At 40.9% G+C, this 54,669-nt stretch carries 73 protein-coding genes (2 of these 73 running past the window's edge); 50 read left to right on the top strand and 23 right to left on the bottom strand.

The window, feature by feature from the left end; genetic code table 11:
- Positions 1–696, top strand: the 3' portion of a protein-coding gene (locus C6344_RS05745) for a 5'-3' exonuclease (RefSeq protein WP_106072822.1). It extends 192 nt beyond the left edge of the window; the window shows 696 of its 888 coding nt (coding positions 193–888); the start codon falls outside the window, past its left edge; it ends in the stop codon at positions 694–696.
- A gap of 16 nt (positions 697–712) precedes the next feature.
- On the opposite strand, the gene C6344_RS05740 is transcribed toward C6344_RS05745, so the two are convergent.
- Genes C6344_RS05740 through C6344_RS05730 form a run of 3 tightly spaced genes read right to left on the bottom strand, consistent with a single transcriptional unit; the run spans position 713 to position 1,969 of the window.
- Complete coding sequence (locus C6344_RS05740; protein WP_003215584.1) at positions 713–838, bottom strand: hypothetical protein; 126 nt, start codon at positions 836–838, stop codon at positions 713–715.
- A 44-nt stretch (positions 839–882) separates the two neighbouring features.
- Positions 883–1,278 carry a reverse transcriptase-like protein gene (locus C6344_RS05735; protein WP_106031071.1) on the bottom strand — a complete coding sequence of 132 codons (396 nt, stop codon included), beginning with the start codon at positions 1,276–1,278 and terminating at the stop codon, positions 883–885.
- 1 nt (position 1,279) lies between these two features.
- Entirely contained in the window at positions 1,280–1,969 is a 690-nt protein-coding gene (locus C6344_RS05730) for a queuosine precursor transporter (RefSeq protein ID WP_106031072.1), read from the bottom strand.
- A gap of 94 nt (positions 1,970–2,063) precedes the next feature.
- Here C6344_RS05730 and C6344_RS05725 point away from each other — a divergent pair, with 94 nt between their 5' ends.
- The 3 genes from C6344_RS05725 (at position 2,064) to C6344_RS05715 (ending at position 3,271) form a co-directional block, all read left to right on the top strand.
- On the top strand, positions 2,064–2,735 hold the full coding sequence (locus C6344_RS05725) for a ribonuclease H family protein (protein WP_106072821.1): 672 nt from the start codon (positions 2,064–2,066) through the stop codon (positions 2,733–2,735).
- Position 2,736: 1 nt separating this feature from the next.
- Complete coding sequence (locus C6344_RS05720) at positions 2,737–2,919, top strand: zinc-finger domain-containing protein (protein ID WP_003215998.1); 183 nt, start codon at positions 2,737–2,739, stop codon at positions 2,917–2,919.
- Between the two features lie 169 nt (positions 2,920–3,088).
- Positions 3,089–3,271: a hypothetical protein gene (locus C6344_RS05715; RefSeq protein ID WP_003215507.1), complete on the top strand. Its 183-nt coding sequence runs from the start codon at positions 3,089–3,091 to the stop codon at positions 3,269–3,271.
- 51 nt (positions 3,272–3,322) lie between these two features.
- Here the strand turns inward: C6344_RS05715 and cspD are convergent, their stop codons facing one another.
- Positions 3,323–3,523: a cold-shock protein CspD gene (gene cspD / locus C6344_RS05710; RefSeq protein ID WP_003215784.1), complete on the bottom strand. Its 201-nt coding sequence runs from the start codon at positions 3,521–3,523 to the stop codon at positions 3,323–3,325.
- A 259-nt stretch (positions 3,524–3,782) separates the two neighbouring features.
- On the opposite strand from cspD, the gene C6344_RS05705 reads away from it, so the two are divergent.
- Positions 3,783–4,484, top strand: a complete 702-nt coding sequence (locus C6344_RS05705) for an AIM24 family protein (protein ID WP_034660996.1) — start codon at positions 3,783–3,785, stop codon at positions 4,482–4,484.
- A gap of 33 nt (positions 4,485–4,517) precedes the next feature.
- On the opposite strand, the gene C6344_RS05700 is transcribed toward C6344_RS05705, so the two are convergent.
- Together C6344_RS05700 and metA are read right to left on the bottom strand one after the other, a co-directional pair.
- Complete coding sequence (locus C6344_RS05700) at positions 4,518–5,669, bottom strand: diglucosyl diacylglycerol synthase (protein WP_095285307.1); 1,152 nt, start codon at positions 5,667–5,669, stop codon at positions 4,518–4,520.
- 228 nt (positions 5,670–5,897) lie between these two features.
- Positions 5,898–6,806, bottom strand: a complete 909-nt coding sequence (gene metA / locus C6344_RS05695) for a homoserine O-acetyltransferase MetA (protein WP_034660994.1) — start codon at positions 6,804–6,806, stop codon at positions 5,898–5,900.
- A gap of 138 nt (positions 6,807–6,944) precedes the next feature.
- Here metA and C6344_RS05690 point away from each other — a divergent pair, with 138 nt between their 5' ends.
- From C6344_RS05690 to C6344_RS05635, 12 genes are all read left to right on the top strand, one after another.
- Positions 6,945–8,627, top strand: coding sequence for a formate--tetrahydrofolate ligase (locus C6344_RS05690; protein WP_106039277.1), 1,683 nt, complete (start codon positions 6,945–6,947; stop codon positions 8,625–8,627).
- A gap of 74 nt (positions 8,628–8,701) precedes the next feature.
- Positions 8,702–9,184, top strand: coding sequence for a glutathione peroxidase (locus C6344_RS05685; RefSeq protein ID WP_003216059.1), 483 nt, complete (start codon positions 8,702–8,704; stop codon positions 9,182–9,184).
- A 13-nt stretch (positions 9,185–9,197) separates the two neighbouring features.
- Positions 9,198–9,809 (top strand): HD domain-containing protein, encoded by a 612-nt coding sequence (locus C6344_RS05680; RefSeq protein WP_060596589.1) that lies wholly within the window; start codon positions 9,198–9,200, stop codon positions 9,807–9,809.
- Positions 9,810–9,839: 30 nt separating this feature from the next.
- Positions 9,840–10,976, top strand: a complete 1,137-nt coding sequence (locus C6344_RS05675; protein ID WP_034660989.1) for a conserved virulence factor C family protein — start codon at positions 9,840–9,842, stop codon at positions 10,974–10,976.
- 307 nt (positions 10,977–11,283) lie between these two features.
- Positions 11,284–12,960 (top strand): dihydroxy-acid dehydratase, encoded by a 1,677-nt coding sequence (ilvD, locus tag C6344_RS05670; RefSeq protein ID WP_012010311.1) that lies wholly within the window; start codon positions 11,284–11,286, stop codon positions 12,958–12,960.
- An 82-nt stretch (positions 12,961–13,042) separates the two neighbouring features.
- Complete coding sequence (locus tag C6344_RS05665) at positions 13,043–13,477, top strand: BrxA/BrxB family bacilliredoxin (protein ID WP_034660988.1); 435 nt, start codon at positions 13,043–13,045, stop codon at positions 13,475–13,477.
- 65 nt (positions 13,478–13,542) lie between these two features.
- Positions 13,543–14,331: a class I SAM-dependent methyltransferase gene (locus C6344_RS05660; protein ID WP_106072820.1), complete on the top strand. Its 789-nt coding sequence runs from the start codon at positions 13,543–13,545 to the stop codon at positions 14,329–14,331.
- 434 nt (positions 14,332–14,765) lie between these two features.
- Positions 14,766–15,383 carry a YpjP family protein gene (locus C6344_RS05655; RefSeq protein ID WP_060596585.1) on the top strand — a complete coding sequence of 206 codons (618 nt, stop codon included), beginning with the start codon at positions 14,766–14,768 and terminating at the stop codon, positions 15,381–15,383.
- A gap of 18 nt (positions 15,384–15,401) precedes the next feature.
- The gene (locus C6344_RS05650) at positions 15,402–15,929 is read left to right on the top strand and encodes a phosphatidylglycerophosphatase A family protein (protein WP_034660983.1); all 528 of its coding nucleotides are present in this window, start codon (positions 15,402–15,404) and stop codon (positions 15,927–15,929) included.
- 103 nt (positions 15,930–16,032) lie between these two features.
- On the top strand, positions 16,033–16,827 hold the full coding sequence (locus C6344_RS05645; RefSeq protein WP_060596583.1) for a thymidylate synthase: 795 nt from the start codon (positions 16,033–16,035) through the stop codon (positions 16,825–16,827).
- Positions 16,824–17,309, top strand: coding sequence for a type 3 dihydrofolate reductase (gene folA, locus C6344_RS05640; protein WP_060596580.1), 486 nt, complete (start codon positions 16,824–16,826; stop codon positions 17,307–17,309). The genes C6344_RS05645 and folA overlap by 4 nt, the downstream gene beginning before the upstream one ends.
- A gap of 19 nt (positions 17,310–17,328) precedes the next feature.
- Complete coding sequence (locus tag C6344_RS05635) at positions 17,329–17,952, top strand: lysophospholipid acyltransferase family protein (RefSeq protein ID WP_060596578.1); 624 nt, start codon at positions 17,329–17,331, stop codon at positions 17,950–17,952.
- A 35-nt stretch (positions 17,953–17,987) separates the two neighbouring features.
- Here C6344_RS05635 and trhA read toward each other — a convergent pair whose 3' ends face one another.
- Together trhA and C6344_RS05625 are read right to left on the bottom strand one after the other, a co-directional pair.
- A complete protein-coding gene (gene trhA / locus C6344_RS05630) occupies positions 17,988–18,626 on the bottom strand; it encodes a PAQR family membrane homeostasis protein TrhA (protein WP_106072819.1) in 639 nt (212 codons plus the stop codon).
- A 14-nt stretch (positions 18,627–18,640) separates the two neighbouring features.
- Entirely contained in the window at positions 18,641–19,609 is a 969-nt protein-coding gene (locus tag C6344_RS05625; RefSeq protein ID WP_106072818.1) for a sigma 54-interacting transcriptional regulator, read from the bottom strand.
- Positions 19,610–19,790: 181 nt separating this feature from the next.
- Between C6344_RS05625 and ilvA the strand changes: the two genes are divergently transcribed.
- The 7 genes from ilvA (at position 19,791) to ypmT (ending at position 24,618) form a co-directional block, all read left to right on the top strand.
- On the top strand, positions 19,791–21,059 hold the full coding sequence (ilvA, locus tag C6344_RS05620) for a threonine ammonia-lyase IlvA (RefSeq protein WP_060596699.1): 1,269 nt from the start codon (positions 19,791–19,793) through the stop codon (positions 21,057–21,059).
- A gap of 36 nt (positions 21,060–21,095) precedes the next feature.
- Complete coding sequence (locus tag C6344_RS05615; RefSeq protein ID WP_034660976.1) at positions 21,096–21,347, top strand: YpmP family protein; 252 nt, start codon at positions 21,096–21,098, stop codon at positions 21,345–21,347.
- A gap of 187 nt (positions 21,348–21,534) precedes the next feature.
- Complete coding sequence (locus C6344_RS05610; protein ID WP_034660975.1) at positions 21,535–22,377, top strand: DegV family protein; 843 nt, start codon at positions 21,535–21,537, stop codon at positions 22,375–22,377.
- A gap of 23 nt (positions 22,378–22,400) precedes the next feature.
- The gene (locus C6344_RS05605) at positions 22,401–22,991 is read left to right on the top strand and encodes an SCO family protein (protein WP_060596571.1); all 591 of its coding nucleotides are present in this window, start codon (positions 22,401–22,403) and stop codon (positions 22,989–22,991) included.
- A 69-nt stretch (positions 22,992–23,060) separates the two neighbouring features.
- A complete protein-coding gene (locus C6344_RS05600; protein WP_223251476.1) occupies positions 23,061–23,822 on the top strand; it encodes an SGNH/GDSL hydrolase family protein in 762 nt (253 codons plus the stop codon).
- 9 nt (positions 23,823–23,831) lie between these two features.
- Positions 23,832–24,398, top strand: coding sequence for a YpmS family protein (locus C6344_RS05595; protein WP_034660973.1), 567 nt, complete (start codon positions 23,832–23,834; stop codon positions 24,396–24,398).
- Between the two features lie 22 nt (positions 24,399–24,420).
- The gene (gene ypmT, locus C6344_RS05590) at positions 24,421–24,618 is read left to right on the top strand and encodes a protein YpmT (protein WP_034660972.1); all 198 of its coding nucleotides are present in this window, start codon (positions 24,421–24,423) and stop codon (positions 24,616–24,618) included.
- 31 nt (positions 24,619–24,649) lie between these two features.
- Here ypmT and C6344_RS05585 read toward each other — a convergent pair whose 3' ends face one another.
- The 3 genes from C6344_RS05585 to C6344_RS05575 form a co-directional block, all read right to left on the bottom strand.
- Entirely contained in the window at positions 24,650–25,366 is a 717-nt protein-coding gene (locus C6344_RS05585) for a DUF4397 domain-containing protein (protein ID WP_223251475.1), read from the bottom strand.
- 69 nt (positions 25,367–25,435) lie between these two features.
- Complete coding sequence (locus tag C6344_RS05580) at positions 25,436–25,696, bottom strand: hypothetical protein (RefSeq protein ID WP_034660970.1); 261 nt, start codon at positions 25,694–25,696, stop codon at positions 25,436–25,438.
- Between the two features lie 54 nt (positions 25,697–25,750).
- Positions 25,751–26,182 (bottom strand): MarR family transcriptional regulator, encoded by a 432-nt coding sequence (locus C6344_RS05575; protein ID WP_034660968.1) that lies wholly within the window; start codon positions 26,180–26,182, stop codon positions 25,751–25,753.
- Between the two features lie 137 nt (positions 26,183–26,319).
- Between C6344_RS05575 and msrA the strand changes: the two genes are divergently transcribed.
- Together msrA and msrB are read left to right on the top strand one after the other, a co-directional pair.
- Positions 26,320–26,856, top strand: coding sequence for a peptide-methionine (S)-S-oxide reductase MsrA (gene msrA, locus C6344_RS05570; RefSeq protein WP_106061636.1), 537 nt, complete (start codon positions 26,320–26,322; stop codon positions 26,854–26,856).
- Positions 26,853–27,284 carry a peptide-methionine (R)-S-oxide reductase MsrB gene (gene msrB, locus C6344_RS05565; RefSeq protein WP_060596568.1) on the top strand — a complete coding sequence of 144 codons (432 nt, stop codon included), beginning with the start codon at positions 26,853–26,855 and terminating at the stop codon, positions 27,282–27,284. Before msrA ends, msrB begins: the two co-directional genes overlap by 4 nt.
- A gap of 51 nt (positions 27,285–27,335) precedes the next feature.
- On the opposite strand, the gene C6344_RS05560 is transcribed toward msrB, so the two are convergent.
- Positions 27,336–28,364, bottom strand: coding sequence for an SDR family NAD(P)-dependent oxidoreductase (locus C6344_RS05560; protein ID WP_106072817.1), 1,029 nt, complete (start codon positions 28,362–28,364; stop codon positions 27,336–27,338).
- Positions 28,365–28,606: 242 nt separating this feature from the next.
- On the opposite strand from C6344_RS05560, the gene C6344_RS05555 reads away from it, so the two are divergent.
- Positions 28,607–29,329, top strand: coding sequence for an acylneuraminate cytidylyltransferase family protein (locus C6344_RS05555; RefSeq protein WP_066030758.1), 723 nt, complete (start codon positions 28,607–28,609; stop codon positions 29,327–29,329).
- Positions 29,330–29,357: 28 nt separating this feature from the next.
- Here the strand turns inward: C6344_RS05555 and C6344_RS05550 are convergent, their stop codons facing one another.
- Positions 29,358–30,320, bottom strand: a complete 963-nt coding sequence (locus tag C6344_RS05550; RefSeq protein ID WP_106047931.1) for a CgeB family protein — start codon at positions 30,318–30,320, stop codon at positions 29,358–29,360.
- A gap of 15 nt (positions 30,321–30,335) precedes the next feature.
- Positions 30,336–30,737: a hypothetical protein gene (locus tag C6344_RS05545; RefSeq protein ID WP_034660958.1), complete on the bottom strand. Its 402-nt coding sequence runs from the start codon at positions 30,735–30,737 to the stop codon at positions 30,336–30,338.
- Between the two features lie 207 nt (positions 30,738–30,944).
- Between C6344_RS05545 and cgeC the strand changes: the two genes are divergently transcribed.
- From cgeC to C6344_RS05510, 7 genes are all read left to right on the top strand, one after another.
- Positions 30,945–31,265 carry a spore maturation protein CgeC gene (cgeC, locus tag C6344_RS05540; protein ID WP_034660957.1) on the top strand — a complete coding sequence of 107 codons (321 nt, stop codon included), beginning with the start codon at positions 30,945–30,947 and terminating at the stop codon, positions 31,263–31,265.
- 17 nt (positions 31,266–31,282) lie between these two features.
- Positions 31,283–32,578, top strand: coding sequence for a glycosyltransferase family A protein (locus tag C6344_RS05535; protein WP_106037318.1), 1,296 nt, complete (start codon positions 31,283–31,285; stop codon positions 32,576–32,578).
- A 158-nt stretch (positions 32,579–32,736) separates the two neighbouring features.
- Positions 32,737–34,113: a sigma-54 interaction domain-containing protein gene (locus C6344_RS05530; protein ID WP_066030761.1), complete on the top strand. Its 1,377-nt coding sequence runs from the start codon at positions 32,737–32,739 to the stop codon at positions 34,111–34,113.
- A 117-nt stretch (positions 34,114–34,230) separates the two neighbouring features.
- Positions 34,231–35,631 (top strand): lysine 2,3-aminomutase, encoded by a 1,401-nt coding sequence (kamA, locus tag C6344_RS05525; RefSeq protein WP_034660953.1) that lies wholly within the window; start codon positions 34,231–34,233, stop codon positions 35,629–35,631.
- A gap of 2 nt (positions 35,632–35,633) precedes the next feature.
- Positions 35,634–35,915, top strand: coding sequence for a YokU family protein (locus tag C6344_RS05520; RefSeq protein WP_080869528.1), 282 nt, complete (start codon positions 35,634–35,636; stop codon positions 35,913–35,915).
- Between the two features lie 79 nt (positions 35,916–35,994).
- Positions 35,995–36,219: a YozE family protein gene (locus tag C6344_RS05515; protein WP_003215834.1), complete on the top strand. Its 225-nt coding sequence runs from the start codon at positions 35,995–35,997 to the stop codon at positions 36,217–36,219.
- Between the two features lie 145 nt (positions 36,220–36,364).
- Positions 36,365–37,045 (top strand): hypothetical protein, encoded by a 681-nt coding sequence (locus C6344_RS05510; protein ID WP_012010279.1) that lies wholly within the window; start codon positions 36,365–36,367, stop codon positions 37,043–37,045.
- On the opposite strand, the gene C6344_RS19110 is transcribed toward C6344_RS05510, so the two are convergent.
- On the bottom strand, positions 37,042–37,176 hold the full coding sequence (locus C6344_RS19110; RefSeq protein WP_258182067.1) for a hypothetical protein: 135 nt from the start codon (positions 37,174–37,176) through the stop codon (positions 37,042–37,044). The genes C6344_RS05510 and C6344_RS19110 overlap by 4 nt on opposite strands.
- Positions 37,177–37,295: 119 nt before the next feature.
- Between C6344_RS19110 and C6344_RS05505 the strand changes: the two genes are divergently transcribed.
- From C6344_RS05505 to C6344_RS05485, 5 genes are all read left to right on the top strand, one after another.
- Positions 37,296–37,466, top strand: coding sequence for a YozD family protein (locus C6344_RS05505; protein WP_066030762.1), 171 nt, complete (start codon positions 37,296–37,298; stop codon positions 37,464–37,466).
- A gap of 50 nt (positions 37,467–37,516) precedes the next feature.
- Entirely contained in the window at positions 37,517–38,125 is a 609-nt protein-coding gene (locus C6344_RS05500; RefSeq protein WP_034660950.1) for a phosphatase PAP2 family protein, read from the top strand.
- 54 nt (positions 38,126–38,179) lie between these two features.
- Positions 38,180–38,497: a YodL domain-containing protein gene (locus C6344_RS05495; protein WP_034660949.1), complete on the top strand. Its 318-nt coding sequence runs from the start codon at positions 38,180–38,182 to the stop codon at positions 38,495–38,497.
- A gap of 112 nt (positions 38,498–38,609) precedes the next feature.
- Entirely contained in the window at positions 38,610–39,305 is a 696-nt protein-coding gene (gene deoD, locus C6344_RS05490) for a purine-nucleoside phosphorylase (RefSeq protein ID WP_060596559.1), read from the top strand.
- Between the two features lie 68 nt (positions 39,306–39,373).
- Positions 39,374–40,204 carry a M15 family metallopeptidase gene (locus C6344_RS05485; RefSeq protein ID WP_060596558.1) on the top strand — a complete coding sequence of 277 codons (831 nt, stop codon included), beginning with the start codon at positions 39,374–39,376 and terminating at the stop codon, positions 40,202–40,204.
- A 50-nt stretch (positions 40,205–40,254) separates the two neighbouring features.
- Here the strand turns inward: C6344_RS05485 and C6344_RS05480 are convergent, their stop codons facing one another.
- Complete coding sequence (locus C6344_RS05480; protein ID WP_003216113.1) at positions 40,255–40,506, bottom strand: hypothetical protein; 252 nt, start codon at positions 40,504–40,506, stop codon at positions 40,255–40,257.
- Between the two features lie 92 nt (positions 40,507–40,598).
- The gene (locus C6344_RS05475; protein WP_106072816.1) at positions 40,599–41,297 is read right to left on the bottom strand and encodes a class I SAM-dependent methyltransferase; all 699 of its coding nucleotides are present in this window, start codon (positions 41,295–41,297) and stop codon (positions 40,599–40,601) included.
- Between the two features lie 151 nt (positions 41,298–41,448).
- Here C6344_RS05475 and C6344_RS05470 point away from each other — a divergent pair, with 151 nt between their 5' ends.
- Positions 41,449–42,834 carry a S41 family peptidase gene (locus C6344_RS05470; RefSeq protein WP_034660946.1) on the top strand — a complete coding sequence of 462 codons (1,386 nt, stop codon included), beginning with the start codon at positions 41,449–41,451 and terminating at the stop codon, positions 42,832–42,834.
- A gap of 41 nt (positions 42,835–42,875) precedes the next feature.
- On the opposite strand, the gene C6344_RS05465 is transcribed toward C6344_RS05470, so the two are convergent.
- The 3 genes from C6344_RS05465 to C6344_RS05455 all read right to left on the bottom strand — a co-directional run bounded on the left by C6344_RS05465 (position 42,876) and on the right by C6344_RS05455 (position 45,427).
- Positions 42,876–44,369, bottom strand: a complete 1,494-nt coding sequence (locus C6344_RS05465) for a sodium:solute symporter family protein (protein WP_034660944.1) — start codon at positions 44,367–44,369, stop codon at positions 42,876–42,878.
- Entirely contained in the window at positions 44,369–44,572 is a 204-nt protein-coding gene (locus C6344_RS05460) for a DUF3311 domain-containing protein (protein ID WP_034660942.1), read from the bottom strand. Before C6344_RS05460 ends, C6344_RS05465 begins: the two co-directional genes overlap by 1 nt.
- A 237-nt stretch (positions 44,573–44,809) precedes the next feature.
- Positions 44,810–45,427 carry a nitroreductase family protein gene (locus tag C6344_RS05455; protein ID WP_034660941.1) on the bottom strand — a complete coding sequence of 206 codons (618 nt, stop codon included), beginning with the start codon at positions 45,425–45,427 and terminating at the stop codon, positions 44,810–44,812.
- Positions 45,428–45,566: 139 nt separating this feature from the next.
- On the opposite strand from C6344_RS05455, the gene C6344_RS05450 reads away from it, so the two are divergent.
- Together C6344_RS05450 and C6344_RS05445 are read left to right on the top strand one after the other, a co-directional pair.
- Positions 45,567–45,899, top strand: a complete 333-nt coding sequence (locus tag C6344_RS05450; protein ID WP_034660940.1) for a winged helix-turn-helix transcriptional regulator — start codon at positions 45,567–45,569, stop codon at positions 45,897–45,899.
- Positions 45,900–45,974: 75 nt separating this feature from the next.
- Positions 45,975–46,205, top strand: coding sequence for a hypothetical protein (locus C6344_RS05445; protein WP_106072815.1), 231 nt, complete (start codon positions 45,975–45,977; stop codon positions 46,203–46,205).
- Between the two features lie 40 nt (positions 46,206–46,245).
- Here the strand turns inward: C6344_RS05445 and C6344_RS05440 are convergent, their stop codons facing one another.
- A complete protein-coding gene (locus tag C6344_RS05440) occupies positions 46,246–46,713 on the bottom strand; it encodes an Hsp20/alpha crystallin family protein (RefSeq protein WP_106072814.1) in 468 nt (155 codons plus the stop codon).
- Positions 46,714–46,808: 95 nt separating this feature from the next.
- Between C6344_RS05440 and rarD the strand changes: the two genes are divergently transcribed.
- The 4 genes from rarD to bshB2 all read left to right on the top strand — a co-directional run bounded on the left by rarD (position 46,809) and on the right by bshB2 (position 49,105).
- Positions 46,809–47,714 carry an EamA family transporter RarD gene (rarD, locus tag C6344_RS05435; protein WP_095285293.1) on the top strand — a complete coding sequence of 302 codons (906 nt, stop codon included), beginning with the start codon at positions 46,809–46,811 and terminating at the stop codon, positions 47,712–47,714.
- A 78-nt stretch (positions 47,715–47,792) separates the two neighbouring features.
- Entirely contained in the window at positions 47,793–48,074 is a 282-nt protein-coding gene (locus C6344_RS05430; RefSeq protein ID WP_034660935.1) for a hypothetical protein, read from the top strand.
- Positions 48,071–48,421, top strand: coding sequence for a YojF family protein (locus C6344_RS05425; RefSeq protein WP_034660934.1), 351 nt, complete (start codon positions 48,071–48,073; stop codon positions 48,419–48,421). The genes C6344_RS05430 and C6344_RS05425 overlap by 4 nt, the downstream gene beginning before the upstream one ends.
- 18 nt (positions 48,422–48,439) lie before the next feature.
- A complete protein-coding gene (gene bshB2 / locus C6344_RS05420; protein ID WP_034660932.1) occupies positions 48,440–49,105 on the top strand; it encodes a bacillithiol biosynthesis deacetylase BshB2 in 666 nt (221 codons plus the stop codon).
- 46 nt (positions 49,106–49,151) lie between these two features.
- Here the strand turns inward: bshB2 and C6344_RS05415 are convergent, their stop codons facing one another.
- Both C6344_RS05415 and C6344_RS19105 read right to left on the bottom strand, forming a co-directional pair.
- Entirely contained in the window at positions 49,152–50,513 is a 1,362-nt protein-coding gene (locus C6344_RS05415; RefSeq protein ID WP_106039179.1) for an MATE family efflux transporter, read from the bottom strand.
- A gap of 58 nt (positions 50,514–50,571) precedes the next feature.
- Positions 50,572–50,697: a hypothetical protein gene (locus tag C6344_RS19105; protein WP_003215647.1), complete on the bottom strand. Its 126-nt coding sequence runs from the start codon at positions 50,695–50,697 to the stop codon at positions 50,572–50,574.
- Positions 50,698–50,774: 77 nt separating this feature from the next.
- Between C6344_RS19105 and cdaS the strand changes: the two genes are divergently transcribed.
- The 4 genes from cdaS to C6344_RS05395 all read left to right on the top strand — a co-directional run.
- On the top strand, positions 50,775–51,401 hold the full coding sequence (gene cdaS, locus C6344_RS05410) for a sporulation-specific diadenylate cyclase CdaS (protein WP_060596554.1): 627 nt from the start codon (positions 50,775–50,777) through the stop codon (positions 51,399–51,401).
- Positions 51,402–51,805: 404 nt separating this feature from the next.
- Complete coding sequence (locus tag C6344_RS05405; protein ID WP_066030765.1) at positions 51,806–53,113, top strand: C40 family peptidase; 1,308 nt, start codon at positions 51,806–51,808, stop codon at positions 53,111–53,113.
- A 76-nt stretch (positions 53,114–53,189) separates the two neighbouring features.
- Complete coding sequence (locus tag C6344_RS05400; protein ID WP_060596552.1) at positions 53,190–53,768, top strand: superoxide dismutase family protein; 579 nt, start codon at positions 53,190–53,192, stop codon at positions 53,766–53,768.
- Positions 53,769–53,857: 89 nt separating this feature from the next.
- Positions 53,858–54,669, top strand: partial view of an ATP-binding protein gene (locus C6344_RS05395; RefSeq protein WP_060596551.1) — the 5' portion only. It continues 67 nt past the right edge of the window; the window shows 812 of its 879 coding nt (coding positions 1–812); it begins with the start codon at positions 53,858–53,860; its stop codon lies beyond the right edge, outside the window.

Below are 54,669 nucleotides of genomic sequence, written 5' to 3'. Positions count from 1 at the left end.
GGAAGCCAAACATACCGAAACGAATTGTTTCAAAATTATAAAGCAAATCGAGGAGAGGCGCCTGTCGAGCTCATTCCGCAATTCGATTTAGCAAAAGAAGCTACAGAAGAACTGGGAATTGTAAACATTGGTTTAAAGGGCTTTGAAGCAGATGATTGTATCGGTACTCTTGCTGCGCTCTACCAAAAAGAAGCACGGGTGACTGTCCTAACTGGAGACAAAGATTTGCTGCAAATTTTGAATGAACAAGTCACTGTTGCCTTGATGCAAAAAGGAATTGGCAATTATAAACATTATACAAAAGCCTTATTCGAAGAGGAAATGGGAATCTCTCCAAAGGCGCTGATCGATATGAAAGCACTCATGGGTGATGCAAGTGATAATTATCCAGGTGTCAAAGGAATCGGAGAAAAAACCGCATTAAAATTTATCCAAACATATGAAACGATTGACGGTTTGCTAGAAAATGTCCATGAACTAACGGCTGCACAGCAAAAGAAAATGCAAGCAGGATTAGAAGATCTGAAGCTTTCTCGTCTATTGGCAGAGATCAAATGTGATGTCCCGCTCAGCTGTCCAATTGATGAGACGAAAATGAACATCAATCAAGAACGTGCTGCTGCTATGCTGAGGTACCATCAAATCAAAGGAATCGAACCGATGATGAATCGTTTAAGTAAAATAGAGATCAGCTAAAGCCGATCTCTCAGGTTCATCTTTTTGTATTGCTTTTCTTCGCTCTATTTTCCAGCTGAGATAGTGGCTGTTTATCTTTTGTTTGCGCATCACCTTGTGGGGTTGTCCCATTTGTGACACGACCTTTATTTTCTTTATCCAATCAGTATCACCTCACACACATTAGCATAACCGAAAAAAAGCGATTCATCCTTTAGAAAGGTGAATCGCTTTTCTAGCGAGCTGATCCGCTATTTGATTTTCCTTACTCGGAATCCATTTAATGAAAAATAAATCAAACTGGCTTTGAAGTTCGATCATCTCTTTGATAAAATGCTGAAAGGCTGGATTTTTAGCAAATCCTGCATTGGCTGCGCGGTCAACTACTTGTGAATCTGTTCGAAATGAAACGGTACGCAATCCTTTTTCCGCGCATATTTTCATCCCCTCGATCAGAGCGGAAAATTCTGCTTCGTGATTGCTCATTGATTTAAGAGGAATGGAGAAGGATTCAGCCTTTCCATCATATTTAATGAAAATGCCGATGCCAGAGGGACCTGGATTACCTGCACTTGCACCATCAATGTATATTTCAGCTGGCACATTATTTCACCCTTTCATCAAGCGGAACCATTTTTTTCGCTGCATACGCGTAAGGTGTCGCAATCGCAGCTACGATAAATTTAATGACATATGTCGTGATGAAGATTTCAATCCATACATGAAATGGATACGTGCCAAGAAAGGCAATGGTCGTGAAAATCAGTGTATCAAGAAGCTGGCTAATCATCGTACTTCCGGCGTTGCGCACCCAGAGCGCACCATCGGAAGGAAATATCCGGCGAATAAACGAATATACATAAACATCTAGCATTTGACTGATCATATAAGCAGCGAGACTGCCAAGTGCAACCCTTGGCATAAAGCCAAATATCGTTTCCAGCGATGTTTGTGAGATATCAGATGGAGCGGGATGGAAAAGCAAAGCCTCCTGCATGACAACAGTTAGTGTTAAAAGGGTGGCAAAGCCAATCCAGACAGCTTTTCTCGCTTCATTTTGTCCATATTTTTCATTTAATACGTCCGTTGCAAAGAACACACTGCCGTACAAAATATTTCCAAGTGTTGCCGTTAAGCCAAATAATTCAACGGTTTTGACAACTTGTAAATTTGCGGCAGCCGTCGCAAAGCCAATCCAGACAAAAAGGCCCATCTTGCCAAATCCTTTATAAAATAGAAGAACAATGATAAAATTAATGATCGCAAATAAGATCCAAATACCTTCATTAAACAAGTGACATGAACTTCCTTTCTCATTGTAAAATGTAACTTTTTGATTATAGCATAACGTATGTTTACCTTAAAAGCACGGGAAGGCGATGTGATCAATGAAATTAAGAGCACACTACACAATGAAAGTGAAATCAATTGGGTCCATTGCTTTTTACCAAGAAGATTGGTTGGAGCTAAAAGAGGCCTTGAGGTTAGCAAAATATATCGACAAAAAAGAACCACAGTCACTCCTGTCATTTGAAGATGAAAAAGGGGCCATGTGGTCCATAAAAGAGCTTGAAAAGCTAAATGAAGAACTAAAGCTTGAACCTGATCAGCTTCAAGTCTATTTTGATGCAAGTTTTCATAAAGAAACAGGCGACTCTGGTCTTGGAGTTGTCGTCTACTATAAGCTGGGAAAAGACGCTTATCGATTGAGAAAAAATCAGCCTTTCCAAGGGAGCACCAATAATGAAGCAGAGTATGCGGCTTTATTTGAGGCAGTAAAAGCTTTAAAAGACCTAGGGGCAAGCAGAAATTCTGTCACGATTAGAGGAGATTCACTTGTTGTCATGAATCAGTTAAAAGGAGAATGGCCTTGTTATGATGATGTACATAACAAATGGCTTGACCGAATTGAAGCGGCTTTAAAAGAGCTGAAGCTGACGCCAACCTATGAAGTCATCGATCGGAAACAAAATGCAGAAGCGGATCAGCTTGCAAGACAGATTCTTGCAGACGTCCCAATCGAAAGTACATTGAAATTAGAAGCAGACGGAGCTGAATAATGTGGATAAAAAAACAGCAGTACAAGAATTGACCGATCTTCAAGACACGTATTGTTCAGATTGTTTGATTAAGAAGCATTTTCGGAAAGAATTTGGCAAAAAATATGCCCATTCCTTTTGTATACAGCAATGCACCGTTGGAGAGAAAATAAAAGAATATGGACAGACGCTGCTCAAAAAGTAAGCGGACGCACCGGTTTTCCCTGCTCAAACATCCGTTCATGAAAAAAAACGGATAGAATGTGTAAAAAAAGAACATATTCTGAAAAATGAGCCGATATAACTATAGAAAGTTTTGGTTGAGTTACTTTTTGACTAAGTGACGGATATTAGAGGAAAAGGGGAAGGCCGGTATGAATAATAAGGAGTTCGAAACGGTATTACATCGAACATTTCAAGAGGTGTACAGCGATCTAGAGCAACTAGTAGATGTAGCAAAGAAGGGAAGACCTTTTCTCGAAAAAGATATCTCTGAAATTGAACAACGACTGAAGCAAAATATTTTAGCGATTGAAATTCAGCTGAAAATCAAATAAGAGAGGCATAGGCCTCTCTTTATTTTGTCTTTACATCATTGATTTAGTTGATTAGATTTTTGTTACGTTTGCAGCTTGAGGTCCACGATTACCTTCAACGATTTCAAAAGAAACTTCTTGTCCTTCTTCTAAAGACTTGTAGCCGTCACCTTCGATAGCTGTGAAGTGAACGAATACATCGTCTCCGCCTTCAACTTCAATGAAGCCGAAACCTTTTTCATTATTGAACCATTTTACTTTACCGTTTTGCATATTGCTTTTTCCTCCTAGTACTGTAGCATACCTTTTGGCATACTAAAAAAAATTTTCATCACCTAACGACTTTGCAGTTGTTAAATGATGGTTCCACTATACACCATCAAAAGTAAAGCGTCAAGCGTGAGAGCCAAATTTTGAGCAGAATGTTTGATTTTTTTTGGCGAATAATAATAAAAGATAAACCGTCCCCATTTTCTGAAACTTTATGCACACCTTGTCCGTATATAAAAAAAATACAGGAAGAGGTGCTATCATGAATCGTTATACACTTGAAGAATTTGTTCAGAATACGCAGCAGGAAGATAAAGGAGAAGGGGTCTTCGAACTTGAAACATCAAGACTTTTAGAAATTAATTTGACTGATACCATTTGGGCAAAAACAGGTTCCATGGTTTCGTACCGAGGCAAAATCAAGTTTGAACGCGAGGGCGTTTTTGAACATGGCGTCTCAAAGATGTTCAAAAAAATGCTGTCAGGAGAAGGCACTTCACTCATGAAGGCAACAGGTGATGGGAAATTATATGTGGCAGATCAAGGCAAAAAAATCTCAATTCTTCGTTTGGCTCAAGGGGATTCCATTTTTGTGAATGGGAATGATCTGCTCGCATTTGAACCGTCAGTGCGCTGGGATATCAAATTGATGAAAAAAGTGTCGGGCATGCTTGCAGGCGGTTTATTTAATGTCAAATTAGAAGGACCAGGCCTTGTTGCGATTACGAGTCATTATGAGCCGCTCACATTGATTGTTCAGCCGGGTGACTCTGTCTATACAGATCCGAACGCGACAGTTGCATGGTCAGGGGATTTAAAAACTGAATTTGTGACAGATGTTTCATTCAAAACCTTTATTGGCAGAGGAAGCGGAGAGTCTATTCAAATGAAATTTAGCGGAAGCGGTTTTGTTGTCGTGCAGCCGTTTGAAGAAGTGTACACAACAAATGGAAATCAAGGATAAAGAAAAAGGTGTCCGTCAATGACGGACACCTTTTTATGATAATGCACGAGCATACGTTTTGTTATTCGTGATGAGATCTGATTGCTCAACGATATCTTCCAAAATGGTTTGAGAAGAATGCTTTAAGTGCAGTTTTTTAATGTTTTGTTTCATGACTTCTAACTTTTCTTCATCTTGCAGCAAGTTGGTCACAGATTCTAAAATGTCTTCATGTCTGTTGATGACGATGGCCGCACCATAATCTTCAAAGAAATGAGCATTTTCCTTTTCTTGTCCAGGGACAGGCTTGTAAAGAATGACCGGGACACCGATTGCTGTTGCTTCTGTTAAAGTAATACCGCCTGGTTTTGTGATCATACAATCTGTTACTCTGAACAATTCATCAATTTGTTCCACATATCCAAGCGCCTTCAATTGATCTGGATGTGCTTGTTCAAGATCGCTCAGTGATTGTTTTAGCGCTGCGTTCTTTCCGCATACAACAACAATTTGTACTTCACTGTCGAGAAGCAGCGCTTCACATAATTCCTTGACATTTTTCAGTACACCATGAGCACCAGCCATAATCAGAAGAACTTTTTTGTTTGATGATAATCCATATTTTTTATAAATCTTCGATTTTGGCACGTCTGCTTCAAATTGTGGTCTAATAGGAATGCCTGTCACTTTGACATCGCTTGGATGTGTGCCGATTTCCACTAATTTTTGTTTCACATAATCGGTTGCAACATAGTATCGGTCGATGTTTTCATGTACCCAAATCTTATGAAGACAGAAATCTGTCATGACATTAAATGTCGGGATGACTTTGCCTGTTTTGTTCCGGTATTCTGGAACAACAATCATCGGGAATGTAATAATAATGATATCCGGATTGTGTAATTGAATGAGTTCATCAAGACGCTTATTTCCCATTTTTAAATAAATGTTAAATTTGCGTTTATTGTAAATTTTATCTACACCGTAATAAAACAAGCGATAAAATTGTTTCCCAATGGAAAAGCTCTTCAAGTATAAATATTGAGTCACTTCTGACACAATGGGATTTGATTCTTGATACAAATTAGAAACTACAACATGTTCAAACCCTTGGGATTTGCATTCATCATACAGTGTTTTAGCCACCTGCATATGTCCATTTCCATAATTTGCGGTCAAGATTAATATTTTTTTATTGGTATTCAAGAATATTCACCTCAAATGTAATCAACAACAACAAAACTTCGTACGAAAACTATTAATCTCATAGGTCTACATATACATAAAGATAACATATAAACAGCCAGAGCATATCATTCGTTACGAAAGAATTAAACTAATTTTAAAAAACAACGAGACTAAATTGATAATGGAAGACAGAGCCATTTGTATTTTAACACATTTTGATCATTTATCATCAGACCACAGTCTATTTTATTCCCAAACGTATGGTGTTTCTTGATAAACATAATAATTGAGCCAATTCATAAACAGTAAAGTGGCATGGGCTTTCCAGCGATTCACTGGGACTAATGTGTCACCATCTTCTATAAAATAGTGGACAGGTTTTTGGACTGTATCATGCTTCAACAAATCTCTTTCATATTCCTGCTTCAATGTGTCCGTATCATATTCAGGATGTCCAGTTAAAAATACTTGTTTATCATCATCTGAAACAATTAAACAAACACCCGCTTCTTCAGAGATACTCAATACTTTCAAATTCGGCGTGTTTTTTAATTGTTCTGTATTAATATCTGTATGCCTCGAATGTGGGACATAGTATACTTCATCGAAACCTCTGACTAATCTTTCTTTTTTCTCTTTCACAAGATGCTCAAATACGCCAAACTTTTTCTCGGGAAGCTTGATTTTTTCAATCCCATAATGGTGATATAGGCCTGCCTGTGCACCCCAGCAAATATGAAGGGTAGACGTCACATTGGTTTTACTCCAGTCCAAGATGTCCTGAAGCTCTTTCCAATAGGACACTTCTTCAAAAGCTAAATGCTCAATTGGTGCGCCGGTGATGATCATTCCATCAAATTTCTTATGGCGAATCGATTCAAAGGTCGTATAAAATTCATCTAGATGCTCTCTCGACGTATTCTTCGGTGTATGCGTACTTGGAATCAAAAACGTAAAGTACACTTGCAAAGGAGAATTTCCGAGCATTCTTAGCAGCTGCGTTTCAGTTTGTATTTTTTTTGGCATTAAATTTAAGATCACGATATTCAAAGGACGGATATCTTGCTTGAATGCCCTTGTCTCATCCATGACGAAAATGTTTTCGCTCTCTAGTATTTGTTTTGCCGGCAGATGAACTGGTATGTTAATAGGCAACTCGCCACCCCCTGAACCAAAGCTAATTTCACTTCATTATAGGAACTTTCTGGCGATATTTCAATGTTTCAATTATGTTACAATGAAAAACAGAGCAAAAACAAAGCTGTTTCTGGAAAAAAAGGAGGCCGTTTATTTATGATCACAAAGCATTTATCAGATATTGACATCGCCCAAAAGGCAAAGCTGAGTCCTATTCAAGACATCGCAGCAAAGCTGCAAATACATGACGAAGAATTAGAATGCTATGGTTTCACAAAAGCGAAAATATCTTTGACTATTTTTGACCGTTTAAAAGAACAAAAAGAAGGACATGTGATTCTTGTCACATCGATCAATCCAACGCCAGCAGGTGAGGGGAAGTCTACCGTAACAGTCGGCCTCGGTCAAGCCTTCGAAAAAATTGGGAAAAAAGCAATCATTGCGATGCGCGAGCCTTCATTAGGTCCTACAATGGGCATAAAAGGCGGTGCAGCGGGTGGAGGATATTCACAAGTGCTGCCGATGGAAGAAATCAATCTTCATTTTACAGGAGATTTTCATGCCATTACTTCTGCGCATAATGCCTTATCTGCGTTCATTGATAACCATATCCATCACGGAAATGAACTCGGCATCGACTCGCGCCGCATTGTATGGAAGCGAGTGCTTGATTTAAACGATCGTGCATTAAGACAGGTCGTTGTCGGACTTGGCGGTCAGTTAAATGGGTATCCTAGAGAAGACGGATTTGACATCACAGTTGCCTCCGAAATGATGGCCATCCTTTGTTTAGCAGAAGACTTAACCGATTTAAAAAAACGTCTTTCTTCTATTGTTGTTGCCTATAATCAAGATGGCGAGCCAGTCACAGTTGGAGCACTTGGATATGAAGGTGTTCTTACGTTACTTTTAAAAGACGCGCTCAAACCGAATCTTGTTCAAACGATTGAAGGAACTCCGGCCCTAGTACATGGTGGTCCTTTTGCCAATATTGCGCATGGATGTAATAGTTTGATTGCAACCAAAATGGCTGCGAAATTAGCCGATTATGTGGTAACAGAAGCTGGATTCGGAGCAGATCTTGGAGCAGAAAAGTTCCTGCACATTAAAACAAGAGCTGGTGATTTCAAGCCTGGTGCAGTGGTCATTGTGGCGACTGTCAGAGCATTAAAGATGCATGGCGGAATGAAGAAAACTGAACTCAAAGAAGAGAATGCACATGCCGTATTAGAAGGTATACATAATTTAGAAAAGCATATTGAAACTGTGCAAGCCTTCGGTCTTCCATACATCGTCGCAGTAAACAGGTTTATCACTGATACAAAAGAAGAGATTCAATCGATAGAAGATTGGTGCCACGCACATGGCCATCCAGTCAAAGCTGTGAATGTATGGGAAGAAGGAGGCGAAGGCGGGACAGCACTTGCCGAGGAACTCGCGACACTTATTGAAAAGAAGAAGAACCACTTTTCCTATTTGTATGAAGAAAATGATTCTATTGAAGAAAAGTTATCTAAAGTTGCCCAAGTGGTTTATGGAGCAGACGGGGTCACACTCACTTCAAAAGCAAGAAAGCAGCTGGCAGCCATCGAGAAAAACGACTGGGGTCATTTACCGGTTTGTATGGCAAAAACGCAATATTCACTTTCGGATGATCCAGCTTTAATTGGGAGACCTAAGGGCTTTACCATTACGATTCGTGAGTTAAAACCATCTGTAGGAGCAGGATTTATTGTTGCTTTAACCGGAAGCATTCTGACAATGCCTGGATTACCTAAAAAACCTGCGGCGCTCGAGATGGATTTATTAGAAGACGGCAGTGTGACAGGACTCTTTTAACCGGAAGCATAAAAAGCGATTTTCTAAAAGAAGCATGTTACGATAGGAAAAAGTGAATCCTAGGAGGCTATGAGATGTCAATTTATGATATTCAGGTCAAGACCATTAACGGTCAGGAAAAATCAATGGCAGATTACAAAGGAAAAGTACTCATTATTGTCAACACAGCAAGCAAATGTGGACTGACTCCTCAATTCAAACAATTGCAAGAGCTATATGATCAATATCATGAAAAGGGCCTTGAAATTTTAGGATTTCCGTGCAACCAATTTATGAACCAGGAGCCAGAAGGGGAAGAAGCGATTCAGGAATTCTGTTCTTTGAATTATGGCGTAACCTTCCCTATGTTTGCGAAAGTAGATGTCAATGGTGACAATGCGCATCCGCTTTTCAAACATTTAACAAGTCATGCAAAAGGTGTACTTGGAACGAAAACAGTGAAATGGAATTTCACAAAATTTATCGTGGATCAAAACGGAGAAGTCACTGAGCGGTTCTCTCCGAAAACATCACCAAAAGAATTAGAAAGCTCCATCATCGCTCTTTTGGACAAATAAGGTGCTCACAGTCATGCAGAAAAAACAATTGGAGGCAGCTGCCTCCTTTGTTTCAGATCAGCTGAAATATGAACCGACTGGACACGATGCGGCTCATATTGATCGTGTGCGCCAGCTTGCCCGCCAGATTGCTAATCAGGAAGGCGGCTCTCTTTTTATGATCGAAATGGCAGCGATTGTTCATGATGTCATTGATGAAAAGCTGTCGAGTGAATGGAAGCTTTCACCGCAACAACTTGAGCTTCAGCTCCTTTCTTGGGAAGTTAATACGCGGGATATTCGTTATATCATTGATATCATTACCACGATGTCTTTTCGTCATCGACATAAGCAGAATAGGCCTATGACGTTAGAAGGGGCCATTGTTCAAGACGCAGATAGACTCGATGCGATAGGGGCAAGCGGTATTGCAAGAGTGTTTACTTATGCAGGCGCAAGAGGGGAGCCCCACTATACAAATAACACGCAGCAGGGTTCCGTGCTAAAGCATATGGAAGAAAAATTGCTCAAATTAAAAGACTTGATGAACACCTCTGCAGGAAAGCAGCTTGCTGAGGAGCGGCATGAATTGATGAGCTTATTTATCAAGACGTGGAAAGAAGAATGCGGCCTTACAGATGAGTAGGGTCTTTATGTGTGTAAGGAGGATGTATAGATGAAAATAACAGCGATAGAACCGACGCCAAGTCCAAATACCATGAAGGTCATTTTGACAGAAGCACTTGCCGGCGGTAAAAGCAACAACTACAAAAAGGATCAAAAAGACGAAGCGCCAGAAATGATCAAGCGCATTTTGAACATTGAAGGTGTAAAAGGTGTTTATCATGTCGCAGATTTCTTAGCGGTCGAGCGTAATGCAAAGTTTGACTGGCAGGGCATTTTACAACAGGTGAGAGAAGCCTTTGGTCAAGAAACAGAAGGCCTTCAGGAAGGACCGCAGTCAGGCGGTGACACATTTGGCGAAGTCAAAGTGTTTGTCCAAATGTTTAATGGGATTCCGATGCAAGTCAAATTAACAGACGGCGAAAGAGAAGAGCGGTTCGGAATGCCTGAACGCTTCCAAGCAGCCATTTTAAAGCTCAGAAGCAGTTCAGACAATGTCGTATTTGAACGTGTGTGGAAAGAACATGGCGTTCGTTTTGGTGACTTTGCTGATATCGGCCAGGAAGTCACAGAAGAGCTGCAAGCAGCCTATGATGACGAGCGTTTAGCCCGCTTAACAGAGGCGGTCAAAGAAGGGCAAGAAGCCGTAGATAGACAGGTGAACCGAAAGGCATATGATGTAACAGAAGACATGCTGCGCGAGGAAGATTGGAAAAAGCGTTTTGCCCATTTAGAGCAAATGCAGCCAGAGCAAAAGGATATACCTGTTTTAATGAAAGCGATGGAGGACCCAAAAACATCCATTCGCAGACAAGCCGTTGTGAATGCTGGAATGATTGAAGATCCTGCTATACTGCCTATATTATATAAGGGACTTAAAGACAAAACTGTGACGGTCCGCAGAACCGCTGGAGACTGTATTTCAGACCTTGGTGATCCTAGCGCTATGGAAGCAATGATCGAAGCATTAAAGGATCCGAGTAAACTTGTCCGCTGGCGTGCAGCTATGTTCCTCTATGAAGAAGGTGACGAAACAGCACTTGACGCATTAAAAGAAGCTGAGCAAGACCCTGAATTTGAAGTCAGCCTTCAAGTGAAAATGGCGATTGAGCGCATTGAGCACGGAGAAGAAGCGAAAGGCTCTGTATGGAAACAAATGACAGAAAGTAGAAAAAATGCATCAGAATGATGAGAAATATGAGCAAGCTGCCAATGAAAGGCAGCTTGTTTTTCTTAAAGTGATAGACAGAAAAATTTTTTTAGAAAAATTATTTTGAATATTGTTGAAATATGCGAAAAAACTCTATATAGTAGTACCAATATAGAATATTGGAGGTCAGATTTTATGACACGAACCTTGCTGAGCGCTAGTTTCAGCAGACATGTTGGTCATCAGTCATTCATCGGTGGCTAAATAAACAGAAAATTTGTAAAATAAAATCAACTCAAAATCATGCAGTCAACAAGACTTGTAGTATAGGAGGCTTTTTAAACAGATGGCAGAACTACGCAGTAATATGATTAAACAAGGAATTGACAGAGCACCTCACCGAAGCTTACTAAGAGCGGCGGGGGTAAAGGATGAGGACTTCGGCAAGCCATTTATTGCCGTATGTAATTCCTATATTGATATTGTCCCAGGACATGTCCATCTTCAGGAATTCGGGAAAATTGTGAAAGAAGCCATTCGTGAAGCTGGCGGGGTCCCATTTGAATTCAATACGATTGGGGTCGATGATGGAATTGCGATGGGTCATATCGGGATGAGATATTCATTACCAAGCCGTGAAATCATTGCTGACTCTGTAGAAACCGTTGTATCTGCTCACTGGTTTGATGGAATGGTTTGTATTCCTAACTGCGATAAAATTACACCAGGGATGATGATGGCAGCGATGCGTGTCAATATTCCGACTGTCTTTGTCAGCGGTGGACCGATGGAAGCGGGTAGAACAAGTGATGGCAGAAAGATTTCTCTTTCTTCTGTATTTGAAGGCGTTGGTGCATACCAGTCAGGTAAAATTAACGAAGAGGAATTAAATGAATTAGAACAGTTTGGCTGTCCAACCTGCGGTTCTTGTTCAGGTATGTTTACAGCAAACTCAATGAACTGTTTAGCAGAGGCGCTTGGAATTGCTCTTCCTGGAAATGGAACGATTTTGGCGACGTCACCAGAGCGAAGAGAATTTGCGAAAAAGTCAGCAAAACAACTGATGGAGCTCATTAAAAAGGATATTAAACCACGTGATATTGTGACTGAAAAAGCAATCGATAACGCATTTGCATTAGATATGGCACTTGGTGGTTCAACCAATACCGTTCTTCACACACTGGCGATCGCAAATGAAGCAGGTGTTGAATATTCACTTGAACGTATCAATGAAGTAGCTGAGCGTGTGCCTCATTTATCAAAACTTGCTCCAGCTTCGGATGTTTATATTGAGGATTTACATGAAGCAGGCGGCGTCACAGCTGCGCTAAATGAATTGTCCAAAAAAGAAGGCGCACTTCATTTAGATACAATGACCGTCACAGCGAAAACGCTTGGTGAGAACATTGCAGGACATGAGGTAAAAGACTATAACGTCATTTATCCAATCGATAAGCCATTTACTGAAAAGGGCGGCTTAGCCGTTTTATTTGGAAACCTTGCGCCAGATGGAGCCATCATTAAAACGGGCGGGGTACAAGATGGGATCACACGTCACGAAGGACCTGCGATCGTATTTGAATCCCAAGAAGAAGCTCTTGAAGGCATCATTAATAGAAAAGTAGAAGCAGGACATGTTGTCATTATTCGCTATGAAGGACCTAAAGGCGGACCTGGTATGCCAGAAATGCTTGCACCAACTTCACAAATTGTCGGCATGGGACTTGGGCCAAAGGTTGCTTTAATTACTGACGGACGTTTTTCCGGCGCTTCTCGTGGTTTGTCCATTGGACACGTCTCTCCAGAGGCAGCTGAAGGCGGCCCGCTCGCCTTTGTTGAAAATGGTGACCATGTCGTGGTTGATATTGAACAACGCATTTTAAGCGTCGATGTTCCAGAGGAAGAATGGGAAAAAAGAAAAGCAAACTGGAAAGGCTTTGAGCCAAAAGTGAAAACTGGCTATCTTGCTAGATATTCAAAACTTGTGACATCAGCCAATACAGGCGGAATCATGAAAATTTAATCTGATATGGAACATTTGAAAATTGGCTCTCTCTATAGTATCCTTTATTCACAACATAAGGATTTTTAGAGGGGGCTTTTTTATGTCAATGGCATATGAAGAATATATGCGCCAGCTCGTTGTGCCAATGCGCCAAGAGCTGACAAGTGCAGGATTTCAAGAACTTAAGACGGAAGAAGAAGTAGAACAAACCATGCAAGAAGCTGAAGGAACAACATTTGTTGTCATTAATTCTGTATGCGGATGTGCTGCCGGATTAGCACGTCCAGCAGCGACTCAAGCTGTGATGAAGGCAGAAAAAGCTCCAGACAGAATCGTCACAGTATTTGCTGGGCAGGATCGGGAAGCAACGGCAAAAATGAGAGAATACTTCACGGGTGAAGAGCCATCATCTCCTTCTATGGCCCTTTTAAAAGGAAATGAACTCGTTCATTTTATCCCGCGTGACGAAATTGAAGGTCATGAAATGGAAGATATCATGAAAAATGTCTTAACTGCATTCGAAAAACATTGCTAATCAAGTGTTGAAATGCCCTGTGATCAGATCAGGGCATTTTTTCTTGATCATGATGGAGGAACAATATGCTCATTACAACAAGCTTTAGAGCAAATGAACAAACGATTGAAACAGCGAAGGCTCTTGCAGAGGATTTACATGGTGAGTATGTAGAAAGACGCAAACAATCCGTCAAGCAGCTTGCGATGAAACGAGGAGATGTACTTGTTGTCGGGAAAGAAAGATTCGAATGGTATCAGCCTAATGGTGAAAAGTTCTTTTTTCATCCAAGCTCAGCGATGTTCAGGGTGAAGCGGCTCTTGCGCGGAGAAAAGGATCCTTTAATCGAAGCAGCACAGCTAAAGCCGGGAGATTCCTTTTTAGATTGCACACTTGGCTTAGGGTCAGATGCTATTACTGCAAGCTGTGTGATAGGCAGGAATGGAAGGGCCATCGGTATAGAAAAGAATCCCATTACGGCGTTACTAGTGCGAGAAGGACTGAACACATGGGAGACAGGGATAGAAGAAGCAGATGAAGCGATGAAACGGATATCTGTGATCAGTGGAGACAGTATCGAGCAGCTAAAGCAGTGTCCTGACCGTTCATTTGATATTGTCTATTTTGATCCGATGTTTGAGGAAACGATTCAAGAATCTACAAGTATAGCGCCGCTGCGTCATGCGGCAGAGCACCACTTTGATCACGAAATAGCCGTGCAAGAGGCGTTAAGAGTGGCAAGAAAAAGAGTGGTTTTAAAAGATCATTGGAAAAGTACACGATTTACAGCGGAATCCTATCAATTTCACGTCATAAAACGAAAAACAGCCCAATTTCATTATGGTTATATTGAGAAAGAAAAAAGCCCTCACTAAGGGCTTTTACAGCGTGTAGACAAACCCTTGCATTCGTTGTCAGTCCCGCGCTCCGGTACTCACGAATATCAAATTCGCTCCATTCCAGAGCTCGTCCTTCCTAGACTTCAAAGGTTTTCTATCACGCTGAATAGAAGACAAAGGACTAAAATCAAGATTATTTTAGCCCTTTGTCAACAATCTGAAAAAGCCCTTTCTAAGGGCTTTTAATCCGTAATCTCCATATAGACAAAATAAAACAGTGTCAGCAAGGAAGCTGTGATGAAAAACCCTTCAAGCATACCCATTCCTCCCAAATTTTAGTCGTCATTACTGTCATTGTAAACGTTTTATTATAAAAAAGAAAGTCTCAAATCAGTGACCAAATTGAATGACTGAAAATTCATTATATGCTAGAATAGCAGTATGATAACTTATGGAAGGAATTAGATATCATGAAGATGTGGATGAGAAAAACGCTTGTTGCGCTCTTTACAATTGCAACTTTTGGTTTAATCTCTCCTCCGTCGGCTTTGATGACAGACAAGCCATCTGAACTTTCTTCATCTGATAAAACGCCTTATACAGCGGTTTATGATACATCAGATGAATTGCGCAGCTGGGAACTATCGCAAGAGGACAACAAAGAGCAGGTAGACCCCTTTGAGCAATATAAGGAGGAGGTTCTATCAAGTGCAGAAAATCAATCCTTTCTCAAATTCGGCCGTAAAATCACACCTGTCATTGAAGACGAGTACAGAGAAGAGATTCAACCGAAAATTGAACAAGTGTTAACCGATGTTTTAACAAATTTCAAAGATGACGAAAAATTTCAAGATGTTGTGTTAACTGATCAGCCTTCAAGCGGAAATGGCGAAAAAATCTTCCACATCTACAACCGAAAGACTGGAGAAGATTTGCTCCGTTTTCATGTGAGAAGAGATCAGCCGCCACACAGCGGATATTGGTTTAACTTTCACTACCATACAGCAGAAGATGGATTCCAGACGCATCATGAACTCGGTAATATTTACTGGGACAAAAACACCCCACCGAGCTGGATGAGCCACTAGAAGGAGATGTCATGCCAATTGAAAAAGTATACAATGAACGAAATGGTGCAGATTACAAAACAAATGTTAAACGAACGTGGAGTGAAAATTGAAGATATTGCACATATTGTGCTAAAGCTTCAAGAAAAATATCATCCAAACCTTCCACTTAGTGTCTGTATTGAAAATGTTGAAAAAGTGTTGAATAAAAGGGAAATTGTCCATGCGGTTTTAACAGGACTTGCCCTTGATCAGCTGGCTGAAAAAAAGCTATTGCCAGAACCATTGCAGCACTTAGTTGAAACAGACGAGCCGCTATATGGTATTGATGAAATTATTCCGCTTTCCATTGTCAATGTATATGGATCAATCGGTTTGACAAACTTCGGTTATTTAGATAAAGAGAAATTCGGTATTATTCGAGAATTAGATGAAGGTCGTCCAGGTGAAGTGCATACCTTCCTTGATGACCTTGTCGCCGCGCTTGCCGCAGCAGCAGCTAGCCGTATTGCTCACTCACACCAAGATATTAAGGACGAAGAGCAGGATCGAGTGAATCAAGTATAAAAAGAAAAACATGTCTGCTCATCATGCAGGCATGTTTTTTTGGTTTAAACAAAAGCAGAAATAAGGTAAACTACAACAAGAACATAAATAAAGGATGAAAAAAATGAAACAATACAAAGAGTTATGCCGTCATGTATTACAGCACGGGGATGAAAAAGGTGACAGAACGGGAACAGGTACAATCAGCACGTTCGGTTACCAGATGAGATTTGATTTGCAGGAAGGATTTCCGCTTTTAACAACAAAGAAATTGCACCTGAAATCAATTATTCATGAGTTACTGTGGTTTTTAAAAGGTGATACAAATGTCAAATATCTTCAGGAAAATGGCGTCCGGATTTGGAACGAATGGGCAGATGAAAATGGCGAACTGGGCCGTGTGTACGGAGCGCAGTGGCGATCTTGGGCTAGTGGGGACGGTGAGACTGTGGATCAGATCACAAAGCTGATCCACGATATCGAGCATAATCCGAATTCAAGAAGACTGATCGTCAGCGCTTGGAACCCGGGTGAAATTGATCAAATGGCGCTGCCTCCATGTCATTGTCTGTTTCAATTTTACGTATCAAACGGGAAGCTTTCCTGCCAGCTTTATCAAAGATCGGCAGATATCTTTTTAGGCGTGCCATTTAATATTGCTTCATATGCCCTTCTCACGATGATGATTGCCAAAGTTACACATCTTGAGCCAGGAGAGTTTGTTCATACGCTAGGAGATGCTCATATTTATCAGAATCATCTTCCGCAGGTGAAAATGCAGCTAGAGCGCGAGGAACGCAAGCTTCCGCAGCTTCGCATTACAAGAGATGTGAAGAGCATTTTTGATTTCACGTTCGATGATTTTGTGCTTGAGAACTATGACCCGCATCCGCATATCAAAGGAGAAGTCAGTGTATGATTTCGATGATTGTGGCGACAGGAAAAGACAGAGTCATTGGTCAAGATAATCAAATGCCTTGGCATTTACCAGCTGATTTAGCGTATTTTAAGAAAGTCACAGGCGGGCATACGATTGTCATGGGCAGAAAAACGTTTGAATCAATTGGAAGAGCGCTGCCTAACCGCCGAAATATCGTTTTGACAACAAGTTCTTCTTTTGAAGCAGAAGGATGCGAGGTTGTCCATTCCATTGCTGATATTTTGGCAATCGGGGAGAACGAGACAGAGTTATTTATCATCGGCGGGTCTAAGCTGTATGAAGAAATGATGCCATATGCGGATCGTCTATATATCACGCATATTCACCATGCGTTTGAAGGAGACCGCTACTTTCCTGATTACAATGAAAACGAATGGACGGTTGTATCACGCGAAAAAGGCCATCGTGACGAAAAGAACCCCTACAATTATGAATTTGTCGTATATGACAAAAAAGGATAAATGAGTAGGAGGAGTACGGTTGTTTCGTTATTGGTTTTTAACGATTTATGTTGCCCTATCCTTTTTTAAAAGTATGAGGCATTTGCATGCTCATGAATTAACTGATCCGCGCATTTCCTATACGAAACGAATGCATCTCATTCATGAGCATGCAAAAAGGTTTGCCCGGGGCTGTATTGATCAGTCAGGATCAGTCATGACCATTCACCAGCAAAAGAAGCTGCCAGATGGACCCGTTATTTATATCACACAGGCACTGAATCCAGTCACGACGACATTATTGATTGGTCACCTTGAGAAGCCATTTGCTTTCATGGCAAAGCCGAATCTTTTTCGATATCCCATTTTAAAACAATGGCTGAAGAAGATGGCGGTTATTCATCAGAATCAATCTGATGATGCCTTATTAGAAGAAGCAAAGGAAAGAATCTTATCTGGGCAGAGTGTATTGCTTCCAGAAGCAAAGCGTCACATGGCAGAGGCACTTGCTGAAGATTGTGATTGTCCGCTTGTACCGATTGAAACAAGTGGAACGGATCGTCTATTAACTGGGAAGATCGTCAAAAGGCTTCGCCCTGTTAATGTTGATATTCATATTAAAGCACCTGTCATGATGAGTGATTACGCCCAAAAGCGCGCATAGAAAAACCAGCATCCGAAAGTGGATGCTGGTTTTTTTCATGCAGCAGGAATGTTCACACAATAGAAGAGAATGCAGAAGAACATCGATGCACTGCCGCCGAGTACAAAGCTGTGCCAAATGGCATGATGATAGGGAATTTTCCGCCAAATATAAAAGATGGTTCCGACTGAATACAATAGACCGCCTAACAGTAAGAGGCCAAATCCTGCGCCCGTTAACCCAATGTAAAGTGGTTTGATGGCAATGATAATCATCCAGCCCATTAATAAATAAACAAGGGTGGACACAATGATAAACCGTTTGACGAAAAAGATTTTAAAGACAATTCCGCCAGCAGCGAGCGCCCATACAATCGCAAGAAGCGTATAGCCTAGTGCGCCTTTTAATGGTCCTAGTAAAAAGGGCGTATATGTACCAGCAATCAATACATAAATAGCCGAGTGGTCGAGGATTTCAAATACATCTTTTGTTTTTTTGTGCCGAATGCTATGAAGCAAGGTCGAGCTTAAATAGAGCAGCAGCATGGATAAGCCAAATATCGAAAAGCTGATGATGTCTGTGACAGTGCCGTATTGAAAAGCGAATAAAACGAGAAAAACAATGGCTGGTATGGATAAAATAACGCCAATGCCATGTGTAATGGCGTTTGCAATTTCTTCTTTTACAGTAAACAATGGATAGCCTCCTTTTATTGAACCGGTATATAACCATCAAGTGACTTCAGGAATGAAAGACCTTCAAGTGTAATCTTCGTGCCGGCCCTGCCTTTTCCTTTCGTCACGTAAGCTTTTTTCTCAAGATCATCTAATCGGCTCCTCACCTGCTGAGGGGTCAGCGGAATGTCGCCTTGTTTGCTTAATTCAGACAAGATGCGTCTGCTGGCTGCTTCTCCTTTCTCATTGAGAGATTTAATGGCTTCCAGCAGGAAAACAAACTCTTGTTTTTCCATTAGTGTGAGCTGGTGTTCTTCCTTTTTTCCTTTTACGTCCGGCGAAAGAGGTGTTAACACAAAAGGCGGTAAGTGGTGTAAAAAAACCGTTTGCCCCTCGAGAATGACTGCAGCATAATGAACGATATTTTTGAGTTCCTGTACGTTTCCTTCAAACGGATACTCCTGCAACGTTTCCCAAACACTTGGATCAATATCAGGCGTCATGCTCAGCTCCTGAAAGAAAGCAGTTGTTAACACAGGAATGTCTGTTTTTCGATCTGCTAATGACGGGAGGGGCAAATGGAAAACATTTAAGCGATAAAACAGCTCAGGTAAAAAGGTAGATGACACCCTCAATGCCTCTATTGATAAAGACGAAGTGGCAATGACTTTTGTTGCAGGAGAGGTTTCTAGAAAACGAATGACCTGATGCTGCATAGGAATATTTAATGCGGCGATTTCGTCTAAATAAAGAATTTGACTGGTCTTTTCCGTGAAGGCTTTCTGTAAGGTATCTTCATCTAAGATGGGGCAATATAGATGTGTCAGTGAAGCGTTTGTAGCAGCTGCATTTGCAATTTCCTGGGCAAATAGTGTTTTGCCTGTGCCAATTTCTCCTGTTATCAAGACCGGCTGCTCGTGTTTTGTGAATTGCTTTGCCAGATGAATGGCACGCTTGATATATTGATGCTCTCCATATATAGACGTAAACGAATGTGTGGTCATCGGGTGATTCCTTTCTTTGTGGTTCTAATTGGTTCAATTGTAACACCCAATAAAACCAAATGTACAGAAAAACGAAAAAGTTTATGAAATTTATGCTTGATCCATGATCTATTGGTTTATTTTTTGAATATTCATGTTATAATGACAAATTAAATAAGGTTAAAGAGAAAGGATCTTGTACATGAAACCGTTGCTCAAAGAAAACACGCTAATTCAAGTGAAAGACATTTTAAAGGCCCATCAAAATTTGAAGGATGTAGTGATTCATACACCTCTTCAAAAAAATGAGCGACTTTCTGAACGATATGAATGTAATGTCTACTTAAAAAGAGAGGATCTTCAAGTAGTTCGTTCCTTTAAATTAAGAGGCGCTTTTAATAAAATGAGCCAGCTTCCAAAAGATAAACTAGAAAACGGCATTGTCTGTGCAAGTGCAGGAAATCACGCGCAGGGTGTTGCATATTCTTGTAAATATTTAGGGATCCACGGGAAAATCTTTATGCCTGCCACGACACCAAGACAAAAAGTATCTCAAGTCGAGCTTTTTGGAAAAGAATATGTTGAAATTATCTTAACCGGAGATACGTTTGATGATTCATATCATGAAGCAGTAAAATGCGGAGATGAAGAGAAGCGCGAGTTTATCCATCCGTTTGATGATTTGGATGTGATGGCAGGACAAGGAACGACTGCTGTAGAAATATTAAATGATATCGAAGTGGAGCCTCACTTTTTATTTGCAAGTGTTGGAGGCGGAGGTCTGTTATCTGGGGTTGGTACATATATCAAAAATATCGCCCCAGAAACCGAAATCATTGCAGTCGAACCACTTGGCGCAGCTTCACTCCATGCTTCCCATGAAAAGGGCGAGGTTGTGACACTTGATTCAATTGATAAGTTTGTAGACGGAGCAGCGGTTCAGCGGATTGGCGAAAAGACGTTTACATCGCTTCAGTCCGTTGTCGATAAAATCAGTCTTGTACCTGAAGGAAAAGTATGTACAACCATTTTAGAGCTGTATAATCAATGTGCGATTGTAGCAGAGCCGGCAGGCGCACTGTCGATCGCAGCGCTGGATGCCCATCGCGAGGAGATTAAAGGGAAAAATGTTGTCTGTATTGTCAGTGGAGGAAATAATGACATTGGCAGAATGCAGGAAATCAAAGAACGGTCGATGATCTATGAAGGGCTTCAACATTATTTCATTGTCAATTTTCCGCAAAGAGCAGGAGCGCTTCGGGAATTTTTAGATGAAGTATTAGGGCCAAATGATGATATCTCACGCTTTGAATATACGAAAAAGAATAACCGAAGCAAAGGCCCCGCGCTTGTTGGCATCGAATTGAAAGAAAGAGATGACTATGCGGCGCTGATTGAACGGATGAATAAAAAAGGATTCCATTATGTTGAAGTGAATAAAGATCAAGATTTATTCCACCTATTTATTTAGGCGTAACAGAACATTGGAAAAGAGGATTGATCGTTTGTGCTGCTCAAAACAATATGTTTTAGACGGATGGATGGAGCTCAGATCAAGGTAACAGAAGTCCCTGTACTAAAGGGAGATGAGACGTATGGTTTCATGCTCACCTTTAGACTTGAAGCTTTCTTGAAAAAAGTCTATGTATCTAAAGGAAAGAGAGCTGTGTACTCTTTCAGAGAGGATGTGAAACGTAACGTCAAGTGGAGCACATATGAGCAGATCTATCAGGAGCCTACACTGAAACACAATGCGTAAATAGAAATCTTTGTCAAGTGGAGTGAGCGGCCGTTTTGAAATGACAGCTGCTCAGCTTGGCAAGGATTTTTTTCATGAAAAGAAGAAAATGTGACAATTTCAAAAACGTCATGACAGTTGTTTTCAAGTATGCACGAAATAAGGTAATATCATAAGTAAAGACTAAGACAGCAAGGATGAGACGATAGTGAAACAAATTAAAATTGTAACAGATTCAACTGTGGACCTTCCGCAAGAAAAAATCAATGATCTTTCCATTCACGTGATTCCGCTCAATATCTCCATTTCTGGGGTTGATTATATTGACCGAGTGAATATACAGCCAGATGAATTTATTGAAAAAATGGAGGCCGCTGAGGAATTGCCGAAAACGTCTCAACCTGCGATCGGTCAATTCGTCGAATTATATGAAAAGCTCACGGCAGATGGAAGCGAAGTCATTAGTATCCATTTAACGGGTGGGATGAGTGGAACTGTTCAAACTGCTGAAAGCGCTTCGAAAATGGTAGACGGAAACATCACGGTGATTGATTCAAATTTTATTTCCTATGGATTAGGGTTTCAAGTCAGCAAAGCAGCAGAGCTTGCAAAAAATGGTGCAAGCCGTGAAGACATCATCAAAGAAATGGATAAAATCCGCCTTAAAACAAAGCTATTTGTCACAATCGATACATTAGAAAATCTCGTGAAAGGTGGAAGAATTGGAAGAGGAAAGGCGCTGATCGGCTCACTTCTTCACATCAAACCAATTGCCAGCTTAACAGACGGGGTATACACGCCGGAAGCGAATGTGAGAAGCTATTCTGCGCTTGTCCGCTATTTGACCAAACAGTATGTACAGGCCGTGAAAGGAAAAACAGTTCAAGCCATTGGGATAGCGCATGCAGATGCATTAGAACTCGCTGAAAAGCTCAAATCAGCGCTGCTTGATCACACACCTGAAGCACTTGTTGACATCGCCTACACAACACCGATTATTTCGTGTCACACTGGAAAAGGCGCAATAGGCTTTACTTTTTATACCGATTGATTGAAAAAGGGGATGGACGTACCATGCTTAAAAAAAGGGGAGCCTCACTTGGTACGCTTATGATTATAAGCGTGCTTCTTTTAGTCTCATGTTCAAATGGACAAATCAAAGATGCGTTAAATTATCAAATACAGCCGTTTGAGTATGAAAATCAGGATGGTCAAAAGGTGTCATTGGATGATTTGAAGGGGAAAATATGGGTTGCAGATTTTATTTTCACAAGCTGTGAAACGATCTGTCCGCCGATGACTGCTCATATGACAGAGCTGCAAAAACGGTTAAAAGAAGAAAAGTTGGATGCGCATATCATTTCCTTTAGCGTGGACCCGGAGGTAGACTCACCGAACAAGCTAAAAGAATTTGCAAAAGCATATCCATTGTCCTTTAAAAATTGGGATTTTCTCACTGGCTATTCACAGTCCGCAATCGAAAAATTCGCAATGAAAAGCTTTAAAACCATTGTGAAGAAACCTGAAGATGAAGACCAAGTGATTCATCAGTCATTGTTTTTCCTAGTTGATCAAGAAGGGAAAGTGATGAAAAATTATGATGGCGTACAAAATACACCTTATGATGAAATTATCAAGGACATCAAAACGCTGAATCGAAGCTAGCATAAGGATGTTCAAATGAGCGAAAACATGATACACTTTTTTAATCAGAAAAAGGAGGGACATCATCGTTTGAAGGCTCGTTTGATTTTGATTGTGATGTCTGTAGCTTTTGTTCTTTCTGCATGTTCCGCGCAAGAGGCTGGCATAAAGGATAAACTAGAAGACACACAAGACGTAAAAGAACATATTACGATCGCAGCGGTTGGAGATTCCTTAACAGAAGGAATCGGAGATCAACATAAAAAAGGATATGCAGGCATGACCCGTGACAAGTTAGAAGCGGTGGACGGCGTGCAATCTGTCACATTAAAAAATTATGCCATTAAAGGCAGTAGAACGGTAGATTTATTAAAAAGATTAAAAGAAAAAAAGGTGCAAGACGGACTGAAAGACGCTGACTATATTTTCTTTACGATCGGCGGCAATGACTTAATGCATGTTGTCCATCAAAATGTGCTCAATTTGACGTTTGCTCCTTTTCAAAAAGAGCAGGGTCCTTTTGAGGAGCGCTTTAAAACCATTCTTGCTCAATTGAGAAAGCACAATGATCATGCGAAGATCATGTATGTCAGCATGTACAATCCATTTAAGTTCAGTTTGTCTGAGCTGCGAGATATTGATGAAGTCGTCAAAGATTGGAATGCCGCTGCCAAAAAGGAACTGAAAAAAGACGGCAACGCTGATATCATCAATGTAGCAGATTTATTTGAGGAAGATTCTGATGAAAAATTACTGGCAGATGATGATTTCCACCCAAACCAAAAGGGGTACTCTCTTATGGCAAATCGTTTATTCTCCAAAGTGAAAAAAGAAGGACTGCCGAAGGAATAGGGTGAACGTATGAAAAAGTGGAAAAGCTTATTTTTTATTTTACTTGCAATCAATCTATTGATTGTTCTTGCCTGCGGTATTTTGATGATGCTGCCAGGCGGTCAATCCGCTTCAACTAAAGAATTAAAAAGCGAGTATTCTTTTAATATATCTAGCTCAAAGGAATCGCTCACCAGCTTTATCAATGATTACTTGAAAAATCAAGGATCAAGTGATATGCCAGACTTTCATGTGGCGATCGATCAAGATGTGAAAGTAACAGGCGCAATTAAAGCTTTCTCTTCGACTATTGATGCAAACGTCTCATTTACGCCAACTGTCGAAGATAATGGTGATGTGCTGTTGAAAGTGGATGGCCTTTCAATTGGACAATTGAGCATTCCGATTAGTTTTGTTTTAAGCTACATGGGCCAGTTCTATGAACTGCCAGAATTCGTTCATGTGAAACCGGATCAAAAAACGGTTGAAGTACGCCTTTCAGAAATGCCACTGACGAATGATATGTATGTGAAAGCAAACAAAATTGATCTAGAGAACGATGAAATTGAGTTCTCATATTATCATCCAAAGCAATAGAAAGTGAGTCAGGAGTGAAATCATGAAGCGAGTCTATCAATATTTTAGTTTACTGTCGCTTTTATTTGCTGCGTACTTTGGCATTACAGCTGCCACTGATTTAAGAGCAGAAAATATCGATCAGTTTTACTTAAATATTGCCTATTGTGCATTATTTCTAGGTATCATGATTCTTGCTTTTGATTTTCAAAAGCAAGAAAAAGCTGAAGATGTCTCGTAAAGAGCCTTTTCCATTGAGGAAAGGCTCTTTTTTATATTTGCTGAGACAAGACCACCTTCGCCATAAGCTCTGGCTCTCCGTTAGCAAAGCCATGAAGCAGAATGAGGTATGCGCGATTTGCTTGCAGATGAACTTTTGGGATATCAAGCAGTACACTTTGAGTACCGGCGGCTTTTAATTCAAAATGATATTTATTCGGGGAGAAATGATGAATGTGAGTGCTGTTTACATAATGAAGCTCCTTTGATAACACCCCTTGATCACGTTCATATATATCAATGGAAGGAAGGTCTGGAGACAGATGGACAAATGTAAGGGCTGACAGGTCCTCGTGTTGAATCACAGGGTCTTGCCGCTCTGTCAGCAGCGCAAAACCTGCATGAGCACCTGTGATACATAGGGTGTAAATCTCGCTACGTTTAATCATCATGCAAGAATGAAGAACTCTTTCTTTTGTGGCCAGCTTGAACACTTCTATCTCATAAATTCCCTCATCCCACTCCATATAAGCTGTCAAATGACTGTAAGGCATTTTTTTCAAGACCTCATTCCGATTCACATATACAGCGAGCTCACTAAGATCTGGTGCAGCGTGAAAGAGCCGAATAAAGGCTTTGGATGAAGGGCTGCTTTGAGGGTGCTCGAAGCCCGCAGCGAGTGGACGGTATGGAAAGTCATGATAAGAGAGCTGCTGCATGTCATCAATCCCTACTTTCTTATGCGATGGTGTTTTTTGTAGCGTATGCATGAAAAAGGCGATCTGTATAGGCAAAAGAAGCATAGAAAAAAGCCTGACGTTTTCCGTCAGGCCCGCAAGTTAAGAAGGAGAAGAATATTGATGATATTCAGCTAGCTTAATGAACGTTTTTTCATCCTCAATTAAACCACAAACGCCGCACTGGACTTTTATTTGAGGACCTTGATAGCTCACGTGAAAAGGAGAAAGCTGCTCTCCTTCGTATCTTTCGACAACTGCTCCGGTCGCAGGATCCAGCTTCACAGGTTCTGAAAGCTGCTCAATCAGATTAAAGCGCGTTCTGTTTGTTTTACAGTTTGGACAAAGATAAGGGCTTGTCATGGTTCATTCCACCTCTTTTTATCCGTAGCATGTCCAGAGCGCTAAAATCTATGCTTAATCCTTTTGACTTTTATCCAGCTTTTTAAATAATTTGATCATTGTTTTCAGTTCTTCGTCGTCGAATGACTCAAATCGCTCCATAAAGTATTCTGTTTTCTTTTTCTCAAAATGCTCAGTAATTTCCTTACCCTTATCGGTTAAGTGGATTTTGATGATGCGGCGATCCTCTTTAGAACGGATACGGGTAATCCAGCCCTTTTCTACGAGTGTGTCGGTCACAGCTGTGATATGGCTTGCTGACACCCCTAGAATGGACGCAAATTCCGTTACTTTTTTTGCACCTTGCTCACGAAGCAGATTTAAAATGAGAAATTCATTCCGAGATAATTCGTTTTCGAGCAGGCTGTTAATCTCATAACGGATCTGCTTAAATACGGTTCTCAGTAAAGAATCCATTTCATACATCATTTGTTTTCTTTGTTCCAATCATTAAACCCCCATTATATTTTAAGATACGACAGAATGCTTTCTTTTATTTTAGGTATACAAGTCGTATCATTTTCATTATTTTTCATCATGTTATAATATGATGATACCATTTTTTAAATGAAGGGGGCACTAATATGTCTGAAAAACAAGAATTAGCCACATTTGCAGGAGGCTGCTTCTGGTGTATGGTTAAACCTTTTGATGAACAGCCGGGCATTATCAAAGTTGAATCAGGGTATACTGGCGGACATACAGTGAATCCGACCTATGAGGAAGTATGTACAAATACAACGGGACATAGAGAAGCGGTTCAAATCACGTTTGATCCAGACGTTTTCTCGTATGAAAAGCTATTAGAACTGTATTGGCAGCAAATAGACCCAACAGATGATGGAGGGCAATTTGGTGATAGAGGAGAGTCCTACCGCACAGGTATTTATGTTCATCATGACGAGCAGAGAAAGCTTGCAGAAGCATCGAAAGAGAAGCTGAACCAAAGCGGCACTTTCCAAAAGCCAATTGTGACAGAAATTTTAGATGCTGGTCCTTTTTATCCCGCAGAGGAATATCATCAGCATTATTATAAAAAGAACAAAATGCACTACGAACGATATCATGTCGGTTCGGGCAGAGCGGGTTTTATTGAGTCCCATTGGAGTGATAAATCATGACAAACGAAAAAGAAAAGCGTCTGAAAGAATTAAACCGAATGCAGTACGAAGTCACGCAAAATAATGGCACTGAGCCGCCATTTCAAAATGAATTCTGGGATCACAAAGAAGAAGGCATTTATGTGGATATCATTTCAGGCAAGCCGCTTTTTTCATCTTTAGATAAGTTTGATGCCCATTGCGGCTGGCCGAGTTTCACAAAGCCGCTTGAAGATGAGGAAGTAGCGGAGAAGGTGGATACGAGCCATGGGATGGTGCGGACAGAGGTGCGCAGCAAAACAGCTGATTCTCATCTAGGTCATGTCTTTCCTGATGGTCCAGGACCAAATGGTCTTCGGTATTGTATTAACTCAGCCGCTTTGAAGTTTATCCCAAAAGATGATCTTGAAAAAGAAGGCTATGGGGATTTGAAACATCTATTTGATTGATCTATTTAAAAATCGTCACATGGAAGGCATCTGCTTCCGTGTGACGATTTTTTATTTTTTATGATGCGTGTGATGTAATTGTTCAATGATGTGGAATAGCTTTTCTTTTGTAATGAGAGGCGCTTCATTTGATGTGTAATTGGTTAAGTCGACTTTTTGAAAGTCAGCGTGCAGTTGTGGTCTTGGTAAAATGGCATAAAATTGTTCATGCTCAAATAGTGCATCTGCTTCGTGCGGAAATGTGAGCTCTTCGTGAAGCTTTTCTCCAGGTCTTTTCCCAACAACGAGAATATCCGGGGGTGCGACATTGATTTGAGTGGCATATTCATGAAACGCTTTTAAGAGATCAGCAAGCTGTAATGACTCCATCTTGAGAATGAATGTTTCGCCGCCTTTCATCATGATGGCTGCTTGAAGTGTGAGGGAGACAGCTTCTTCGATGGACATAAAAAAACGTGTCATATTAGGGTCAGTTACGGTCAAAGGTTTTTCATTTAACAGCTGCTGGAGCATGATGGGAATGACTGAACCTCTTGATCCAAGCACATTGCCAAAACGCACAGAGCAAAACATCGTTTTTTGATTCGGAATACTTTCGTTTGCTTGGAAAAATAGTTTTTCTGAAATCAATTTTGTTGCACCCATGGCATTGGTCGGAGAAACTGCTTTGTCAGTTGAGATGTTGACAACATGACTGACTTCATGTTCGATTGCAGCCTCAATGACGTGCTGTCCGCCGATAATATTTGTTTGTACGGCTTCAAACGGATTGTCTTCACAAGTGGGTACTTGTTTTAAGGCGGCTGCATGAAAGATGATATCAACGCCTTTGACGAGCTGTCTCACGCGGCTTGCATCTCGTACATCTCCTAAAGCGAATGCAACTTCTGGATGATCTGCATACTCATTTTTCATCATGTATTGTTTGCTGTCATCTTTGCTGAAGACGATAATCTTCTTTGGAGAGCATGATGTTAATTTTTTCACAATTTGACGGCCGATCGAACCCGTACCGCCTGTGACTAATATCGTTTTGTCACGAAAAAAAGCCTTCAAACTCGTTTCTATCTTTTTGGACATATCTAATCCCCCAACTCTCATTTCTCTACTTTGCATCATATGTGAAAGAGCGGTATCCGTTTGAGGAAAAGAACCACTTTCTATATAAATTAGGTGAACAAATTATAACCATCTGCTTGACGTCTTAATAGAATATGGAGAGATAAGAGAACAAGTAGAAAAACGAGAGACCTGAACACTTCAGTACTGCGATCAGCTCGGTGAAAATGAAGAGAGCTTTGCGCGAGGGGAGAAGGGAATACATGTATAGGGGAAATCGTATTTTAGCCTTGATACCAGCTTTTAGAAGCAGGCGCGATCAGCATGATGAACACATTCGCGTATTGGCGGAGCGGCCGCTCATCTATTGGACCATTCAGCCGTTACTGCAAATGATTGAGTTAGATGAAGTCATCGTCTCTACAGAGGATGTCAATACTCAAATCATTTCTTCTCACTACGGAGCCCATGTGATTGAACTGCCAGACACGCATGTAACGGAACAAACACCGTCACTCATAGCTGTGAAGCATGCGCTTGCTTATTTAGAGCGTGAGGGGAAGACCTTTGATATTGTTCTATATTTACATCCATCGTCTCCTTTAAGAGAGCCGGAAGATATTGAGAAGTGCTTGCAGCTTTTAGTAGAAGGGGGTTATGACTGCATGGCATCTTTTACAGAGGCGCTAGAAAACCCAAATGAAACATGGACACTGCATGAGAATAATGAAGCCACTTTATATAAGGACAATCATTACTTTTTCATGCCAAAGCATGAGCAGCCATATACGTATGGCCGTTTAAATGGAGCAGTGTATGCTTTTCATGTTCCATATGCAAAAGAATGCATTCATTCCTTTTTAGAAGGATCTGTTGGAGCGTATATCATGGATCGCCAAAAATCACTCGTGGTGAAACAGGAGGAAGACCTTGAGAAAGCGGAGAAAGTCTTATTGGCTCGCCGAGATGCGGAGGGTTATGCATAAGATGAATTTCAACGAGAAAAGCGCCCGGTCATAGGGCGCTTTTTACGATCTCATAAAGCCTGTGTGGAAATGTCTCAAATGTATTCCAGGAAACGACTTGTTCGTAATTGTTTCGTGCGATCGCTTTTCTTTTCTCGGGATTTGATCCATAATATTCAACCTGTTCCAGCAAATCGTCCTCATCTTTATAAAAAACGAAGCTTGAAAAAGCTTGCGGCGGTTGTAGATCCGTCAATTGAAAGCTTCCAGCTGCAGCGATATCAAACGCTCTGTTGTTCAGGCTTACATTTTGAATCATGGCTTTGTTTTTATTATAGGCAAACTGAGCCGGCCTGTGCGGGTTCAGAACAATCGCTGATTGCTGATAGATGTCCGCCATTTGCTGAGGGCTCAGCCAATTGGTCACTAGTGTGAGATCTCGATAATGTCTTCGTGACTTATTTAAATGACGATGCCATTCCTTACCTGCAACGAGAATCCGCCATTTGTTCTGTTGTAAGAGTGTATCAATGGCGATGATGCGATTGGGGTAAGGGTAGCCGGCGAGTGCAATGTCATAGTTGCACATCTCTTCAGGCGATTGGTTTTTTTGAAAAACACGTGTATTTGCCGGAATGGGAAAGTAGTGGGTGTGACCTATGCCCAATTGTTTGTAAAATGGCAAAGCTCCTTCATCAATCGTTAATATGAGCCGCGCATCACGCGTGCAAGCAGCTGACACATCTGTATAAAAGGGATCTTCTGTCATCCACAAAACGATCGGGATCTTTTCTTGTTTGAATTGATGAAGCACTTCGCTCGGAACATGATCACCGATCATCATCAAAACAAAATCCGGAGAAAATGTCCGGATTTTGTGCATGTGAGCGGGTAGAGATTCTCGATCAATTTTCACACATGAAAAGGGGGAATCAATGAAGCTCTCTTCTACCCATTGATCAAACATGTGATAGATTCCGCCGTAGCCAGAGCTGATATAAAGAAGCTTCATGATGACCCTCTCACATTAAGATGTGAACGTAACACTTTCAACTTTATCTACATCTAATAAAGTCGTTGCAGAGCCTGTTGGTGTGACTGAGCTTTCTTGTGTAACAAATACAACACCCGTTAAAGCATTGAATGCTACGAATTGAACTGGCCCGATTAAGTCTCCTGAGTCAGTGACAATGCTGATGACGGTTCCTGGTGCAAGTCTTGCAAAAATCCATCTTGCTGGCTGAGATACATCGAGTGTTGTAGCAGAATCTGAAGGTGATGCCTCAGCTGCCACTTCACTTAATAAATCGTTCAATTTTTCTTCCATTTGAACTCCTCCTTCTTCAAGATTAACTGTTAATGCACGAGTAAGTGGTTTGAAAAACACTTTCAATAGTTCTTTTTTTAATTCGGCACGCTTGTCGCTCATTTTTTTCCCATCCTTTCTTCATCAATTCAAACTCACCCCTATGTATATGCCGTTCACTTTTTTTGGTATAAGCAGAACGCTGATTCCTTGTTCTTTTTTTCATTTAATTACTTCACACATTTTTAAAAATGTTTTCAAATGCTGAGGCTAAATGAAGTGATTCTCATACTCTAGTAAAGATTAAATGTGAAGAGAGAGGGATTATGAATGGAATTTGAACAATTATTAAATGGTTGGAACGAAGAGTTACTAGAAGCAGAAGGAGTACTTGAAGTCATCTTGATTTTACTTCTTCTTCGTCTTTTAGAAGAAAGTGAGGAAGAGAGTGTGTCAGACATCAAAGAATTACTTCGTCCATGGCTTGAGCTTGGCATTCCGCTGCCACGTGTTCATTTAGTCAATGGAGAGGTCCTTCAAAACGTAGTTGTTGTGCAGCTCTTTGATACAGTAGCGGTCTTTAAAAACGTGACAAATCAGCTAAGAGTGAATGTTCCTTACGTGAACATTGTCAGCTGGGGGGCTTTTTAATCTAATTAAAAAGGATAATGATCATGAAAGTATCGGTAATTTTAACAAGCTACAATAAACCTGATTTCATTGATCGTGTGCTAAAGAGTATGGTGGAACAAACGTATTCAAATTGGGAGCTTCTGATTATGGATGATGGCTCAGAACAAGGCACCCTCCAAAAGATCCAGCCCTATTTAGACGATGAACGCATTCATCTGTATTCACGCACGGTTCATCCTGCAAAACGGCTGTTAACCGTTCGGTATGCGACGCTTATTAATGAAGCGCTAACCCGTATAACAGGTCAGCTCATTTGTTATTTAACAGATGATACTGTGTATCATCAAGATCGTTTGCAGAAAATGGTGGATGTTTTTCAGTCGAAGCCTCATATCGATATCGTTTATTCCTCGCAGCGGGTCGTGCATGTTGATAAGCATTTAGTTGAGACCATGAGCTTTGTCCGTGAAGCAGACCAAATCTTGGAGCATGCATCCTTTCAAGTGGATCATTGTTCGGTCATGCACAGAAGGCGTTTGCTTCCGCTAATTCATGAAAAATACGGGCAATATTGGGATGATGAGCCGAAACACTGGCATCATGCAGATTCTGTTTTTTGGATGAGGCTGAATCAATTTGCCGCGTTTTTTCCATTAAGAGATGTACTTGATACAACGTATAAAACCCCTCATTCCTTTCATCATCTGTTTTCGAGTATGCCGTATGATCTCATTGACGGAACGGTGATTGAAAAGGAAGGGGATTACTACCAAATCGCAGGCGGCAATCTTCATGAAATTGAAAGGTGCTGGGTGAACGAAAAAAACAGGCGCGCGATTCGGGTGCCATCGTTATGTGCGATGAAATATGAGATGAAAGACATGCTGGCAGTACCAAATTATACAGTTGTCACGGCAGATCATGGGAAAACGTTCTATTATATTGAAGATCAGAAAAAAAGGCGATTTGCTTCAAAACGTGACGTGCAATATTTTCAGTTTCACCCTAAGGAGATCTATACGATTTCAAATGAACGGCTTCAGATGTTTGAAGATGGCGGCATGATTCAAGTTTCTCCAGTATTTAGTCCGCCAAACAGGCGGCTGTTTAAATGGAAACAAGATGTCTATTTACTGATGCATCATACCTTTTACCGTATTGATCCTGATGTCGTGAAGCGATTTGCTTTTTATCATCAGCCAATTAATTTATACCCTTCCCAATTTACGTTATTTCAAGAAGGAAAGCCGATAGTGCCGCTGTATATGGAATCGCTGCAAGAATTCGATATGTCTCTTTATCAAACATCAGGGCGAAAGCACTCCTCATAAGAGGGGTGCTTTTTTGGCGCTATAGACAAAAAAAGCAGGAAGTTGCAAGGAAAAAGCGAAACATGAAAGGACAGGAGAAGGTGTGATGAAGATGATCAAGCCGCTGAAAATTCGGCAATAGACGCCGGTTTTTTGGCACTGAAAGTGAGGGGGAAAGAATGGGGAAAGTTGTCGAAAGAGCGGATTGGTTTGAATTAATTTTAGAAGCCATTGATGAAGCCATTCATGTTGTAGATGATCAAGGCATGACGATCTTTTACAATCATAATGCCGCTAAGTTTGACTGTTTACAAAAAGAAGAGGTGATTGGCAAGTACATCCTTGAGGTGTATCCCTCTTTAACAGAAAAAACAAGTACGCTTATGCATGTTTTGAGAACTGGGAAGCCCATTTATCATTCGCTGCAAACCTATTTGAATAAAAACGGAGAAAGAATTGAAACCGTCAACACGACATTGCCCATTATTGAAGAAAGCAAGTTAATAGGCGCGGTCGAAGTCGCAAAAGATGTATCGAAGCTGTCAGCCCTTTCAAATCGTTTAGATCAGAAAAAACGGATACACGATGTGGCTGGGGCAGAACAAATGCATGATTTTGCTTCATTTTTAACAAATGATCCGTTCTTAAAAGAAATGCTTGAAAAGGCAAAAAAAGCAGCTGCTTATCCGTCATCAGTTGTTGTCTACGGGGAAACAGGGACAGGGAAAGAAGTGCTCGTTCAAGCCATTGTTCATGAATCTGACCGGAAAAACCAAGTGTTCATTCCGCAAAACTGTGCAGCACTTCCAGAATCGCTACTTGAGAGCCTATTATTCGGATCTGTCAAAGGGAGCTATACGGGCGCAATTGATCGCAAGGGGCTCTTTGAATTGGCTGATGGAGGCACGCTTTTTCTTGATGAACTGCAAGCGATGCCGCTCACGCTGCAGACGAAATTATTACGCGTGTTAGAGGATGGTGTTGTGCGCCGCATTGGGGATGCAAAAGCGATTCAAGTGGATGTAAGACTCATTACTGCACTCAATATGGACCCATTTGAAGCAGTGAAAAAGCAAATCTTAAGAGAAGACTTATTTTATAGACTGCATGTGTCATCTTTTCATATCCCGCCGCTTCGTGAGAGAAAGCAAGACATCCCGCTGCTTTCCCGCCATTTCATTCAAACCTATCATCAGCAGTTTTCAAAAAACGTCAAACGCCTTTCTGAAGAAACGGAACAATTGTTTATGGCTCACCACTGGCCGGGAAACGTCAGAGAATTAAAACATACCATTGAGCATGCCGTATTGATGATGCCAGAGGAAGCGGAAGACATCACACCTTCATACCTTCCTGCTCATTTACGTACGCAGAAGCTCGAGGAAGAAACACCCGACGCCTCCTTAAAAAGTCAGGTTTCTTCATTTGAACAAACTTTGATTCAAGAAGCTTTAAATCAGCATCATGGCAATATTAAAAAAACCGCCGCAGCCTTAAAAATCCCTCGACAAACGCTGCAGTATAAACTGAAGAAATATGCAGATGCCGAAAAATAGGCACCACCATCCATTGAATATCACGGGTAAAGCTCCTTTTGTAAAGAATAGGGGCATTTTCCCATGTTGGCACATAACTTGCATAGTATAAGGTGAATGCTGATAGGGGGAATGGATATGAATCAGAAACTGTATGAACCGGCGCGTCATTGGAAGGACATTGAGCTTTGGAAGGATGTACCTGAGGAAAAGTGGAACGACTGGATTTGGCAGCTGACGCATACCGTGAAAACGCTTGAAGATTTAGAGAAAATCGTGAACTTAACAGAAGAGGAAAGAGAAGGGGTGAAGATTTCCACCAAAACCATTCCACTCAACATTACACCCTACTATGCCTCACTGATGAATCCAGACGATCCAAGATGCCCAGTACGTATGCAATCTGTGCCAATCGCTGAGGAGCTGCATAAAACAAAATATGACTTGGAAGACCCGCTGCATGAAGATGAAGACTCACCTGTCCCGGGGTTAACGCATCGGTACCCAGATCGTGTGCTCTTTCTTGTAACAAATCAGTGCTCCATGTACTGCCGCTATTGTACGAGAAGACGTTTTTCCGGCCAGATCGGTATGGGCGTGCCAAAAAAGCAGTTAGATGCTGCCATTGGATATATTAGAGAAACACCTGAGGTGCGGGATGTGTTAATTTCCGGCGGAGATGGGCTCTTAATCAATGATCAAGTGCTTGAATACATTTTGAAAAACTTACGAGACATTCCGCACGTTGAGATCATTCGGATAGGAACCCGCGCGCCGGTCGTCTTTCCGCAGCGCATTACAGATGAGCTGTGCGAGATTTTGAAAAAATATCATCCGGTTTGGCTGAATACCCATTTCAATACAAGCATTGAAATTACGAAAGAAGCGAAAGAAGCGTGCGAACGTCTTGTGAATGCCGGCGTCCCTGTTGGTAATCAGGCTGTCATCCTTGCAGGTATTAACGACAGTGTGCCGATTATGAAGAAGCTGATGCACGATCTCGTGAAGATACGGGTCAGACCTTATTATATCTATCAATGTGATTTATCTGAGGGGATTGGCCACTTTAGAACACCAGTATCAAAAGGTCTTGAAATCATTGAAGGCTTAAGAGGGCATACGAGCGGGTATGCCGTGCCAAGCTTTGTTGTAGATGCACCAGGAGGCGGAGGAAAGATCGCCTTACAGCCAAATTATTTATTATCGCAAAGCCCTGACAAAGTCGTCCTTCGTAACTTTGAAGGTGTGATCACCTCTTACCCTGAACCAGAGCATTACGTGGCAGGCCAGGCAGATGCGTATTTTAATGAAATTTATGAAGAGAAACAAGAACCGGCAATTGGTGTTACCGCACTATTTCAGGATGAAGCGAAATCGTTTACGCCTGAGAATTTAAGCCGGATGAAACGAAGAGAAGCATATGAGACAAATCCTGAGCATGACACACTCAAAAACAAACGTGAAAAACGAGATGAATTAAAAGAGAAAAAATATCAAGCACAGCTCAAAAAAGATCAAACTGTAAAGGAGGAGAAATGACCTTGCTGACATGTGATTGGTGTGAGGAAAACAAAGCAAACGCAGAGCAGACAACAGTCTATTGGGAACTGATCACTGGCACACAATCAATTGAAATCATCGAAACACCGTCCATTTCCTGCACGCACTGCGGCATGTTATATCAAAAGGATGAGACGGTCAAAGAGATAGAAGATCAATTAATTTTAGTGGATCAGACAAAACTTCCAGAAAAAATTTCATACGAAGAATTAATGAGCATGGAGCGGTTATTAAAGCGAAATTACTTTGACTTTTCATCATAAGTTGTACCTCCGCCTATACAAGTCATCAAATTGCTGTATAATATAACAACAAAATAGAGTGTCGCGGAGGGAAAAACAGGTGAAGTCGTTTTACCATTATTTAATGAAGTACAGACATCCAAAACCGAAAGATGAAATCAGCCATTTTGCAAATGCTGCTTATGAGGATCACAGCTTCCCGAAAGCGTCCACTGATTATCATGAGCTGTGTGCCTATTTAGAATTAAATGGCGATTATTTGAGCTCAATGACAACATTTGACGAAGCGTTTGAGCAATATGAAGTAGAAGTCAAAAAAAAATAACAAACAACCGCTTGTTCCGGATGGGAGAAGCGGTTTTTTTTATGAGAAATAAAATGGCGTTTTGCATGGTGTGGTTGCCCATGCAGAATTCCTTGCGCCGGCATACGATACGTTAAGACCAAAAGTCGGGCAAGGGGGAGACAGAATGAAGGCGAAAGCACCAAAATATCAAGTAGGGGATATTGTCGTCGTTGTCATGTACGGCACAGTCGGAACGATTACAAAAGTCCATCAAATTGACCAGCACTATTTGTATGAGGTCAATCATAATGAGGTGCTTTATTTTGAAACATCACTTCAGCTTTACGATGAGTACGACGGGGTGATTGTGGATACAGAAAAGCTGGACATTGAATATGAGTTCCTCATTGGCGATGTTGTATATGTAAAAGATTACGGAAAAGAGCTATTTAAAATTATTGGCCATCGGACTGAAATATGGCGATACCTTGATGACGGCTGGGAAGATGTCATTTACGAACTCACGAGGCTAAAGGACGGAGAGTGGCTGGAAACAGAAGAGGAAGACTTAACGCTTGTCCTGAGGAAGTATGAGATGGACCAGTTCGTTCATCAGCTTCTTTTTGTGCATTACGTCGGTGAAACCTCAAAAGAAATGGAAGAAGATATGGTTCAAACGGCTCTATTACAATTAGAAGAGAAACAAGAAAGCGAAGCTTCACTAGAATTCCTCGCTGTATCTATAGTGGATGAGCTTCTTGATATATATAATGACTATAAAATTCTCTACGAATTTTTCGAAGATCCAGAATACAAAGATATGATGGATTTTATATTGGAAAGTTTACACGAGCATTTTGGTTAAAGAAAGACTTGTCCTAACACGAATAAAAAATAAGGCACACAGAAAAAAACAATCACATAAAACCATCCCCTCAAGATACGGCCCATCACCTGATCAAACGTTTCTCCATCTAATATGCTTAACCATTTCATTGCCTCAAACCCCTTTTCTTTTTGTTTACTGCATTTATATGTATGGAATGAGCCATTATGACAAACTGTAATAAAAAACAGGCGTCGTTCATACATCATAAAAAAGGAGGCGGAATGTAATGAAAGAAGCAGATTTGGTGATTGATACAGAGGAAATTGCGGAATTCTTCTACATGGAGCTGGTCAAAAGAGGGTACATACCTGCTGAGCTGGAAACGTTTGAGCTGGCTGACATTACGTTTGAATATATGCTGAAAAAAGCAATGATAGTTGAAGAAGAGGCGTGGTAGGCACTATACTTTGAAGAGATTCTGAAGAGAGAGGGAGGAGAATCTTTCGCGTGTATATCCTATTTCTTTTGATTTTATTTGGCGCCATTGCTGCGCTCATGGTATCTGGTGCGGGTCAAGAATTGGACAACCAGATCATCTTATGGTTTGAGAGCATCAGACTCCCTTTTTTAAATGATGTCATGCTGACTTTGACGGACTTTGGCATTAGTGCGCTGCTCGTCCCAATCATGCTCATTTTTAGTGTCGTACTATTCATGTATAAGCGCTATTACTCTATCATGATGCTTTTTCTATTATATCTCACAGAAAAAACCATCAATCATGAACTAAAGGGACTGTTTGCTAGAGAGCGACCGGCCTTTGATCATCTTGTCAATGAAACGTATTACAGCTTTCCGAGCGGACATTCGATGAATGCAGCCACAATCTATCCTTTTATAGCTTATCTATTAGTTGAAATGATTCCATGGCTGAAAGAAAGACAAAAAATCGTCTACTTGATCACGGGGTTCTGTGTTCTTTTGATTGGGATCAGCCGAATGTATATCGGTGTTCATTATTTGACAGATGTTGCAGGCGGTTTTGCGATAGGACTTGCTTTATTTCTCATTTGTAAAAAGATTGACGAAAAATTGTCTGTCATTCGACAAAAATAGAAGAAGGAAATTGACAGACCCCAGCCAATTTTATATAAAAGGGGAGGGATTTGAATGCAATTGACGTTGAGATTTTTTCAAAAGAAACCTTCAGCATTTCACTTAACCATTTATCAGACACCTGAATATGGCGCTGCAAGCGGGCATCAGCCTGTGTACCGGACAAAGATTGGCGGCAGAACACACCTGGATGTTCTGGAAAAGGCATTCTCGACATTTAATGTACATGATACAGTCCCTAATGATTACAATGCACGGTTTATGACAACAGGTGATATTGTTGTGATTGATGATAAGAAGAAAGGAAAGTGCTATTATCAGCTTTTTCCGGCAGGATGGAAACGCAGTGAACGACTGATAACGATGAGTTAAATAGATGATTGACGATGCCAGCTTGAGCTTCAGCTGGTATTTTCTTTTTTAGGCTCAATCGTTTATACTAAATAGGATAAATCACATAGTAAACGTAAGTGGAGGCTAAAAAATGAGTGTACATATTGGAGCAGAAAAAGGACAAATTGCAGAAACGGTATTGCTGCCAGGCGACCCGCTTCGTGCGAAATATATTGCAGATACATATTTAGAAGATGTCGAATGCTATAACGAAGTGCGCGGAATGTATGGTTATACTGGAACCTACAAAGGAAAGCGCGTTTCTGTACAAGGTACCGGAATGGGCGTACCTTCTATTTCGATTTATGTGAATGAACTCATTCAAAGCTATGATGTTCAAAACTTAATCCGCGTCGGATCTTGCGGGGCTATCAAAAGGGATGTCAACGTGCGTGATGTCATTTTAGCTCAAACATCTTCAACAGACTCACAAATGAATCGTGTGGCGTTTGGACCGATTGATTACGCACCTTGCGCTGATTTTGGACTGCTTAAGAAAGCCTACGATACAGCAGAAGCAAAAAATGTCGCTGTACGTGTCGGTAATGTATTTACAGCAGACCAATTTTACAATGAAAAACCACTTGAACTCATGGCTCAATACGGTATCCTAGCGATTGAAATGGAGACAACAGCTCTTTATTCGCTTGCAGCAAAATTTGATCGAAAAGCGTTATCCATTCTGACAGTGAGTGATCATGTTCTCACAGGAGAAGAAACGACGGCTGAAGAGCGTCAAACGACATTTGACGAAATGATCTTAATTGCACTAGACTCTCTTTTATAATAGTATAAAGGGTGTGCTACGATGTAGCGCATCTTTATTTTTTTAGAAGAGCAAAAGGAAGGTATGTCATGAAGAAAAGCTATAAAATACTCTCAATCGCATCGATTCTTGGTTTGACAGCCGCACTATCGGGCTGCCAGTTGCTGGATCAAAAAAGCGGTACATCTGAATCGAACAAAACAAACGAACAAAAGAGCGCAGCAAATTCATCTACCCAGCAAAACTCAAACAATACAGCAGATTCATCGGATCAAGAGCTGACATTAAAGAGTGAATATTTCAATGACATCAAGGTGGTAAGTGGGTTGAAAACCATTCAAAATCCTGCAAACGTGCTAGCTCTTGTCAACAAAGAATACGCATTACCAGGAACCTATAAACCTTCTGATCTCGTTGTACCAAAAGTAGAATTCTCTTTTTCAGAGGATATTGAAAAACGATATATTCGTAAAGAAGCAGCGGAAGCACTTGAGAAGTTATTCAAAGATGCGAAAAAGAAAAACTTCGAGCTGGCTGCAGTATCTGGCTATCGCTCCTATGACCGTCAAAAAGTCATTTTTGATAGTGAAGTCAAATTAAAAGGCAAAGACAAAGCGCAGGAAGCAGTAGCTTTACCAGGCGAAAGTGAACATCAAACAGGCCTTGCCATGGACATTTCCTCAAAAAGTGCCGGCTTTGACATCTCTGAAAAGTTTGGTGAAACACCTGATGGCAAATGGGTGGCTAAAAACGCCTATAAATATGGTTTTATCATTCGTTATCCAAAAGGAAAAGAAGATATTACAAAATATGAATATGAGCCGTGGCATCTGCGCTATGTTGGAAAAGAAGCAGCAAAAGCGATGCATGATCACGATTTAACATTTGAAGAGTACATGAACAAAGTGAAGAAAATCTAATCAAATAAAAAGGCCTCCCAGCTATTCGGGGGGCCTTCTTTATTCTTCTTTTAAAAAAAGAACAATCCTGCTAATGCGAAACCTGTAATGAAACCAAGCCCGATGCCATAAGCCGCACCCCAGCCGTAATACCCTCCGTAATAACCAAAGCCAAAGCCGCCGCGAGAACCGCCGACTGGACGAATATACACTTTACGGTTTGTCACCCGCTCAATGCGTCCGACATGCACTCTGCCATTACGATCTGTGATTCTAGCGACTTTTCCCATGTGCTGCTGACAAAGCTTTTGATAGCGCTCCATATTTTTCCTCCTTATGACAAACTCTTTTCACTCTTATCCTATGCGAGAGACCTCATAGAGTTTGGACAAAACATATAGGAGATTCGCTCATTTTATACGGTACATTCAAATAGAATGTGGCTTAGCTGCTTCCGATGCGCTTGAATCAGATCGTAGTGTGTTTGCAGCGTTTCGTAAAGAGAAGGCGGGATGTGTTCAGATAATTCCATTTCTGTCGGCTCCTCCTGTACCATGTGTTCATCAAATGAGAGAATGCGAAAGTCATGGAATCCTGCTGCTTTTAGCTGCTCCTTCCATTCTTCAAGTGAAAAGAGTGAGTGAAACCCGTAAAAATCTCGTACGGTGGCGAGCTCCTCTGGTGTAAGGGGTGCTTTTAACACAGCTTCATTTGCGATCATTTGACTTCCAGGGGCAAGCACTCGTTTGATCTCAGCAAGTGCAGCAGGAAGGTTTGTGAAGCTTAAAACAGATTCACTGATGAGAAGAGTGAACGCTTCATCTGGAAATGGCAGCTGTTCAATCGATGCTTGCAATGCGCGGATCGGCAGTTCTTCTCGCTCAAATCGCAGGTTGGCCTTTTCAATCATCAAAGGATGTGTATCAATCGCCTCTACCTGATAACCGATATTTCCTAAATATGCCGCCGTTTGTCCTGTCCCGCATCCCGCATCCAGTATACGTGCATCCGGCATCAATTTTATATGCTCAAGCATCGTTTTTGTTAACTCAATTCCGCCAGGATGGGCACTGGATACGCCAAAATAGGCAAGCATTTCTACATAATCACTCATGAAATCCCTTCTTTCCTTATCAAGTTCCTCTTTAAAGATTATGCAATGCAAGGTCAAATGGCTTATCTTTTCAAAGAGAACTTCGATCCTTTGGTTGACGGATGAAGCATCGTCCTTGATAATAATGAAAGGAGATAAAGGTGGTGTTTTTTTGAAAAAACAATTTAAGTTCGTGATCGCCATTCTGGTGACAGCGGCCCTGTCCTCTGCGATAACATTTGTGATCACAAAACAAGGGGCTGTCAGTGTCTCAGGAGACGAGAAGTTTAGTAAACTCATGGCGGCGTATACGAAGGTAAAAGATGAGTATTACGAAAAAACGGATGATCAAAAACTAGTAGATGGTGCGATTCAAGGAATGATTGCATCACTTGATGATCCATACTCTACATATATGGATCAGGAGGAAGCCGAAGGATTTAACAACACCATTTCATCATCATTTGAAGGAATTGGTGCACAAGTAGAAGAGAAGGATGGGCAAATTTTAATTGTCGCACCGATTAAAGGCTCTCCTGCTGAAAAAGCCGGGTTGAAACCTCATGATCGTATTTTAAAGGTGGATGGGAAAAGCACAAAAGGCATGTCGGTCAATAAAGCAGTTTCTCTTATTAGAGGGAAAAAAGGAACGGATGTCAAGCTGCACCTTAACCGCCAAGGAGTGGGCAATGTTGATGTGACGATCACAAGAGACACCATTCCGCTTGAAACGGTGTATGCAAAACTCACAAAAGACAAAATAGGAGAAATCCAAATTACGTCCTTTGCTGAAACAACATCGAAAGAGCTAGATAAAGCCATTGATGACCTCGAGAAAAAAGGGGCAAAAGGCTTTGTCATCGACCTGAGAGATAATCCAGGCGGCATTATGACAGAAGCGATTGAAATGAGTAATGACTTTATCGATAAAGGGAAAGTCATCATGCAAGTTGAAGAAAAAGGGAAGAAAGAAGAGTACAAGGCTGAAAAAGAACGTAAAGTTCATCAGCCAGCAGTTGTTCTTGTAAATGGCGGCTCAGCAAGCGCTGCTGAAATCATGGCGGCGGCTCTGCACCAATCTTCAGGTATCAAAATTATTGGTGAAAAGACATTTGGTAAAGGAACTGTTCAAAATGCACAAAGCTATAATGATGGTTCTAGCGTCAAGTTAACCATTGCCAAGTGGCTGACGCCGGATGGTTCTTGGATTCACAAAAAAGGAATTGAACCACAGGTCAAAGCATCGCTCCCAAGTTATGCAAAGCTGCCATACTTAAGTCCGAAAAAATCGTATCAGCTGAATGACAATGGAGATGAAGTCAAAGCGGCTCAAAAAATGTTCCAAGCGCTTGGCTACAAAGCAAAAGCAAATGGTGAGTACGATCAAGCTTTCCAGTCTATCGTCAAACGCTTCCAAACAGACAACGATCTGAAAACAGACGGTATTCTGACAGGAGATACAACGACAGTATTGATGACAAAGATCCAAGATAAGCTAAAGAACAATGATACACAAATGAAAAAAGCCATTGAAGTTTTGAAAAAAGAAATGAAATAAAGAAAGAGCAGTCCTCATAAGGGGGACTGCTCTTTTTATGTTTACGCGTTGTTTACAGTCGCTTCTGTTTTTTCGTTATCTTTTTCAAAAAGATCATTTATGACAGAATTGTCTGTGACATGCTTTTGGAAGAATGGATTCAAGATCAAGATGACCACAACGTTTGCTAGTAAACCGAGAAAACCTTCATAAAGACCGAACGTGACTTGTGAGATATTGGCTGTAAAGGTGACGATGATGCCAACAACTAACCCCGCAATCGTTGCTTCTCTCGATTGTTTTTTCCAGAACAAGCTGATCGCAATGGCTGGGAAAATTTGAACCATTCCTGAAACGCCAATGAGCTGAAGCGTCACAAGTGCTGTTGGGAAGAGCATCCCGAATAAAAGGGCCAGTCCGATGACGATAAACACCATTGAACGTGTAATGATGGTCAATCTTTTTGGTGATACATTCGGATGAATTAAGTCACGGTATAAATTATTGGCAAATAAATTCGATGCGCCAATGGCCATGATCGAGCATGGAATGAGGGAAGCCAGTGCAATTGTTGAATAAGCGAGGCCCTGCATCACACCACCATATGACGTTTGAATTAAATGAAGAAGAGCAAATCTTGGATTTGTATCTTCAGGTAAGACTAAAAAGGCAATAAATCCAAGGAAGATGACCAAAATCAATACGATGTTATAAAGAGGCAAAAACATACTGTTTTTACGGATGGCATCTGCACTTTTGGCTGTAAAAACCCCAGTTGCCGCATGTGCCCACATAAACAAAGCAAGGGCAGACACGCCTGAAGCGGTAATGAACCATAAAATGCCTTTAGGACCGCCGTCAGGAATTGTCAGAAGCTGTGGCGCTTCCTTAGCTAACGTATTCATCATCGGGGTCCAGCCGTTAAAATGAATGATTGGCAGTGAAACCACCATAAACAGCATGATGACCCAAACGAGAATATCCTTAATAATGGCTGTATATGTAGGACCTTTAATACCACTGAAAAATGTATAAAGTGCGACTAAAATAAATGAAATAATAACAACTGCATTCACATTAATATAACTAGTACCAGCGACAGTTAACGTATCTTGAATCCCGCTTAGCTGAAGACAAATATAAGGAATCAGCATAAGTACTCCAATAATCGCAATCAAACTGGATAACAGCTTGCTGTCAAACCGCTCACGTGCATAATCAGCGAGCGTTGTGAGGTTGTGATTTTTCGCAACCGTCCATAGCTTTGGTAAGAAGAAATAAGCAATAAAATACGCTAGAACTGAATAGGGGATAGCGAAAAAAGCGACACTTCCAGCTGTATAGGCTGTACTAGTGAGCCCTAAAAAGGTATAAGCGGTATATAAATCTGCGCCTACGAGGAACCAGACGAGCAGACCGCCAAATTTTCTCCCGCCGACAGACCATTCCTCTACTGACTGTCTCGATGATTTATCCCGGCCAGCGGCAAATCCGATGACCACGACGATGAAAATAATACTTGCAGTAATCAATAAAGCTGTTAAATTTCCTTGCATTAGTCAGTTCCTCCATTTGAATGTTGCATCCGGTAAATGATGAATGTGCAGATTGGTGTGAGAACAATCCATAGTAAGAGCCAGAAGTGGAAAAAGGGCAGCCCTATCACAAATGGATGAATACGATTCGCAAAGGGCAGCAGTGCGAGCTGTCCGATGAATGGAATCGCTATAAGTAGTGCCAGTATCAATTTTTTATTCATGATTCCCTCCTGAATTTTTTGTAATTTCATAATAATAGCAGTTGTCAGATTAGATCACAAGTCCATTTTCAGAAAAAACAATCATTTTGGCGAATATCATACTAATATAACGCTTTCATTCTTAAAAAGGGAGAAAGAGTGGAGGTGAAAAGGAGTAAAGTGAAAAGAAAGTATGTAGGAATAATATTTAAACCAAATAAAAAAAGCCTCAGCATGAAAGCTGAGGCCTTGCCAATTTTAAAGGAAATCAGATACTTGTTCGATGTCGAAACGATTGCTTTTATGAGCTTCTTTCGCTGCTTTACCAACTGAAATCAACATGACTGGCTCATAACGTCCGCTTACATTGAATTCTTTGATGAAGGCGTCTTTACTGAAACCACCCATTGCGCATGTATCATAGCCCATTGCTTTTGCAGCAATCATTAATTGCATAGCAGCTAATGAAGCATTTGAATACGCAGCTTCACGTGCATACTGCTCGCTTTGGTATGCGCCATTGATTTGAGTCATCAATGTTTCTTTGATGTCTTCAGTAATGAAGCCTTGTTCTGCCAGCTCACTGTAGATTTTTTCACCATTTTGATTGGCTTCAAGATCACCTAGTACAGCAATAACAGCTGATGCTTGTGAGATTTGCTTTTGGTTGTAAGCGATTGGAAGTAACTTCGCTTTAGATTCAGCACTATGGAAAACAGTGAAATGCCAATGCTGAAGGTTCCACGCAGATGGTGCTTTAGTTGTGATATCAAGAAGCTCTGTTAACTCTTCTTTTGTCATTTCATGAGTTGTATCATACTCTTTTACTGAAGCTCTTTGTTTTAAAATGTCAATTGTTTTTTGATCAGTCGCCATATGGATATTTCCTCCCGTTTTTGCAAATAGTATGGTACAATAACTAAAAAAGTGAGAAACTTACTTATTGTAACTAGAGCTATTTTAAATTGTATACCGTTAGTTTGTCAAACAATCATGAAAAGAAAGGCTGAAATTTATGGAATTTCAATTATGTCCACACATTCAGCAAGCTTTTTTACTGCTAGGCAAAAGGTGGAATGGTCTCATTATTCATGTATTGCTTGATGGTCCAAAGCGCTTTAAAGACATGACGGACATTATCCCATCTATCAGTCAAAAAATGCTCGCAGAGCGTTTAAAAGAACTTGAGCAAGAAAGGATTATAGAGCGAACTGTTCTGCCTGAGACGCCTGTTAAAGTCATTTATTGTTTAACTGAAAAAGGAAATGCGCTAAATAATGTGTTTCATGAGGTATCTAGGTGGGCAGGGGAGTATACAGAATCTCATGAAAAAAAGGAGCAAGCCTAGTTTCAGGTTTGCCCAAACGTTTTGACGCCTGATGAATATGCTGATGTTAGGCACATGACAAAGGAGGAGAAATGCATGTACCCTCATACTCCGTATTTCCGAGGCGGCGCCCCTGGCATTCCGCCATATGAATCCAGAGTCCCTTTGTTTTTTGGTTTTGGCGCTCCTTTAGTCGGCGGACTGCTTGGCGGATTTTTAGGAAGTGCGATTTTTAATTATCCCCGTCCATATTACCCGCCACCACCGCCTGCGCCACCACCGCCTGCTCCACCACCTTATGGCGGCGGATATCCACCATACTATTAAGAAAAAAGAGTAAGCCTGCTTCTATATGAAAGCAGGCTTTTTATAATGGAATATCGATTTCAGAGATCCCCGGATCATCATGCTTTAAAAACATAATCTCCAAAATACCGTCCTGATACGAAGCCTTCGTTCCTTTTCTTTTTACAGCAGCAGGAAGGACAACTTTCTTCTGCGTGCCTTCCTCAGGAAAATGATCAATAAACAGCAGGTTGGCTGTATGTTTGATTTTTACTTTTTCTGTGTTCGGCCGAGCAAGCTCAATTTTAACGAACACGTGATCAGTGGTTTCGAACACTTCCACTTCGGGTTCTTTTTTGACGTCTGTTTCTCTTGTTTTTTGATGTTGAGAGAGTGGATCCTGAAAAGGGAACTGAGCAGGATAATTGGAGCCGAATACACTTTCCATCACTTGATTGACGTACTGCTCAACGTCTTTAGGGTCTGAATTCTTTAAGGCTTCTTTTGAAAATTGCTTTTGAAAAGGGAATAATCGGTTCCAGTCAAACATGCAAATCATCCTTTCTAAATGCCCTGAATTAGTATATGCCCATTCACCTGAGTGCGTGCTATAATATACGATAGGTTTAGAAAGGAATGGTTAGATTGAACGATCAGCAACAATCAAAAGGTGTTCTCTATACGGCAGCATCTTTTACATTATGGGGATTATTCCCTTTATATTGGAAACTGATGGAGCATATTTCGTCAGGCGAAATTTTAGCGCACAGAATTTTATGGTCATTTGTTTTTATGTGCGGTATTCTTCTGTATTTAAAACAAGTCCGGCCGGCGATGCAGACAGTGAAGGGTCTCATGCTGGATGGTAAAGCACTTTTTTCACTACTTTTATCTGCTATTTTAATTTCGGTTAACTGGTATGTGTACATTTGGGCAGTCAATCACCATCTCATGCTAGAAGCTAGTTTAGGGTATTATATTAATCCGCTTGTCTCTGTTTTACTAGGCATCATTTTCTTGAAAGAGCGGCTCAATAAATTACAAACCATTGCGATACTAATTGCCGCCACTGGGGTGATTCTTTCCACGATTCAGTACGGTTCATTTCCTGTCGTTGCGATATTACTTGCCTTTAGCTTCGGTTTTTATGGATTGATTAAAAAAAGAATGAGCTTCACGAGTGCAATTGGATTGACAATTGAAACGCTGCTTTTAGCCCCGGCGGCCCTTGTGTACTTATTGTTCTTCTTAAAAGAACCTGTGGTGACAATGAATCCTAACAGCTTCGGATCGCTTGGTCTCTTATTCTTTGCAGGGGTCTTTACAGCGGTGCCACTTCTTTTATTCTCTGAAGGCGCAAAAAGAATTCCTCTTTATCAAGTGGGCATTTTACAATACATTGCACCGACGATTACGCTGTTTTTGGGGTTATTTGTGTATCACGAGCATTTATCTTCAGCTAAAATCGTGACGTTTCTTTGTATCTGGGTGGCGATTTTATTATTTACTACCTCTCAATTACGCATGAAAAAAACAGCGAATTCTCATTAAGTGGAACAAGCAGTTTGCTTTTTTTTGAATGCGGATCATGTCATAATAAGTTGTTACCAAAACTGTAGAGGTGATTACATGTCATCTGCCAATGAGCTTGCAGCCGCTTATCAATCTTTATGGAAAAATCGTCAGCTTGATGTCGATGATATGTCTTCTTTACTCGAGGCGATATGTGATGATTTAAGCGATGCGCGCACTCATCCGCGGGCGAGAAAATCATTCCATCAAAAATATGTGCTCGCTGTAGAGAGAATATTAGAAAGTGAGCTTGAGCATGATCATCAGCTGCAGCTGATCAGCTTACATACAAAAAAGCTGCGAGAATTAATTCAAAATGAAGGAAGGAACCACTCATGAAACCAATTCAAACGGAAGATGTCACAACACATCTTGAATCGTTTTTAAATCGTCCAGTTTTCGTTCATCTTGAAACGACAACTGGTTCTTATTCAGCTCATGTAAATGAACAAAATATGACGGTCGTGGCATATATCCGAAATGCGAAAGTCGTCTATTCACAGGCGAAAATAAAAGGACAAGGTCCGTACCGTGTTGGAATGAAAACAGAAGATGGCTGGATTTACGCAGAAGGATTAACGGATTATGTGTTTGATGACCATGGCCGCCTGCTGTTAGCAGGGCACTTGCCAGACGGAAAACTAGCGATCTCATTACAAATTAGTGAAACACCATTTCAGGTGTAGAAGAAAGGGTGACGAGTCATGAACGAACATGTACTAGTGATGTTGCCTCACCCAGATGATGAATCCTTTGGGGTTGCAGGTCTCATTGCACAAAGCAGAAAACGCGGAATCCCAGTCACGTATGCATGCGGGACACTTGGGGAAATGGGCAGAAATATGGGCAGCCCAACATATGCCAATCGTGAAACACTTCCTGAATTAAGAAAACAGGAATTAATCAATGCCTGCAAAGAAATGGATATCACAGACTTACGTATGCTTGGACTTCGTGATAAAACATTGGAATTTGAAGACGACGAGTATTTAGCTGATGTGATGGAAAACATCATTGATGAAGTCAAACCGACACTCATTGTGACGTTTTATCCAGGACACGGTGTACACCCTGATCATGATGCGACAGGCGAAGCGGTTATTCGTGCTCTTTACCGTAAGAAAAAAGAAGACCGTCCTGTCACATACTGCATGGCCATTACGAGAAATAGAGAAGAAGTGCTGGGAAATGCAGATATTATGATCGACATTACAGATGTAGCAGATATCAAATTAAATGCACTGAGAGCGCATAGAACGCAAACAGAAGGCATGCTGAGAGAGCTTGAACAGAAGCTGAAAAACAAAGAACCTGTCGTCCAAAAATGGTTCGATGAAGAAATTTTCTGGACGTACCAATGGAATGACTAAATAAAAAAGCAGCTGACATCGATCAGCTGCTTTTTTTGTGTCGTCTTTAGTGATTGGGCGCTTGCTGAAGCAAGCGTTTTTCAATCAACCTGAGGCGGATAAAGAGGACGACGGCACCAGCGGCAAGTCCTGCAATGAGACCAATCCAATAGCCAAATGCCCCAAATGAGGTATAGGTGCCAATCAAATAGCCGGAAGGAAGGCCGATCACCCAGTAAGAAACAAATGCGGCAATGAGCGTATAGTTCACATCTTTATAGCCGCGCAGAGCCCCTTGAATGGGTGCAGCAATTGCATCTGACAGCTGGAAAAAGATCGCATAAATCAAAAAGTGCTGTGTCAACTGTAAAACAGCCGATTCAGCTGTGTATAAACCAGCAATCTCTGGTCTAAATAACAAAATGAGTGCCGCCGTACACAATGAGAATAATACCGCCGTTCCAATTCCGATATAGCTGTAGTTTTGCGCGTCTTTATACCGCTTGGCACCGGATTCAAACCCAACGACAATTGTTAAAGCCATTGAGATACTGAGCGGTAAAATATATAAGATAGAAGCAAAGTTCATCGCAGCCTGGTGACTTGCAATCGTCACAGTATCAAAGTGACCCATTAACAGCGTGACAGCTGCAAAGATACTCGTTTCAAAAAAGATCGCAAACCCAATAGGAAGACCGATTTTCAGTATTTGCCCCATACGGGAGATATTGATTCGAGGCAGTTTTTGAAACAAACGAAATGAGGCAAATGGTTCTGCTTTCATGACAATACAGATACTCATGATGAAAATGGCCCAATACGTCATCGCAGATGCAAGGCCAGCTCCCGCACCGCCAAGCTTTGGAAAGCCAAAATTCCCAAAAATAAATACATAGTTTAAAGCAAAGTTAATAGGAAGTGCTGTTAACGTGATGAACATCGTCACACGTGTTTTCCCTAATGCATCAATAAATGACCTGAGTACCGAATAACCAAACAGCGGGATGATACCAAAAGCAAGAAAACTGAGAAAATGCCGCGCAATATCCTCTACGGATTGCTCAAGTCCAAGTCCACCTAATACGTAAGGGATGCTGATTGTACCAATCGCAATCACACCGATACTTAAAAGAAAGGATAAATAAATCGCCTGAAAGACAGCCTTGGGAACATCTTTTTTATGCCCAGCGCCCATCAGCTGAGCGACAATCGGCGTAACGGCCATTAATATACCGGCAAGTCCTGTATAAACGGGTGTCCAAATACTAGAACCGATCGCAACACCCGCAAGGTCTTCTGCACTCACTTTTCCAGACATTACGGTGTCTAAAAACGTAATAAGCGAAAGACCCGCTTGAGTGATTAAAATCGGAATCAAAATGGTTAAAAATAGTGTCACCTTAGCTCGAATGCTATTTGTTTCTCTCATCATAAGTTCCTCTCTGAACAGAAATAACGAGAGGATTATATCATGCTATGTAAAAAAATCAATTCTCCGTCGGATTATTTTTCTTAGATGGCTTCGTTTTTTTAAACATTTGGGCATAAATAAAGGAAAGACTGACAACACCTAAAATGCTGCAAGCATATTGAATCACTTTCTGAATGGTCATATTAAGTCACCTCCATATCAATAGAATGCGCATAATTTGTTATTTTATGACAACAAAAGGAGGAGGGAAAAGGTCAAATGATCAATCGTACGAATGAAGAAGCGCTATTTAAAGTGGACATGAGAACACACTTGATGAAAATCATGAAGGATGCAAGTGACATTATCGATTCTCTTGATGAGATCGAGCAATGTCTACTTTGTGATCTCGAGTCATTACATGATGAGTTTAATGAAATGCACGCAGAGGCTTCCTCGTTTTATTTGCAATCGTATATGGAAGAATTCACACCTGGATTTGCTCAATTTTCGTTAGCCATTGAGAACTTATCAAAACAAAAACACGGGGCACTTATTGTGATTCAAAGGCGTGATGAGGTTGAGGATTTTATTCAAAAAGGGACAAATCTTCATGCGAAAATTAGTGCTTCATTAATAGAAAGCATTTTCTACCCAGGAAATCCACTTCATGATGGTGCTCTTTTAGTCAAAGAGAATACACTCGTATCTGCTGCAAATGTGCTCCCGCTTACTTCAAAAAAAGTTAATCCTTCTCTCGGGACAAGACACAGGGCCGCGATCGGACTCTCTGGTATGACCGATGCACTTGTTCTCGTCGTATCAGAAGAAACGGGAAAAATGTCGTTTGCGAAAGAAGGAGTCCTTTATCCGCTCACTGTAAAAGAACCTGAAATAAGGAAATAAAAATGAATCGCTGCATTCTTCATTCGGAAGGATGCTTTTTTTCATTTGAGGAGAAAAAACAGCCAATTGAGTAAAAAGTCATTTGATACAGAAAAATTTGTCATGTAGAATAGAACTATGAAACTAGCACCGTGCTTGTTTTGACAAATTTCTAAACGTCAACTTAAAAATTCCTTAAAAAATGTTTATAAATACAGCAAACTGCCGATAGAAACGATATGGCTTTGTTTTAGCATTTTGAGTTGGCTGCTTTAGCCTATTTGTTATTGCCCAAAGTCTACATGTCGAGTAATATAATAGAAATAAAGATAAAATAGTGCAAGAGAAGCAGAACCATTAAATGCTAAACTCAAAACTAGTGCATAAGTCTTATTGAATGAAATATGAAAGGCGGAGATTCATCTATGAAGAAAAAAGTAGTAACCGGCCTCACAGTTTCAGCGATCGCTGGCTCAGCTGTGTTTGCTGCACCGGCAGAAGCACAGACGATCAAAGTGAAAAGCGGTGACTCACTTTGGAAGATTGCCGAACAGTACAATACAAGTATTTCGGAACTTCAATCTCTTAATCAACTAAAAACGACGATGATTTTTGCAGGGCAAAGCTTGAAAATTCCTGGCGCAAAAAGCAAAAAATCCAGCTCGTCAACTGGATCAAAAGCAACGAAATCAAATGCTTCAACGACATCAAGCTACACTGTAAAGCTTGGAGATTCTTTATGGCTCATTGCAAAAAATCATAAAATGTCAGTCGCAAGCTTAAAAAGTCTAAACAGCTTAAACAGTGACTTAATTCGTCCTGGACAAAAGCTAAAGGTATCTGGAAGTACGAAGACAAGCGGGGGCCAGTCATCAAACTCCTCTTCAAATTCCAGCTCAAACAATAAGACAACGAACTCAAATAGTTCATCCTCATCAAGTACATACAAGGTTAAATTAGGAGATTCTCTCTGGAAAATTGCGAATTCGCTCAATATGTCGATTGGTGAAATCAAAACATTGAATGGGATAAAATCTGATATGATTTATCCGAATCAAGTATTGAAAGTAAAAGGGACGGCTGCATCAAAACCAAGTCAGCCGAAAGCACCTGCTAAACCAAGCAACCCGCCTTCAAGCGGGAAAGCGACATCTTATACTGTAAAATCAGGCGATTCCTTATGGAAAATTGCGAATCAATTTAAAGTGCAGGTTCAATCCATCCGCACAGCCAACAGCTTAAAAAGCGATGTGCTTAGAATTGGACAAGTTCTAAAAATTAATGGTGCAGCTTCAGGCTCAACTGGGTCGAATGGTTCTACGTCTAACGGTTCAACAACTCCGGTCAATAATAACAAAAATGATGTGCCGATGAATGCAAAAATCACGACGATGATCCAAGAAGGGAAAAAGCTGACAGGTATTCCTTACAGATGGGGCGGCAATACACCATCTGGTTTTGACTGCAGCGGCTTTGTTTATTACCTCATTAATAAAGTTTCGTCTGTATCCAGATTAAGCACAGCAGGCTACTGGAGTATGATGAAACCTGTGAGCACACCTCAGGTTGGCGATTTTGTTTATTTCACAACATACAAAGCGGGTCCATCTCATATGGGACTATACCTTGGCGGAGGAGATTTCCTTCATGCAAGTGACAGCGGAGTTGGGATCTCGAACTTAAGCAACCCATATTGGAAAAAAGCCTATTTAGGTGCAAAACGTTTCTTCTAAAAAAAGCCGATTTTCGGCTTTTTTTGTTTGCCTATTGATCAGATTGTCCATACTGATATCAAAAGGGGGCAGTCATATGAAAAAGTCAGTGTGGATGATCATGATGTGTCTGGTCTTTGTCGCAACAGCATGTCATGCACCGCCGAAAAAAGAAACGACAGAAGAAACCAGTGAGGTTGCAGCACCTAAACAAGCACCGGTTATCACGACACTCATCAATGAAAACGGGCAAAAAATAGGCAGCATCGAAGTAAGAGATTCCTCGGAAAATGGGCTGGATTTACATGTGAAAGCGAAAGATCTGCCGCCAGGTCCTCATGGCTTCCATATTCACGAAACAGGAGTATGTGAAGCGCCAGATTTTGAAACGGCAGGGGCTCACTTTAATCCAACACACCGGGAGCATGGATTTGATAACCCAAAAGGCCACCACGCTGGAGATATGCCTAATTTAGAAGTTGGGGCAGATGGAAAAATTGATGTTGTCGTGAATGTACCAGATGTGACGTTAAAGGGAGGTCCAAACCAATTAATCGATCATAATGGGCGGAGCTTTATCATTCATGCAGAAGCAGATGATTACTTAAGCAACCCTTCTGGAAACTCAGGGAAACGCATCGCTTGCGGAGCGATTACAAAAGAAATGGTAAAATAACAGATGTCTAGCCTTTATGTATTGAGTGCATAAAGGTTTTTTTAGTATACTTGGTGAGGAAAATGATCGAAGAGAGGAATTAATCATAAATGTTTAACGAACAATCACTCCCAGAAGAAATTCAAGCAATGATTGAAGCAAAAGCAAAAGGACTAGAAGAAGAATTCCGTCCGCTTATTGGAACAGGCGGCTATGAATCACAGGATACGTTTATCATACAAGATGCTATGATTGCACTAGCACTCGGCAAAAACGTTCTTTTAAAGGGGCCCACTGGGTCAGGTAAAACAAAACTAGCAGAAACTTTATCTGCTTTCTTTCAGCAGCCGATGCATAGTGTGAACTGCTCGGTTGATCTTGATGCAGAAAGTTTGATTGGCTATAAAACCATTCACAATGATGGTCAAGTTGCTTCTATTGAATTTATTGAAGGACCCGTAACGAAAGCGATGAAAAAAGGCCATCTTTTATATATTGATGAAATCAACATGGCGAAGCCGGAAACACTGCCTATTTTAAACGGCGTACTCGACTACAGAAAAATGATGACAAACCCATTTACAGGCGAGGTCGTTAGAGCAGATGAAGGCTTTGGCGTGATTGCGGCAATCAATGAAGGCTATGTCGGCACAGTGCCTCTAAATGAAGCGTTAAAAAACCGTTTTGTTGTGATTGACGTTCCATATATTGGCGGCGGTATCCTAAAGGATGTACTGCAATCTCAATCTGTATTAAAGGATGAACGGTTAATCGATCAATTCGTGCAGCTCTCATCAGACCTCATTACACAGGCGCACAACGGGCAGGTAAGTGAAGAAGCTGCATCTATTCGCGCACTCCTAGACACATGTGATCTTGCGCAATACATCCCGCCGCTTCGTGCAGTTGAACGAGGGATTGT

The organism is Bacillus sp. GBSW19 (assembly GCF_002998655.1).
GTDB lineage: Bacteria > Bacillota > Bacilli > Bacillales > Bacillaceae > Bacillus.
Note: the sequence above shows the minus strand (reverse complement) of the source record. Positions and strands in the feature narration are given on the sequence as shown.

Excerpts from the sequence above, each read along its gene's own strand:
- C6344_RS05725 (WP_106072821.1), top strand. The coding sequence starts at position 2,064 with ATGAAATTAAGAGCACACTACACAATGAAAGTGAAATCAATTGGGTCC.
- C6344_RS05715 (WP_003215507.1), top strand. The coding sequence starts at position 3,089 with ATGAATAATAAGGAGTTCGAAACGGTATTACATCGAACATTTCAAGAG.
- cspD (WP_003215784.1), bottom strand. The coding sequence starts at position 3,523 with ATGCAAAACGGTAAAGTAAAATGGTTCAATAATGAAAAAGGTTTCGGC.
- C6344_RS05705 (WP_034660996.1), top strand. The coding sequence starts at position 3,783 with ATGAATCGTTATACACTTGAAGAATTTGTTCAGAATACGCAGCAGGAA.
- C6344_RS05690 (WP_106039277.1), top strand. The coding sequence starts at position 6,945 with ATGATCACAAAGCATTTATCAGATATTGACATCGCCCAAAAGGCAAAG.
- C6344_RS05685 (WP_003216059.1), top strand. The coding sequence starts at position 8,702 with ATGTCAATTTATGATATTCAGGTCAAGACCATTAACGGTCAGGAAAAA.
- C6344_RS05680 (WP_060596589.1), top strand. The coding sequence starts at position 9,198 with ATGCAGAAAAAACAATTGGAGGCAGCTGCCTCCTTTGTTTCAGATCAG.
- C6344_RS05675 (WP_034660989.1), top strand. The coding sequence starts at position 9,840 with ATGAAAATAACAGCGATAGAACCGACGCCAAGTCCAAATACCATGAAG.
- ilvD (WP_012010311.1), top strand. The coding sequence starts at position 11,284 with ATGGCAGAACTACGCAGTAATATGATTAAACAAGGAATTGACAGAGCA.
- C6344_RS05665 (WP_034660988.1), top strand. The coding sequence starts at position 13,043 with ATGTCAATGGCATATGAAGAATATATGCGCCAGCTCGTTGTGCCAATG.
- C6344_RS05660 (WP_106072820.1), top strand. The coding sequence starts at position 13,543 with ATGCTCATTACAACAAGCTTTAGAGCAAATGAACAAACGATTGAAACA.
- C6344_RS05655 (WP_060596585.1), top strand. The coding sequence starts at position 14,766 with ATGAAGATGTGGATGAGAAAAACGCTTGTTGCGCTCTTTACAATTGCA.
- C6344_RS05645 (WP_060596583.1), top strand. The coding sequence starts at position 16,033 with ATGAAACAATACAAAGAGTTATGCCGTCATGTATTACAGCACGGGGAT.
- folA (WP_060596580.1), top strand. The coding sequence starts at position 16,824 with ATGATTTCGATGATTGTGGCGACAGGAAAAGACAGAGTCATTGGTCAA.
- C6344_RS05625 (WP_106072818.1), bottom strand. The coding sequence starts at position 19,609 with ATGACCACACATTCGTTTACGTCTATATATGGAGAGCATCAATATATC.
- ilvA (WP_060596699.1), top strand. The coding sequence starts at position 19,791 with ATGAAACCGTTGCTCAAAGAAAACACGCTAATTCAAGTGAAAGACATT.
- C6344_RS05605 (WP_060596571.1), top strand. The coding sequence starts at position 22,401 with ATGCTTAAAAAAAGGGGAGCCTCACTTGGTACGCTTATGATTATAAGC.
- C6344_RS05595 (WP_034660973.1), top strand. The coding sequence starts at position 23,832 with ATGAAAAAGTGGAAAAGCTTATTTTTTATTTTACTTGCAATCAATCTA.
- ypmT (WP_034660972.1), top strand. The coding sequence starts at position 24,421 with ATGAAGCGAGTCTATCAATATTTTAGTTTACTGTCGCTTTTATTTGCT.
- C6344_RS05585 (WP_223251475.1), bottom strand. The coding sequence starts at position 25,366 with ATGCATACGCTACAAAAAACACCATCGCATAAGAAAGTAGGGATTGAT.
- C6344_RS05580 (WP_034660970.1), bottom strand. The coding sequence starts at position 25,696 with ATGACAAGCCCTTATCTTTGTCCAAACTGTAAAACAAACAGAACGCGC.
- msrA (WP_106061636.1), top strand. The coding sequence starts at position 26,320 with ATGTCTGAAAAACAAGAATTAGCCACATTTGCAGGAGGCTGCTTCTGG.
- msrB (WP_060596568.1), top strand. The coding sequence starts at position 26,853 with ATGACAAACGAAAAAGAAAAGCGTCTGAAAGAATTAAACCGAATGCAG.
- C6344_RS05560 (WP_106072817.1), bottom strand. The coding sequence starts at position 28,364 with ATGTCCAAAAAGATAGAAACGAGTTTGAAGGCTTTTTTTCGTGACAAA.
- C6344_RS05555 (WP_066030758.1), top strand. The coding sequence starts at position 28,607 with ATGTATAGGGGAAATCGTATTTTAGCCTTGATACCAGCTTTTAGAAGC.
- C6344_RS05550 (WP_106047931.1), bottom strand. The coding sequence starts at position 30,320 with ATGAAGCTTCTTTATATCAGCTCTGGCTACGGCGGAATCTATCACATG.
- C6344_RS05545 (WP_034660958.1), bottom strand. The coding sequence starts at position 30,737 with ATGAGCGACAAGCGTGCCGAATTAAAAAAAGAACTATTGAAAGTGTTT.
- cgeC (WP_034660957.1), top strand. The coding sequence starts at position 30,945 with ATGGAATTTGAACAATTATTAAATGGTTGGAACGAAGAGTTACTAGAA.
- C6344_RS05535 (WP_106037318.1), top strand. The coding sequence starts at position 31,283 with ATGATCATGAAAGTATCGGTAATTTTAACAAGCTACAATAAACCTGAT.
- C6344_RS05530 (WP_066030761.1), top strand. The coding sequence starts at position 32,737 with ATGGGGAAAGTTGTCGAAAGAGCGGATTGGTTTGAATTAATTTTAGAA.
- kamA (WP_034660953.1), top strand. The coding sequence starts at position 34,231 with ATGAATCAGAAACTGTATGAACCGGCGCGTCATTGGAAGGACATTGAG.
- C6344_RS05510 (WP_012010279.1), top strand. The coding sequence starts at position 36,365 with ATGAAGGCGAAAGCACCAAAATATCAAGTAGGGGATATTGTCGTCGTT.
- C6344_RS19110 (WP_258182067.1), bottom strand. The coding sequence starts at position 37,176 with ATGAAATGGTTAAGCATATTAGATGGAGAAACGTTTGATCAGGTGATG.
- C6344_RS05505 (WP_066030762.1), top strand. The coding sequence starts at position 37,296 with ATGAAAGAAGCAGATTTGGTGATTGATACAGAGGAAATTGCGGAATTC.
- C6344_RS05495 (WP_034660949.1), top strand. The coding sequence starts at position 38,180 with ATGCAATTGACGTTGAGATTTTTTCAAAAGAAACCTTCAGCATTTCAC.
- deoD (WP_060596559.1), top strand. The coding sequence starts at position 38,610 with ATGAGTGTACATATTGGAGCAGAAAAAGGACAAATTGCAGAAACGGTA.
- C6344_RS05485 (WP_060596558.1), top strand. The coding sequence starts at position 39,374 with ATGAAGAAAAGCTATAAAATACTCTCAATCGCATCGATTCTTGGTTTG.
- C6344_RS05480 (WP_003216113.1), bottom strand. The coding sequence starts at position 40,506 with ATGGAGCGCTATCAAAAGCTTTGTCAGCAGCACATGGGAAAAGTCGCT.
- C6344_RS05475 (WP_106072816.1), bottom strand. The coding sequence starts at position 41,297 with ATGAGTGATTATGTAGAAATGCTTGCCTATTTTGGCGTATCCAGTGCC.
- C6344_RS05465 (WP_034660944.1), bottom strand. The coding sequence starts at position 44,369 with ATGCAAGGAAATTTAACAGCTTTATTGATTACTGCAAGTATTATTTTC.
- C6344_RS05460 (WP_034660942.1), bottom strand. The coding sequence starts at position 44,572 with ATGAATAAAAAATTGATACTGGCACTACTTATAGCGATTCCATTCATC.
- C6344_RS05455 (WP_034660941.1), bottom strand. The coding sequence starts at position 45,427 with ATGGCGACTGATCAAAAAACAATTGACATTTTAAAACAAAGAGCTTCA.
- C6344_RS05450 (WP_034660940.1), top strand. The coding sequence starts at position 45,567 with ATGGAATTTCAATTATGTCCACACATTCAGCAAGCTTTTTTACTGCTA.
- C6344_RS05445 (WP_106072815.1), top strand. The coding sequence starts at position 45,975 with ATGTACCCTCATACTCCGTATTTCCGAGGCGGCGCCCCTGGCATTCCG.
- C6344_RS05440 (WP_106072814.1), bottom strand. The coding sequence starts at position 46,713 with ATGTTTGACTGGAACCGATTATTCCCTTTTCAAAAGCAATTTTCAAAA.
- C6344_RS05430 (WP_034660935.1), top strand. The coding sequence starts at position 47,793 with ATGTCATCTGCCAATGAGCTTGCAGCCGCTTATCAATCTTTATGGAAA.
- C6344_RS05425 (WP_034660934.1), top strand. The coding sequence starts at position 48,071 with ATGAAACCAATTCAAACGGAAGATGTCACAACACATCTTGAATCGTTT.
- bshB2 (WP_034660932.1), top strand. The coding sequence starts at position 48,440 with ATGAACGAACATGTACTAGTGATGTTGCCTCACCCAGATGATGAATCC.
- C6344_RS05415 (WP_106039179.1), bottom strand. The coding sequence starts at position 50,513 with ATGAGAGAAACAAATAGCATTCGAGCTAAGGTGACACTATTTTTAACC.
- C6344_RS19105 (WP_003215647.1), bottom strand. The coding sequence starts at position 50,697 with ATGACCATTCAGAAAGTGATTCAATATGCTTGCAGCATTTTAGGTGTT.
- cdaS (WP_060596554.1), top strand. The coding sequence starts at position 50,775 with ATGATCAATCGTACGAATGAAGAAGCGCTATTTAAAGTGGACATGAGA.
- C6344_RS05405 (WP_066030765.1), top strand. The coding sequence starts at position 51,806 with ATGAAGAAAAAAGTAGTAACCGGCCTCACAGTTTCAGCGATCGCTGGC.
- C6344_RS05400 (WP_060596552.1), top strand. The coding sequence starts at position 53,190 with ATGAAAAAGTCAGTGTGGATGATCATGATGTGTCTGGTCTTTGTCGCA.